The 53,966-nt window shown below is 63.7% G+C and carries 58 protein-coding genes and 1 tRNA gene (1 of these 59 running past the window's edge); 34 read left to right on the top strand and 25 right to left on the bottom strand.

Translation table 11 applies throughout. The features are described from left to right. From mnmD to ACQ5ID_RS06960, 3 genes are all read left to right on the top strand, one after another. Positions 1-1,399, top strand: partial view of a tRNA (5-methylaminomethyl-2-thiouridine)(34)-methyltransferase MnmD gene (gene mnmD, locus ACQ5ID_RS06970; RefSeq protein ID WP_429911734.1) — the 3' portion only. Its footprint begins 398 nt before the window's first position; only the last 1,399 of its 1,797 coding nucleotides appear in the window; its start codon lies beyond the left edge, outside the window; it ends in the stop codon at positions 1,397-1,399. Between the two features lie 75 nt (positions 1,400-1,474). Beyond that, on the top strand, positions 1,475-2,323 hold the full coding sequence (locus ACQ5ID_RS06965; protein WP_429911733.1) for a WecB/TagA/CpsF family glycosyltransferase: 849 nt from the start codon (positions 1,475-1,477) through the stop codon (positions 2,321-2,323). A gap of 86 nt (positions 2,324-2,409) precedes the next feature. Continuing rightward, complete coding sequence (locus ACQ5ID_RS06960) at positions 2,410-2,847, top strand: acyl-CoA thioesterase (protein WP_429911732.1); 438 nt, start codon at positions 2,410-2,412, stop codon at positions 2,845-2,847. Between the two features lie 235 nt (positions 2,848-3,082). Here the strand turns inward: ACQ5ID_RS06960 and ACQ5ID_RS06955 are convergent. Further along, positions 3,083-3,159, bottom strand: a tRNA-Val gene (locus ACQ5ID_RS06955). Positions 3,160-3,237: 78 nt separating this feature from the next. After that, positions 3,238-3,606 (bottom strand): cell cycle two-component system response regulator CpdR, encoded by a 369-nt coding sequence (gene cpdR / locus ACQ5ID_RS06950; protein ID WP_429911731.1) that lies wholly within the window; start codon positions 3,604-3,606, stop codon positions 3,238-3,240. A gap of 156 nt (positions 3,607-3,762) precedes the next feature. Between cpdR and ACQ5ID_RS06945 the strand changes: the two genes are divergently transcribed. The 3 genes from ACQ5ID_RS06945 to ACQ5ID_RS06935 all read left to right on the top strand — a co-directional run bounded on the left by ACQ5ID_RS06945 (position 3,763) and on the right by ACQ5ID_RS06935 (position 6,031). After that, positions 3,763-4,638, top strand: coding sequence for an N-formylglutamate amidohydrolase (locus ACQ5ID_RS06945; RefSeq protein ID WP_429911730.1), 876 nt, complete (start codon positions 3,763-3,765; stop codon positions 4,636-4,638). Positions 4,639-4,736: 98 nt separating this feature from the next. After that, on the top strand, positions 4,737-5,159 hold the full coding sequence (locus ACQ5ID_RS06940; RefSeq protein ID WP_429911729.1) for a helix-turn-helix domain-containing protein: 423 nt from the start codon (positions 4,737-4,739) through the stop codon (positions 5,157-5,159). A gap of 68 nt (positions 5,160-5,227) precedes the next feature. Beyond that, on the top strand, positions 5,228-6,031 hold the full coding sequence (locus ACQ5ID_RS06935) for an inositol monophosphatase family protein (protein ID WP_429911728.1): 804 nt from the start codon (positions 5,228-5,230) through the stop codon (positions 6,029-6,031). Here ACQ5ID_RS06935 and ACQ5ID_RS06930 read toward each other — a convergent pair. Together ACQ5ID_RS06930 and ACQ5ID_RS06925 are read right to left on the bottom strand one after the other, a co-directional pair. Next, on the bottom strand, positions 6,028-6,720 hold the full coding sequence (locus ACQ5ID_RS06930; RefSeq protein WP_429911727.1) for a hypothetical protein: 693 nt from the start codon (positions 6,718-6,720) through the stop codon (positions 6,028-6,030). The genes ACQ5ID_RS06935 and ACQ5ID_RS06930 overlap by 4 nt on opposite strands. After that, entirely contained in the window at positions 6,717-7,730 is a 1,014-nt protein-coding gene (locus ACQ5ID_RS06925) for a class I SAM-dependent methyltransferase (protein WP_429911726.1), read from the bottom strand. Before ACQ5ID_RS06925 ends, ACQ5ID_RS06930 begins: the two co-directional genes overlap by 4 nt. A 260-nt stretch (positions 7,731-7,990) precedes the next feature. Here ACQ5ID_RS06925 and ACQ5ID_RS06920 point away from each other — a divergent pair, with 260 nt between their 5' ends. Further along, complete coding sequence (locus tag ACQ5ID_RS06920; RefSeq protein WP_127568786.1) at positions 7,991-8,458, top strand: Hsp20 family protein; 468 nt, start codon at positions 7,991-7,993, stop codon at positions 8,456-8,458. Between the two features lie 227 nt (positions 8,459-8,685). Here ACQ5ID_RS06920 and ACQ5ID_RS06915 read toward each other — a convergent pair whose 3' ends face one another. The 5 genes from ACQ5ID_RS06915 to ACQ5ID_RS06895 all read right to left on the bottom strand — a co-directional run bounded on the left by ACQ5ID_RS06915 (position 8,686) and on the right by ACQ5ID_RS06895 (position 14,600). Continuing rightward, the gene (locus tag ACQ5ID_RS06915) at positions 8,686-10,740 is read right to left on the bottom strand and encodes an NAD(+) synthase (RefSeq protein ID WP_429911725.1); all 2,055 of its coding nucleotides are present in this window, start codon (positions 10,738-10,740) and stop codon (positions 8,686-8,688) included. An 84-nt stretch (positions 10,741-10,824) separates the two neighbouring features. After that, on the bottom strand, positions 10,825-11,811 hold the full coding sequence (locus ACQ5ID_RS06910; RefSeq protein WP_429911724.1) for an acetyl-CoA carboxylase carboxyltransferase subunit alpha: 987 nt from the start codon (positions 11,809-11,811) through the stop codon (positions 10,825-10,827). A gap of 95 nt (positions 11,812-11,906) precedes the next feature. After that, the gene (locus ACQ5ID_RS06905; RefSeq protein ID WP_429911723.1) at positions 11,907-12,830 is read right to left on the bottom strand and encodes a site-specific tyrosine recombinase XerD; all 924 of its coding nucleotides are present in this window, start codon (positions 12,828-12,830) and stop codon (positions 11,907-11,909) included. After that, positions 12,827-14,476: a hypothetical protein gene (locus ACQ5ID_RS06900; protein ID WP_429911722.1), complete on the bottom strand. Its 1,650-nt coding sequence runs from the start codon at positions 14,474-14,476 to the stop codon at positions 12,827-12,829. The genes ACQ5ID_RS06905 and ACQ5ID_RS06900 overlap by 4 nt, the downstream gene beginning before the upstream one ends. Continuing rightward, entirely contained in the window at positions 14,460-14,600 is a 141-nt protein-coding gene (locus tag ACQ5ID_RS06895) for a hypothetical protein (RefSeq protein ID WP_371393304.1), read from the bottom strand. The genes ACQ5ID_RS06900 and ACQ5ID_RS06895 overlap by 17 nt, the downstream gene beginning before the upstream one ends. Before the next feature lie 128 nt (positions 14,601-14,728). On the opposite strand from ACQ5ID_RS06895, the gene ACQ5ID_RS06890 reads away from it, so the two are divergent. Genes ACQ5ID_RS06890 through ACQ5ID_RS06880 form a run of 3 tightly spaced genes read left to right on the top strand, consistent with a single transcriptional unit; the run spans position 14,729 to position 17,667 of the window. Then, positions 14,729-15,286 carry a shikimate kinase gene (locus ACQ5ID_RS06890; RefSeq protein ID WP_429911721.1) on the top strand — a complete coding sequence of 186 codons (558 nt, stop codon included), beginning with the start codon at positions 14,729-14,731 and terminating at the stop codon, positions 15,284-15,286. Continuing rightward, a complete protein-coding gene (gene aroB / locus ACQ5ID_RS06885; RefSeq protein ID WP_429911720.1) occupies positions 15,283-16,383 on the top strand; it encodes a 3-dehydroquinate synthase in 1,101 nt (366 codons plus the stop codon). The genes ACQ5ID_RS06890 and aroB overlap by 4 nt, the downstream gene beginning before the upstream one ends. Beyond that, positions 16,384-17,667, top strand: a complete 1,284-nt coding sequence (locus tag ACQ5ID_RS06880) for an HlyC/CorC family transporter (RefSeq protein WP_429911719.1) — start codon at positions 16,384-16,386, stop codon at positions 17,665-17,667. It abuts the gene before it with no gap. A gap of 3 nt (positions 17,668-17,670) precedes the next feature. Here the strand turns inward: ACQ5ID_RS06880 and ACQ5ID_RS06875 are convergent, their stop codons facing one another. The 6 genes from ACQ5ID_RS06875 to ACQ5ID_RS06850 form a co-directional block, all read right to left on the bottom strand. After that, positions 17,671-18,219, bottom strand: coding sequence for a hypothetical protein (locus ACQ5ID_RS06875; protein WP_429911718.1), 549 nt, complete (start codon positions 18,217-18,219; stop codon positions 17,671-17,673). A 14-nt stretch (positions 18,220-18,233) separates the two neighbouring features. Beyond that, a complete protein-coding gene (locus tag ACQ5ID_RS06870) occupies positions 18,234-18,527 on the bottom strand; it encodes a DUF2312 domain-containing protein (protein ID WP_371393309.1) in 294 nt (97 codons plus the stop codon). Between the two features lie 80 nt (positions 18,528-18,607). Continuing rightward, complete coding sequence (locus tag ACQ5ID_RS06865; RefSeq protein ID WP_429911717.1) at positions 18,608-19,618, bottom strand: alpha/beta fold hydrolase; 1,011 nt, start codon at positions 19,616-19,618, stop codon at positions 18,608-18,610. Next, positions 19,542-20,123, bottom strand: coding sequence for a tetratricopeptide repeat protein (locus ACQ5ID_RS06860; protein ID WP_429911716.1), 582 nt, complete (start codon positions 20,121-20,123; stop codon positions 19,542-19,544). The genes ACQ5ID_RS06865 and ACQ5ID_RS06860 overlap by 77 nt, the downstream gene beginning before the upstream one ends. 56 nt (positions 20,124-20,179) lie before the next feature. Beyond that, a complete protein-coding gene (locus tag ACQ5ID_RS06855; protein ID WP_429911715.1) occupies positions 20,180-20,449 on the bottom strand; it encodes an usg protein in 270 nt (89 codons plus the stop codon). A gap of 123 nt (positions 20,450-20,572) precedes the next feature. Beyond that, entirely contained in the window at positions 20,573-21,238 is a 666-nt protein-coding gene (locus ACQ5ID_RS06850; protein WP_429911714.1) for a tetratricopeptide repeat protein, read from the bottom strand. 63 nt (positions 21,239-21,301) lie between these two features. Here ACQ5ID_RS06850 and ACQ5ID_RS06845 point away from each other — a divergent pair, with 63 nt between their 5' ends. Further along, entirely contained in the window at positions 21,302-22,165 is an 864-nt protein-coding gene (locus tag ACQ5ID_RS06845) for an SDR family NAD(P)-dependent oxidoreductase (protein WP_429911713.1), read from the top strand. Here ACQ5ID_RS06845 and ACQ5ID_RS06840 read toward each other — a convergent pair. Then, positions 22,126-22,725 carry a thiamine phosphate synthase gene (locus ACQ5ID_RS06840; protein WP_429911712.1) on the bottom strand — a complete coding sequence of 200 codons (600 nt, stop codon included), beginning with the start codon at positions 22,723-22,725 and terminating at the stop codon, positions 22,126-22,128. The two genes, ACQ5ID_RS06845 and ACQ5ID_RS06840, sit on opposite strands and share 40 nt — an antisense overlap. On the opposite strand from ACQ5ID_RS06840, the gene ACQ5ID_RS06835 reads away from it, so the two are divergent. The 4 genes from ACQ5ID_RS06835 to ACQ5ID_RS06820 all read left to right on the top strand — a co-directional run bounded on the left by ACQ5ID_RS06835 (position 22,724) and on the right by ACQ5ID_RS06820 (position 26,576). Continuing rightward, positions 22,724-23,416, top strand: a complete 693-nt coding sequence (locus ACQ5ID_RS06835) for a YggS family pyridoxal phosphate-dependent enzyme (RefSeq protein ID WP_429911711.1) — start codon at positions 22,724-22,726, stop codon at positions 23,414-23,416. The two genes, ACQ5ID_RS06840 and ACQ5ID_RS06835, sit on opposite strands and share 2 nt — an antisense overlap. Before the next feature lie 82 nt (positions 23,417-23,498). Beyond that, positions 23,499-25,118: a Na/Pi cotransporter family protein gene (locus ACQ5ID_RS06830; RefSeq protein ID WP_429911710.1), complete on the top strand. Its 1,620-nt coding sequence runs from the start codon at positions 23,499-23,501 to the stop codon at positions 25,116-25,118. 109 nt (positions 25,119-25,227) lie between these two features. Then, on the top strand, positions 25,228-25,758 hold the full coding sequence (locus ACQ5ID_RS06825; RefSeq protein ID WP_429911709.1) for a thioredoxin family protein: 531 nt from the start codon (positions 25,228-25,230) through the stop codon (positions 25,756-25,758). Next, positions 25,755-26,576, top strand: coding sequence for a PhzF family phenazine biosynthesis protein (locus ACQ5ID_RS06820; protein WP_429911708.1), 822 nt, complete (start codon positions 25,755-25,757; stop codon positions 26,574-26,576). The genes ACQ5ID_RS06825 and ACQ5ID_RS06820 overlap by 4 nt, the downstream gene beginning before the upstream one ends. A gap of 13 nt (positions 26,577-26,589) precedes the next feature. On the opposite strand, the gene ACQ5ID_RS06815 is transcribed toward ACQ5ID_RS06820, so the two are convergent. After that, positions 26,590-27,003, bottom strand: a complete 414-nt coding sequence (locus ACQ5ID_RS06815; RefSeq protein WP_429911707.1) for a hypothetical protein — start codon at positions 27,001-27,003, stop codon at positions 26,590-26,592. A 251-nt stretch (positions 27,004-27,254) separates the two neighbouring features. Between ACQ5ID_RS06815 and ACQ5ID_RS06810 the strand changes: the two genes are divergently transcribed. Next, positions 27,255-28,616 (top strand): trypsin-like serine peptidase, encoded by a 1,362-nt coding sequence (locus tag ACQ5ID_RS06810; RefSeq protein WP_429911706.1) that lies wholly within the window; start codon positions 27,255-27,257, stop codon positions 28,614-28,616. A 3-nt stretch (positions 28,617-28,619) separates the two neighbouring features. On the opposite strand, the gene ACQ5ID_RS06805 is transcribed toward ACQ5ID_RS06810, so the two are convergent. Then, positions 28,620-29,663, bottom strand: a complete 1,044-nt coding sequence (locus ACQ5ID_RS06805) for a DUF481 domain-containing protein (protein ID WP_429911705.1) — start codon at positions 29,661-29,663, stop codon at positions 28,620-28,622. Between the two features lie 131 nt (positions 29,664-29,794). Here ACQ5ID_RS06805 and ACQ5ID_RS06800 point away from each other — a divergent pair, with 131 nt between their 5' ends. The 3 genes from ACQ5ID_RS06800 to ACQ5ID_RS06790 are packed head-to-tail and all read left to right on the top strand — an operon-like array spanning position 29,795 to position 31,184. Further along, positions 29,795-30,514, top strand: a complete 720-nt coding sequence (locus ACQ5ID_RS06800; RefSeq protein WP_429911704.1) for a lysoplasmalogenase — start codon at positions 29,795-29,797, stop codon at positions 30,512-30,514. A 53-nt stretch (positions 30,515-30,567) separates the two neighbouring features. After that, on the top strand, positions 30,568-30,801 hold the full coding sequence (locus tag ACQ5ID_RS06795; RefSeq protein ID WP_188452872.1) for a FitA-like ribbon-helix-helix domain-containing protein: 234 nt from the start codon (positions 30,568-30,570) through the stop codon (positions 30,799-30,801). After that, positions 30,798-31,184 carry a type II toxin-antitoxin system VapC family toxin gene (locus ACQ5ID_RS06790; RefSeq protein ID WP_429911703.1) on the top strand — a complete coding sequence of 129 codons (387 nt, stop codon included), beginning with the start codon at positions 30,798-30,800 and terminating at the stop codon, positions 31,182-31,184. Before ACQ5ID_RS06795 ends, ACQ5ID_RS06790 begins: the two co-directional genes overlap by 4 nt. A 264-nt stretch (positions 31,185-31,448) precedes the next feature. On the opposite strand, the gene rpoH is transcribed toward ACQ5ID_RS06790, so the two are convergent. Beyond that, on the bottom strand, positions 31,449-32,336 hold the full coding sequence (gene rpoH / locus ACQ5ID_RS06785) for an RNA polymerase sigma factor RpoH (protein WP_429911702.1): 888 nt from the start codon (positions 32,334-32,336) through the stop codon (positions 31,449-31,451). A 256-nt stretch (positions 32,337-32,592) separates the two neighbouring features. On the opposite strand from rpoH, the gene ACQ5ID_RS06780 reads away from it, so the two are divergent. From ACQ5ID_RS06780 to ACQ5ID_RS06765, 4 genes are all read left to right on the top strand, one after another. Further along, entirely contained in the window at positions 32,593-33,120 is a 528-nt protein-coding gene (locus ACQ5ID_RS06780) for a GNAT family N-acetyltransferase (protein ID WP_429911701.1), read from the top strand. Between the two features lie 101 nt (positions 33,121-33,221). After that, entirely contained in the window at positions 33,222-33,728 is a 507-nt protein-coding gene (locus tag ACQ5ID_RS06775; protein WP_429911700.1) for an Rrf2 family transcriptional regulator, read from the top strand. Positions 33,729-33,769: 41 nt separating this feature from the next. Next, a complete protein-coding gene (locus ACQ5ID_RS06770; RefSeq protein WP_429911699.1) occupies positions 33,770-34,234 on the top strand; it encodes a carboxymuconolactone decarboxylase family protein in 465 nt (154 codons plus the stop codon). A 147-nt stretch (positions 34,235-34,381) separates the two neighbouring features. Beyond that, the gene (locus ACQ5ID_RS06765) at positions 34,382-34,513 is read left to right on the top strand and encodes a hypothetical protein (protein ID WP_257791270.1); all 132 of its coding nucleotides are present in this window, start codon (positions 34,382-34,384) and stop codon (positions 34,511-34,513) included. Between the two features lie 20 nt (positions 34,514-34,533). On the opposite strand, the gene ACQ5ID_RS06760 is transcribed toward ACQ5ID_RS06765, so the two are convergent. Beyond that, on the bottom strand, positions 34,534-36,210 hold the full coding sequence (locus ACQ5ID_RS06760) for a methyl-accepting chemotaxis protein (protein ID WP_429911698.1): 1,677 nt from the start codon (positions 36,208-36,210) through the stop codon (positions 34,534-34,536). A gap of 143 nt (positions 36,211-36,353) precedes the next feature. Between ACQ5ID_RS06760 and ACQ5ID_RS06755 the strand changes: the two genes are divergently transcribed. Beyond that, the gene (locus tag ACQ5ID_RS06755) at positions 36,354-37,244 is read left to right on the top strand and encodes a bile acid:sodium symporter family protein (protein WP_429911697.1); all 891 of its coding nucleotides are present in this window, start codon (positions 36,354-36,356) and stop codon (positions 37,242-37,244) included. Between the two features lie 113 nt (positions 37,245-37,357). Here the strand turns inward: ACQ5ID_RS06755 and ACQ5ID_RS06750 are convergent, their stop codons facing one another. Then, the gene (locus ACQ5ID_RS06750; RefSeq protein ID WP_429911696.1) at positions 37,358-38,365 is read right to left on the bottom strand and encodes an RluA family pseudouridine synthase; all 1,008 of its coding nucleotides are present in this window, start codon (positions 38,363-38,365) and stop codon (positions 37,358-37,360) included. Between the two features lie 176 nt (positions 38,366-38,541). Here ACQ5ID_RS06750 and ACQ5ID_RS06745 point away from each other — a divergent pair, with 176 nt between their 5' ends. Together ACQ5ID_RS06745 and ACQ5ID_RS06740 are read left to right on the top strand one after the other, a co-directional pair. Next, complete coding sequence (locus tag ACQ5ID_RS06745; RefSeq protein ID WP_429911695.1) at positions 38,542-40,905, top strand: TonB-dependent receptor; 2,364 nt, start codon at positions 38,542-38,544, stop codon at positions 40,903-40,905. Positions 40,906-41,042: 137 nt separating this feature from the next. Further along, positions 41,043-42,758, top strand: a complete 1,716-nt coding sequence (locus tag ACQ5ID_RS06740) for an alkaline phosphatase D family protein (RefSeq protein ID WP_429911694.1) — start codon at positions 41,043-41,045, stop codon at positions 42,756-42,758. 55 nt (positions 42,759-42,813) lie between these two features. Here the strand turns inward: ACQ5ID_RS06740 and ACQ5ID_RS06735 are convergent, their stop codons facing one another. Further along, on the bottom strand, positions 42,814-43,215 hold the full coding sequence (locus tag ACQ5ID_RS06735) for a DUF4168 domain-containing protein (RefSeq protein ID WP_429911693.1): 402 nt from the start codon (positions 43,213-43,215) through the stop codon (positions 42,814-42,816). A gap of 400 nt (positions 43,216-43,615) precedes the next feature. Between ACQ5ID_RS06735 and ACQ5ID_RS06730 the strand changes: the two genes are divergently transcribed. Both ACQ5ID_RS06730 and ACQ5ID_RS06725 read left to right on the top strand, forming a co-directional pair. After that, the gene (locus tag ACQ5ID_RS06730; protein WP_429911692.1) at positions 43,616-44,842 is read left to right on the top strand and encodes a hypothetical protein; all 1,227 of its coding nucleotides are present in this window, start codon (positions 43,616-43,618) and stop codon (positions 44,840-44,842) included. Beyond that, complete coding sequence (locus ACQ5ID_RS06725) at positions 44,823-45,833, top strand: substrate-binding periplasmic protein (protein ID WP_429911691.1); 1,011 nt, start codon at positions 44,823-44,825, stop codon at positions 45,831-45,833. Before ACQ5ID_RS06730 ends, ACQ5ID_RS06725 begins: the two co-directional genes overlap by 20 nt. 56 nt (positions 45,834-45,889) lie before the next feature. Here the strand turns inward: ACQ5ID_RS06725 and folE are convergent, their stop codons facing one another. After that, positions 45,890-46,525, bottom strand: a complete 636-nt coding sequence (gene folE / locus ACQ5ID_RS06720; protein WP_429911690.1) for a GTP cyclohydrolase I FolE — start codon at positions 46,523-46,525, stop codon at positions 45,890-45,892. Between the two features lie 330 nt (positions 46,526-46,855). Here folE and cysS point away from each other — a divergent pair, with 330 nt between their 5' ends. The 4 genes from cysS to ACQ5ID_RS06700 are packed head-to-tail and all read left to right on the top strand — an operon-like array spanning position 46,856 to position 50,005. After that, complete coding sequence (gene cysS, locus ACQ5ID_RS06715) at positions 46,856-48,256, top strand: cysteine--tRNA ligase (RefSeq protein ID WP_429911689.1); 1,401 nt, start codon at positions 46,856-46,858, stop codon at positions 48,254-48,256. 8 nt (positions 48,257-48,264) lie between these two features. Beyond that, positions 48,265-48,702 (top strand): iron-sulfur cluster assembly scaffold protein, encoded by a 438-nt coding sequence (locus tag ACQ5ID_RS06710; RefSeq protein ID WP_429911688.1) that lies wholly within the window; start codon positions 48,265-48,267, stop codon positions 48,700-48,702. Between the two features lie 12 nt (positions 48,703-48,714). Continuing rightward, positions 48,715-49,035 carry a membrane protein insertion efficiency factor YidD gene (gene yidD, locus ACQ5ID_RS06705; RefSeq protein WP_429911687.1) on the top strand — a complete coding sequence of 107 codons (321 nt, stop codon included), beginning with the start codon at positions 48,715-48,717 and terminating at the stop codon, positions 49,033-49,035. 34 nt (positions 49,036-49,069) lie between these two features. Next, positions 49,070-50,005 (top strand): glycosyltransferase family 2 protein, encoded by a 936-nt coding sequence (locus tag ACQ5ID_RS06700; protein ID WP_429911686.1) that lies wholly within the window; start codon positions 49,070-49,072, stop codon positions 50,003-50,005. Here ACQ5ID_RS06700 and ACQ5ID_RS06695 read toward each other — a convergent pair. Together ACQ5ID_RS06695 and ACQ5ID_RS06690 are read right to left on the bottom strand one after the other, a co-directional pair. Next, positions 50,002-50,907 carry a hydroxymethylglutaryl-CoA lyase gene (locus tag ACQ5ID_RS06695; protein ID WP_429911685.1) on the bottom strand — a complete coding sequence of 302 codons (906 nt, stop codon included), beginning with the start codon at positions 50,905-50,907 and terminating at the stop codon, positions 50,002-50,004. The genes ACQ5ID_RS06700 and ACQ5ID_RS06695 overlap by 4 nt on opposite strands. After that, on the bottom strand, positions 50,904-52,619 hold the full coding sequence (locus tag ACQ5ID_RS06690; protein WP_429911684.1) for an ArnT family glycosyltransferase: 1,716 nt from the start codon (positions 52,617-52,619) through the stop codon (positions 50,904-50,906). The genes ACQ5ID_RS06695 and ACQ5ID_RS06690 overlap by 4 nt, the downstream gene beginning before the upstream one ends. A 127-nt stretch (positions 52,620-52,746) precedes the next feature. Between ACQ5ID_RS06690 and ACQ5ID_RS06685 the strand changes: the two genes are divergently transcribed. Further along, complete coding sequence (locus ACQ5ID_RS06685) at positions 52,747-53,481, top strand: glycosyltransferase family 2 protein (protein ID WP_429911683.1); 735 nt, start codon at positions 52,747-52,749, stop codon at positions 53,479-53,481. 130 nt (positions 53,482-53,611) lie between these two features. Further along, on the top strand, positions 53,612-53,966 hold a 355-nt coding region (locus tag ACQ5ID_RS06680), incomplete at its 3' end, for a hypothetical protein (RefSeq protein WP_429911682.1).

Below are 53,966 nucleotides of genomic sequence, written 5' to 3'. Positions count from 1 at the left end.
GCGGGTGTTTGCAGGCGGGCGGGTGGTGTTGAGTGTGTTTCACGACACGGTCGAGGCGGCGCTGGCGCAAATGGATTTTGCCGCCGATGCCTGGTTTCTTGACGGATTTGCGCCGTCCCTGAATGGCGAGATGTGGTCATCGGAGGTGTTTGCCCACATTGCCCGCCTGTCAAAGCCGGGTACGCGTCTTGGCACGTTTACAGTGGCCGGTGCGGTCCGGCGCGGGCTCGCCGAGGCTGGCTTCCAGATAGAAAAAGTGCCGGGCTTTGGCCGCAAGCGCGAACGGCTGGAGGGCGTGTTTGACGGCGAAGCCCATGCCTCCCCGCCGGCATTGCCGGGCAGCGTGGCCATCATTGGCGGCGGCATAGCGGCGGCGAGCCTTGCACGCGCCCTGACGGCTCGCGGCGTCACGCCTGTCGTTATTGCGCGAGGCGGCTGGGGCGCGGGCGCATCGGGCGGCCCGGCGGCCCTGTTCACGCCGCGCCTTGAGGCTGCAGACCGGCCCCATGTCCGCGCGACCTTAAGCGCTTTCGATTATGCCCGCGCGCTCTATGACGGATTGGACGGGTTTCACGCATCCGGTGTCCTGCGTGCGCCGTCGGGAAATGACAACGCGGGGCGGCTGGCGCGCATCGCGGCCATGATGGAAGGCGCAGGCATCGCCGTTCAGGGCGATGGGCTGGTGCTGGCGCGGGCTGGCTGGGTAGAGCCGTTGCGGCTTTTGACCGCGCTCGCTGGTAATGTGCCGGTCGTGGACGCGTATGCAGCGCAGGCCGTGCCGCTGCCGGGCGGTGGCTGGCAGGTGCTGGACGCACAGGGGCGCGTGCTGGCCGAGGCAGAAACGCTTATCCTCGCACCCGGCGCAGACACCCTGCCTGACGGGCTGGATGTCTGCCTGCCGATGGAGGCCCTGCCCGGCCAGATCGCGCGCTTTGCCTATGATGGCCCGCCAATCCCTCAGCCCATGGCGTGGGGGCATTATCTGGCATCGCTGCCCGACGGGTCCGTGCTGGCGGGCGCGACCCATGAGCGTGGCCAGAGCCTCCCACCAGAGCAGGCGGCTGAGGACATACGCGCAGCGGTGAGCGCGTTTGATCCGGGTGTTGGGGCAGGGCTGGGAGAGGTTCTGGAACACTGGGGCGCGGTACGCTGTGTCCTGCCGGACCGGCTGCCTGCGGCAGGGCAGGCGGTGCGCGCCGATGCCAGCGCAGTGGACGGGCTTTACGTGCTCACAGGATTTGGCGCGCGCGGCTTTGCCCATGCGCCGCTGCTGGCCGAGTATGTGGCGAGCCTGATTTGCGGTGAACCCTCCCCGCTGGAGCGCTCCGGCGCGGCCAGTCTCGATCCGGCCCGTTTCGCGCGAAGAGCGTTGCGCAGACAGGGAAAATCACCGCTCTAGCGAAGCCTGATCCGGTCTGAAGCTTGCACATCACGTCCCTGAGGCCAGGCAGTCTGGCCCGTAACGGGACGTTTCATGACACTGCCGCTGGACACATCAACGCTTCCGGCCCGCCCCGCAAGGGCTGCGGACCGGCGCGTGCGTGCGCGGCATATATGGTTTTTGAACTCAGCCTTTGACCGGATCGGGTTTGACACCGCGCTGGAGCGCATTGTCCGGCGCGACCCGACACGGCCCTTCGCTTTTGTGGTCACGCCCAATGTCGACCACCTTGTGCGCCTGTCGCGCGGGGGCGAGCTTGCTCCGCTTTATGCGCAGGCCTGGCTGACCGTGTGCGATAGCCGCGTGTTGGAGCTGATCGCGGCTTTTTCAGGCGAAGAGGTGGAGGTGACGCCCGGCTCTGACCTGACGGCGGCCCTGTTTGAACACGCCATTGATCCGGCCGAGCCGGTGGTGGTGATTGGCGGGGACGGGGATGTCATTGAGGGCGTTACCGCCCGCTTCGGCCTCAAAGATGTACGCTGGCACCAGCCGCCCATGGGGCTTCGCACCAACCCTGAGGCCGTTGCCGAGTGCGCGGCCTTTGTGGCGGCCAATCCGGCGCGTTTCGTCTTCCTGTGTGTCGGGTCGCCCCAGCAGGAGATGATCGCCGCCGCCTGCATAGAGCGCGGTGACTGCACAGGCGTTGGCCTGTGCGTGGGCGCATCGCTCGACTTTCTCTCCGGCAAGACGCAGCGTGCGCCGCAATGGATGCAGAATGCCCGGCTGGAATGGCTGCACCGCCTGATGGAAGAGCCAAAGCGCATGTGGCGGCGCTATCTGGTCGATGGTCCGCAAGTGCTGCTGATCTGGTGGGAATGGCGCCGGGCGCGAGCCAAGCTGCGCGCGTTTGAAAAATCCTTCTCTGCCCGGCTGGGTGCCTGACCGGCGCACTTGATCCCTGGCGCGATAGCCGCTTGTCTTGTGAAACCCGCTATGCGGGAGGGCAGCAGCAGGCGGGGGTATTTCTCATGTCGACCAAACCGGAGCGGCCATCGCGCCGTGATTTTTCATGGTTTCATACCTTGCGCGTGCGCTGGGCCGAGGCTGATCCGCAAGGCATCGTCTTTAACGGCAATTATTTTCTCTATTTCGATGTGGCGCTGACCGAGTTCTGGCGCGCGGCGGGCATCAACCTGCCTGATGATCTGACGGCGGAGGGCAGCGAATCCTTTGCCGTCAGTGCGCATGCGGATTTCTACGCGCCGGCCGTGTTTGACGAGCTGATCGAGATCGGCGTGACGCTGGAGCGCGTGGGTAATAGCTCGGCGACGTTCCGCCTTGGCATATTCCGGGGCGATGAGGCGCTGACCGGCGGGCGGATGATCTATGCCTGGGCAACGACTGCGTTGCCGCGCACGCCCTGCCCGCCACCAGCAGTCCTGATTGAGAAGCTGCGGGCTTTTTAAGTAGTGCAGCTCTTCTTTAGTTCCGCAACGCATCCCCCGATCGTAGCCGGGGGCAGGCCGCGTTGCGATGTTCCGCGAACCCCCGCCTGTGCGGGGGCAGGCAGTCGCGGGCGCGCCTTCGCGCTTGCGGCGCTGCGCGCCAGGGAGACAGTCAGGGGCCGCAAGGCCGACCGGCCGCCTGAGCCTATGCGAGGAGCGAAGCCCGGATGGGCTGAGCATTAGGAAAAGAGGAAGGTGGTGGGCGCGACAAGAGTCGAACTTGTGACCTCTACGATGTCAACGTAGCGCTCTAACCAACTGAGCTACGCGCCCGATCCGCAATAATGCTTGCGAAGCGAGCGGGCGATATAGCCCGCCCCTACGCCTCGCGCAAGCGTTCGTGCTGAAGGTTTACGCCGCTTCCATGGCGCGGGCGACTTCGTCGACCAGATCGCGCAAATGGAAAGGCTTGGAGAGCACCTTTGCCTCGCGCTTGGCCGACAGGCCCGCATTGAGGGCGACGGCTGCAAAGCCGGTAATGAACATGATTTTCAGGCCCGGATCGATCTCGGCGGCACGGCGTGCCAGCTCGATCCCGTCCACGCCGGGCATCACGATATCGGTGAGCAGAAGCTCGAACGCGCCGGCCTCACTGCCCAGCGCATCAAGGCCCTCTTCACCGTCGGCCACGCTTTCCACCTCATGCCCGGCGCGCGTCAGCGCCTTGGCGAGGAAGTCACGCATGGAATCGTCGTCTTCTGCGAGCAGTATCTTGGCCATGGCCATCCCCTCTGGAGTATTTTTATCCACCGCAAAGCCACTCTAGGGCAAGGAGGTAAAATTCCGTTGAACGCCGCGCCCATTACTGCAGTGAATTTTCCGGCTCTGATGACGCTTGGTGATTGACGCTGCACACATGCGCGCGATGATGGACCCATGAACGGTTCTCCATCCCATTTTTCGTCTTCCGCCAAGCCGGAAGCTGTCGAGGTGTTGCGTCCGGCAGAACGCCTGTCGCCTGTCGTGTTTGCCTCGCCCCATTCGGGTGCCTGCTATAGCGAGCGTTTTCTTGAGCAGGCTGCGTTGCCGCTCAAAGTCCTGCGCAGATCGGAAGATGCGCATATCGATGTGCTGTTCGGGTCGGTTACCGGCCTTGGCGCGCCGCTGGTGCGCGCGCTGTTCCCGCGCTCCTATGTCGATCCCAACCGCGCCGAGCATGAGCTGGACCCGGTCCTGTTCGGACCGCAGGCACATGCGCTGTGTGGTCAGACCAGCCAGAGGGCGTCGGCCGGGCTGGGCGTTATTCCCCGCCTCGCCGGGGAGGGGAATGCGATCTATGAGGCGATGCTACCACTGGAAGAGGCGTTTGAGCGCCTGGCATCATGCTACCGCCCTTATCATGCCGCGCTGGCGGGTGAGCTGACTGCGGCCCGCGAGGCGTTTGGACAGTCAATCCTGATCGATTGCCATTCCATGCCGGCAGCAAGCGGACGGGGCGCCGATATCGTTCTGGGGGACAGGTTTGGCTCTTCCTGCGCGCCGGAGCTGACGGGAAATGCCGAGCGGATATTGCGCTCCCTGGGCTTCAAGGTGGTGCGTAACCGGCCCTATGCGGGCGGGTTTGCTGCCGAGCACTATGGCCTGCCTGCTGAAGGCCGCCATGCGCTGCAGATCGAGATCAGCCGTGCGCTCTACATGGACGAGCATTCGCTCGAACCCCATCAGGGCTTTGAACCGCTCAAGGCGCGGCTGGAAGCGTTTGCCGCCGCCCTTGTTGACGCCTGCCGGCCACAATCACTCGCTGCAGAATAAACCACAGGTTGTTATTAACCTCAAAGCACGCTAATGATAAGCGTGCGGCGCGAATCGCGCCTGTCAGGCGGAGGCGATGAGGGAAGATGCAGCCACAATTGAGAGACGATGCAGTCCAGCCTGCCCAGCGTCCGAATATCGACCGCCATGTCGGCGAGCGTCTGCGGCGGCGCAGACGGCTTCTGGGCCTGACCCAGAAAGAGCTGGCCGAGCGCGTTGGCATACGCTTTCAGCAGATCCACAAATACGAGACCGGGATCAACCGGATGTCGGCCAGCCGGTTGTTCGAGATTGCCGAAGCGCTGGGCGCGCCGGTTGAACATTTCTATGATGGCCTGAAGAGCGATGGGGCCAGCCGCGACATGCAGGGCGATCTTCTCTCCCGGCGCGAGACCATGGAGCTGGTCAGGGCCTATTACCGGCTGGGGCGCGCGCCGCGCCAGCGCCTGCTTGAGCTGGCCAAAACGCTCCAGAGCGCGCTTGACCCGTCCGTGCGCAATAGCGATACCGGACGGGCCTGACGCCGCGCCGCCAGCTTTCAGGCAGGAGATACCCGTGCGGCGCATCAGCCTGACGCGGGGGACCAGCCTTGAACCGATATGAGAGCGATGCCGCCCTGCTGGGCGTTCTGGCGGACGCTGCGCGTGCAGCCAGCCTTCCCCATTTCCGCAACGGTGTTGCCGCTGACAACAAGGCGGTGAGCGGTTTTGATCCGGTGACGGCTGCCGACAAGGCCGCTGAGGCGGCCATACGCGCTTTACTGGCTGAACACCGCCCCGAAGACGGTGTTCTCGGCGAGGAGGAAGCGGCCAAACCATCGCGTTCAGGCCGCACATGGATTGTCGATCCCATCGATGGCACGCGGGCGTTTCTCGCCGGTCTGCCAAGCTGGTGCGTACTGATCGCGCTGGTGGAGGAGGATGGCCCGGTCCTGTCGGTCATTGACCAGCCCCATATCGGCGAGCGGTTTTTTGGCTCAACCGGGCGGGCGGGCCGGAACGCCCATGTTGAACGGGGCGGCGAGCGCCTGCCCCTGAAAGTCCGAACGGGGCGCGCTCTTGGTGAAGCGATAGGGGAAACGACCGATCCTTATCTGTTCGAGGGTGATGAGGCGTCAGTGTTCGAGACGGTGCGCAGCCGTGCACGCCTGATGCGCTACGGGCTGGATGCCTATGGCTATGCGATGGTGGCGCAAGGCGGGGTGGATTTCGTCATCGAGTCCGGGCTGATGAGCTGGGACGTGGCTGCTCTGGTGCCGGTGGTGGAGGGCGCGGGCGGTATCCTGACCAACTGGCGCGGGCATCCGGCCCATGAGGGCGGGCAGGTGGTGGCGGCCGCCCATGCGGACCTGCATGGCGAACTGCTGGAGCTGCTGGCCCCGGCGGCGCGCTAGCGCGTTTCCACCACGATACGGTGCGGCGCGCTTTCCAGCACTATTTCGCCGCCTAAGCGGGCAATCCGCCCCGTCATGCGCAGATAAAGCGTATCGTGCAGCGCGCTCAGCTCGCGGCGCTCCCCGCGCTCTGTCACGTGCCAGCCATCGGGCGCCGGGCCGTCAAAGCGGAATACGATCACGTCAAAGCGCGGGGCCATCAGGGCGGCAAATCCCATGCTGGCGCGTTGAAGCTGGTCCAGCTCGCGTACCAGCGCCGCCATTTCCGAAATGGCGTAACGCGTGCCGCTGGCTGGCGCATGAAACTCCAGGCGGATGGCCGGTAGCGGGCTGTCGCCATCGTGCAGCAGGCGCGTGGCGCGGGTGACAGAACCGGCAGTGTGCGCTTCGGGCGGCAGGACCAGATACCCGTCCGCATCGACGCCGACCGCCAGAAGCCGGGCATCGGGCGCTTCCAGCCAGAAACCTGTCATGTCCGCGGCCCCAGCGGGGGGCGGGTCCAGCCGGTAGGCGGGAATGAACGGGGCTTCGCCGTCCTCATAACGCGCCGTGTATTGCCGCCAGAAGGGTAATAGCCGGTCTGCCGGATAGGCGTTGAGGGCAGAGGCGGGCGGCGGCCCGGCCATGGCCGGTGCAGACCAGCCGAGCAGTGCGCTCGCCACTAGCAGGCTAAGCGCAGACCCGATCACTCAGCCCCCGCATTTCCCGGCTTGCGGAACAGCAGTGTCATCCGGTCGGACTCGCCAATGGCCTCATAGGGCGCACTGTCAAACTCAGGGTCGCGATCTTCGCCGCGCGGCGAGGACCGCAAGACCGGCGGCAATGTCCAGACGCCAAACGGGTGGTCGGCCGTGTCAGCCTGATTGGCGTTGATTTCGGAGGAACCCACCAGCTCGAAACCGGCCTCTGTGGCTAGCGCGATGACATAGTCTTCCTGCACATAGCCGGTGGCGGCACGCGGGTCCTGCGGCTGGCTGGCGGGCAGGCGGTGTTCAACCACGCCCAGAATGCCGCCGGGGCGCAGCGCTGCGTAGAAATCGGCAAACGCCTTCTCCTCAAAACCGCGCGCCATCCAGTTGTGCACATTGCGGAAGGTCAGCACCGCGTCGGCGCTTCCCTCAGGCACGATCGGGCCGGTTTCTGGGCCGAAAGCCGCGATCTCTATCTCGCCAAACAGCGGCGCGGAAAAACGCTCGGCATAGCTGTCGATGAAGGCTTGTGTCTGTTCGCTTCCCTCAGGGTCGAAATGCGCCGCCACATAGGTGCCGCCATTGGCAGCAATCCATGGCGCGAGCACTTGCGTGTACCAGCCGCCCGCCGGCCAGATCTCGACGACCGTGCCGGACGGGTCAACGCCAAAGAATTCGAGTGTTTCGAGCGGATTGCGCCAGACATCGCGCGCCACGGCATCAGCCCGCCATTCGCCCGCCACGGCCCAGGCGAGCGAGCCGGTCTCCGGTTCGGTGGACAGGCTTGCGGTGTCGTCTGCTGCGTCACTTGCCGGGATATCGGCTTCAGCCGCGTCCGGTTCGCCGTCTTCGAATTCAGCCTCGTCATCGATATCCGGCGACAGCGATGCATCGACCGCATCATCGGTGTCGATGGCGGCGGGTGCCGGTGCTTCAGTGTCCGAACTGTCCCCGCACGCCATCAGGGGCAGGCACAGGGCAAGAGCAGAAACGGTTACGAGAAGGCGCATGCGGCAAATCCCCTTGGCGTGATGTCGTGTTCTGTTTGCCAGACTAGCGCTGCAATCGCTGACGGCAAAACCTCAAAACACCAAAACGGCCCTCTTGCGCACCCCGAAAGCCGCACCCATGTCAGTATCACCGGGGTGCCTTTCGGGCTCCGGCGAGTAATGGAAACCTAAGATGCCCGCCTTTGGTCCCGTGCGCTCAGTCGAGGCGCGGACATGTCAGCGGAGGGCATCAAACTGATCGCTTCTGAAGGAGGATCTTCATGCGTACCATCGACTACACGCCGCTTTACCGCACGATTGTCGGCTTTGACCGTCTGGCCAATATGATCGACTCGGCGGCCAAGCAGGAAACGGGTAATGGCTACCCGCCCTACAATATCGAGCAGCTGAGCGAGCACGAGTATGTCATCGAACTGGCCGTGGCCGGGTTTGGTGACAATGATCTCGACGTTCAGGTGCAGGAAAACGTGCTGACGGTGTCTGGCAAGCGCGAAAGCGATGACAGCGAACCGCGCCAGTTCATTCATCGCGGCATTGCCGAGCGCTCCTTCGAGCGCCGCTTCCATCTGGCCGACCATATCCAGGTGCGCGATGCGCGCCTTGAAAACGGCCTTCTGGTGCTGCGCCTTGAGCGTGAGATACCCGAAGCGAAGAAACCGCGCCAGATCGCCATTAATGGCAAGTCCGGCGCCAAGCTCATCAGCGGTTCCAAGACCAAGGCCGCTTAAAGCCACGCATACCGCTCCGCAGGAACGGGGCGAAGGCTGGCCAATGATCTCAGGGCGATGCGGTTTTTCCCCTGCCGCAGACCCGCTCTGATCGACCCGCCAGCAGACTGACATGAGAACGCCCGCGTGCTTTTCCCTGGCACGCGGGCGTTTTTTATTGGGTCATCTTCCCTCGTCCTTCGAGACGGCCTTCGGCCTCCTCAGGATGAGGGCCGACAGCAGCCCCTCTATACTCCCAGCTCGTCTTTCAGGCGGCCAATCGCCTCGCGCCAGAGCTTTGCGCTCATGTCGGAGGGCATGCGCCAGTCCCCGCGCGGCGATAGCGCGCCAGCGGAGGTGAGTTTCGGCCCGTTGGGCACGGCAGAGCGCTTGAACTGGCTCTGGCCGAAAAAGCGGGTGTGGAACACGTCCAGCCATTTGAGGATATCGGCCATCGTGTAGTGATGACGGTCGGCCTCTGCCACGTGATCGGGCCAGTCGCTGCGCGAGCTTTCGCCCCAGGCGGTCTCCTGCAGGAAGGCGATCTTCTCCGGCCCGAAGCCATAGCGCACCACATAATGCAGGGTGAAATCCTGCAAGGGGTAGGGGCCGATCACGCTCTGCGTGCTCTGGATTTGCCCGTTCTCTCCGGCTGGCACCAGCTCAGGGGAGATTTCGGTTGCCAGGATGCGCTCCAGTACCGGGCCAGCCGCCTCCCCTGCCCGGCCGGTGCGCGCGGCCCAGGCGATGAGGTGCTGGATCAGCGTCTTGGGCAGGCCGGCATTGACGTTGTAGTGCGACATATGATCGCCGACGCCATAGGTGCACCAGCCCAGCGCCGCCTCGGAAAGATCGCCGGTGCCGATCACCAGCGCACCCTCATGGTTGGCAGCGCGGAAGAGATAATCGGTGCGCAGGCCAGCCTGCACATTCTCGAACGTCACATCGTATTCGGCACGTCCTTGCGCGTAGGGATGACCGAGATCGGCCAGCATGCGCTCAGCTGCCGGGCGGATATCGATCTCGCGATGGGTGACGCCCACGGCCCCGGCCAGAGCAATGGCCTGTTCGCGCGTCGCCTCGCTGGTGGCAAAGCCGGGCAGGGTGTAGGCGAGGATGCTCTCACGCGGCAGGCCCAGCCGGTCGAAGGCGCGTGCGGTGACGATGAGGGCCTGCGTTGAATCCAGCCCGCCCGATATGCCGATAATCGCGCGTTTGATGGTGCTGGAGCGCAGCCGCTGGACCAGCGCCTCAACCTGTATCGACCAGGCTTCAAAACAGTCCTCGTCCAGCCGCTCGCGGTCTGATGGCACGAAGGGGAAGCGCTTGATGCGCCGCTCAAGGGTGAGGGTTTCATCCAGCGGCGGGGCAAGCGTGAAGCTTACTTTCCGCCAGCCGGTCAGGCGCTCGCGCGCATTACGGGCGCCGTCCCGGAAAGTGGAAAAGCGCAGCCGGTCCTGCACGATGCGCTCCACATCGATCTCGGTGACGAGGCCGGTGTTGTCCTCAAAGCGCGGGCCTTGCGCGATGGTTTCGCCCAGCTCGCAGGCAATCGTCTGCCCGTCCCAGGTGAGATCTGTCGTGCTCTCTCCTGAGCCGGAGGCGGCGAAGATATAGGCGCCAAGCGTGCGCTGGGACTGCACGCGCACCAGTGCTTCACGCTCGCGTGCCTTGCCGATCAGGGCGTTGGAGGCGGACAGGTTGACGATGATGTTCGCGCCCGCCAGCGCGCCATCAAGGCTTGGCGGGTGGACGGCCCAGAGATCCTCGCAGATCTCCGCCATGAAGGCGAAGCCGGGCACATCGCTGGCCGCGAAGACGAGTTTGGTGCCAAAGGCAGCGTCCTGCCCCGCATAGCGCACAGTATCTGCCATTGCCGCGCCGCCTTCGGCAAACCAGCGCTTTTCGTGGAACTCACGGTAATTGGGCAGGTAGCTTTTCGGCACCACGCCCAGAAGCCGCCCGCGATGGATGATGAGGGCACAGTTATAAAGCTGGCCATCGACCGTTACCGGCGCACCGGCGACCAGCACCGGCATGAGATCGCGCGAAGCCTCGATGAGGGCCGTAGCTGCTTGTTCTGCGGCCTGCAGCATCAGCGCCTGATGGTGCAGATCATCTAGCGCATAGCCAGTGAGTGAGAGTTCAGGAAACAGGACAAGCGCAGCGCGGCTCTCATCGGCCTTCCTTGCCAGTGCGATCTGGCGGGCCGCATTCTCCATCGGGTCGCCGGGCGCAACATGGGGCGCAAAGGCGGCTACGCGCACAAAGCCGTGGCGATAAAGATTGTGAAAGGCCGGCATGACGCCCCTTTTGCTCATAATGAGTATTTCGTGAGCCTCAGAGACGCCTTTCCGGCCAAAAAATCAAGGGGGGACGGGGAAAACCTACGCCGCTGGTTCCATCAGCGAACGGCCAATGGCAAGGAAGCGCTCGCGGCGCTTCCTGCGCAAGGTGGCCGGGTCCAGCCCTTCAAGGCTGGAGAGGTTTTCTTCCATCGCGTCGCCGACGGCCTTGATGGTGGCTTCGCGATCACGATGCGCGCCGCCGACCGGTTCGGGGATGATCTTGTCGATGATTTTCAGCCCGATCAGGTCCTGCGCGGTGATCTTCATGGCAATGGCCGCATCGCGCGCCTTGGCCCCGTCACGCCACAAAATGGAGGCGCAACCCTCCGGCGAGATCACCGAATAGATGGAATGCTCCAGCATCATCACCGTGTTGGCAGAGGCCAGCGCCACCGCGCCGCCCGACCCGCCTTCGCCGGTAATGACCGATATCAGCGGAGTGCCGAGCGTCAGGCAGCGCTCGGTGGAGCGGGCAATGGCTTCAGACTGGCCGCGCTCTTCCGCGCCGACGCCCGGATAGGCGCCCGCCGTGTCCACGAAAGTGAGAACCGGCAGGGAAAACTTGTCAGCCAGATCCATCAGGCGCGCGGCCTTACGATAGCCTTCAGGGCGCGCCATGCCGAAATTGTGCTTCAGGCGGGTCTGCGTGTCGTGACCCTTCTCATGGCCCATGACGACCACGGCGCGGCCACGGAACCGGCCCAGCCCGCCGACAATAGCATGATCCTCGGAGAAGCGGCGGTCGCCGGACAGTTCCTCGAAATCGTTGATGAGACCGGCCAGAAAATCCTTCAGGTGCGGGCGCTCAGGATGGCGCGCCACCATGGTTTTCTGCCAGGGGTCCAGCTTGGCGTAGAGATTTTTCAGCTGGGTGGCCGATTTCTGGCGCAGCTTGGCGACTTCCTCGGCCACATCCGGCGCATCCTCGCCATTGCGTTCGGAGACCGATTGCAATTCCTCGATCTTCGCATCGAGCTCGGCAATCGGACGTTCGAAATCAAGATAGGTGCGCGTCGGGTTGGACATGGATCCCCTGAGATAAGGCTACCCGGCCAAGGGTCGCTGGCCGAACGGGCAAACTAGCCGCGACATCCCGCTGTCACAAGCTGGCTGTCAGCAGGTTATTTACGGCTGAGCGGGTGCGCGTCTTCCATCAGCGAGCGTAGGCGCGCTTCAAGCACATGGGTGTAAATCTCGGTGGTGGAGACATCGGCATGGCCGAGCAAGGTCTGCAGGCTGCGCAGGTCTGCGCCATTGGCCAGAAGATGCGTGGCGAAGGCGTGGCGCAGCACGTGCGGCGAGACGCGCGCCGGGTCGAGGCCCGCTTGCACGGCAAGTCCTGAGAGCATCTGGGCGAAGCGTTCGCGGGTGAGATGGCCGGCTTTGGCGCTTGATGAGCAGAAGAGATAGCGCTCGGCGCGGGCGCGCAAGGGCGATGCCTTGCCGGGCAGAAACTCCTCGCGCACGCTCCTGTAGGCGTCGACAGCCTCCAGCGCGGAGGGTGTGAGCGGGACGATCCGGTCCTTATTGCCCTTGCCGGTGACGACCAGATAGCGCTCGGCGCGCGAGAAGGCGGCAAGCGGCAGGGTGACCAACTCGCTGACGCGAAGCCCGCCTGCATAGAGCAGTTCCAGCGCCGCGCGCAGGCGCAGACCGGCAGGGCCTTCTATCGTATCGGCGGCGTCGAACAGCCGTCCCACCTCGGCTTCGGAGAGAATTTTGGGCAGGGCGCGGGCCTGTTTGGGGCCTTTATGCCCGGCTGTCGGATCATCGCTGCGCACACCCTCTTTCAGCAGGAAGCGGTAATAGCGTTTCAGCGCGGAGAGACGCCGTGCAGCCGTGGCGGGGCTTAGCCCGTCAGCGGCCAGTGCCTGCATCAGCCGTTCGAGATCGGCGCTCGTTGCGTCATTCAGGGAGACGCCGAAGCGCACGAGGCGCGTTCCGGCATCATCCAGATCGTGGCGGTAGGCGGCGAGCGTATTGGCGGCAGCGCCGCGCTCGGCGCTCAGCATGTCGAGGAAAAGCGCTATGTGTGATGCGCTCACGCGCTCTCCTCGGCCAGTGCCTCCAGTATCAGTTGCAGCGCTTCGGCGCGATGACCTGCACGCTCCAGAAGATAGCTGGCCAGCGTATAGGCTTGCGCGCTGCCATTGCTGGTCTCGATCAGGCCGGCGGCCAGCAGCAGGGTTTCAGCGCGCGAGTTGTTGACCAGAGAGAGGGTGGCCATGGAGGCAAAATCCGCCTCCCGCCCTGCTGCCCCGTCGTCCGCGCCCGCAGAGAGAAGCTGCACGCGCACCGTTTCGGGGACAGACGCGCCAAGCGCTGCCAGACCGGCAAGCTGGGCGAGACGTTCAGGGCGTGCACCCTCCGCCCGCGCAGCCAGAATTGCGCCAAACGGGCCGGACCCGATATCGTCCGCGGCTATGCCTATCGCCATGTCGAGAGCGACCATGATGGCGGGCGCAGGCGGCTCCCAGGGATCGTCTTCGGGATAGCTGGGCGAGGCTGGTGGCGGAGCCAGCATGCCGGGCGCGCCGGGTGTCTGTGCGTCCTGGTTGCCATTCATTTCCTGCAAGGGCCGGTCGCGCTCCGGGCCGGACAGCAGGGCCTCGCGCCAGCGCCAGGCCCGCTCCAGCTCACCTTCAAGGGCGAGTGCCAGTATGAAGCGCGGGCCGTGGACGAGCGTCTGCTCATTGATCGGGATTGTCTCGATCTCCATCGCATAAGCTCTGGCGACTTCGGCAAACCGGCCTTCGCTTACCGCATCGTCAAACCGGGCAGCCAGCGCTTCGGCGGCGATCAGCCGGTCAATGTCCTGTTGGGCGATGGCGGCCAGCGCCGCAGCCCGGTCCGCGCCTTCCAGCGCCATGGCGGCTTCCAGAGCTTCATCGAGAAACTCGGGCAGGGTGATGGCGGGGCCGGTGCGGGCAGCGGCGCGTTTCAGCCAGGCCGGCGCGCCTTCAGCGACGCTGATGCGCTCTTCAGGCGCCAGCGTCATGGCGATAGCCAGCTCCAGCCCCGTTGACACCGGGTTGGCTGATGGCAGGCCGCGGTCGAGAACCAGCGCGTCAAAATACGCGCCGAAATTGCCACCGCCTTCTGAGGAACGGGCAAGATCGGCGGTCAGCTCGGCGGCAGGCATATTGCCCGCCAGTGCCAGGCACACGGCGCGTGCGCGCAGCCAGTAGGGTTCGTCACGCCCGCGCAGCAGGCTTTCGGCGGTATTGCAGGCCGGTCCTGTCTCACCGAGGGCAAAGGCGGTTTCGGCATGCAGGCGGGAGAGCGCGCTGGACTGGTTCAGGCGCGGTGTGCGCTCGAGAAGCTGGTAGACCTGTTCCACCCTGCCGGCCGCCAGGGCACGGTCGGCGCGCAACGCCGCGAGCGCAAAATCATCGCGCCCGCCACGCGGCGGCTCGCCGGACGCGAGCAGGACCCGCTCGGCCAGACGCGCTGCGCCTGCGTGCCGCCAGCCCTGACTGCTGCTGGCGGGCAAGGTGTCGAGGATGACGCGCAGGGCGTCCGCATCGCTGGAGGACCAGATGTTGGAGGGCAGGACATTGCGCGAGCCGATCTGGAAAGGATCAACCGCGCCCAGCTCCTGCACCTGAATGGCGCCGGACGGCTGCTGGGCGTTTGCAGGCGCAGCCAGCAGGGCTGCACATACGGTCAGGGTGCTAATCGCCCAGCGCATCGGTGACCTCGACCCGGATTTCTGTCTGCTCAGGCGCCATGGTGTCGGCCATGACAAGCAGGATGGCAAAAATGGCACCGACGCAAATGACGCCGATGCCCACTCCAATCAGCAGTCCGCGCATGATAAGCGCCTCTCGTGGCTGGTATGCGGTTCGCGATATTCTACACTAGCGCGGACAATGCGGCGTTTTCCAGACATAGCACGCGGCAATTGCTCATTATCTCTCACACGCTTATAGCGTGGATCATCATGGATCGTGCGCATATCGCAAGAAGGCTTGGCTGTCCGGTGGTGCTGGTCGGCCTGATGGGGGCGGGCAAGACCACTATCGGGCGCCGTCTGGCGCTCCGTCTGGGCTGGGATTTTCGCGATTCCGACCACGAGGTGGAGGCCGCTGCCGGGCGCAGCGTATCGGAGATATTTGCCGATTTTGGTGAAGCGTCCTTCCGGGACGGGGAAAGGCGTGTGATCGGCCGCCTCATGGAGGAGTCCGGTTCCAGCGTTATCGCGCTGGGCGGAGGGGCTTTCATCAATGAGGAAACGCGCGCGCTCATCAAGCAGAATGCCCTGTCGGTCTGGCTGAAAGCGGATATCGACACGCTGATGGAGCGGGTCTCGCGGCGCGATACGCGCCCGCTATTGCAGACCGAGGATCCGCGCGCGGTGATGGAAAAGCTCCTCGCGGAGCGTTCACCGATCTATGCGCAGGCCGATATTCATGTGACATCGCCCGGAACGCCCCATGATGCGGGCGTGGCCGCGATTATCGAGGCGATGGCAGCACGCGTGGAGGCGCAAGGGCGTTGAGCGAGTTATTCCGCATTCCCGTTGAGGCTGCATCGCGGGCCTATGAGGTGCTGGTTGGCGCGAACGCGCTGGAGGCTGCCAGTACCCAGCTGGCGGAGCTATGTCCGGCGGGCCGTGCGATCATTGTGGCTGACAGGGCTGCCCTTGAGGCACATCGAGCCCGGCTGGAAAATGTGCTGGCCGGGGCCGGACTGGCAGCTGATTTCATCCTTCTGGACGGCGGTGAGGGCGTCAAAAGCTGGGACGCGTTGCGCGAACTGGTCGAGGCGCTGCTGGACCGCCAGATGGCGCGCAATGAAAGCCTGATCGCCTTTGGCGGCGGAACGGTGGGTGATCTGGCAGGCTTTGCAGCCTCGATCATGAAGCGCGGATGCGGCTTCATCCAGATGCCGACCACCCTGCTGGCGCAGGTGGATTCCTCTGTTGGCGGCAAGACGGGCATCAATACCAGCCATGGCAAGAATCTTGTCGGCAGCTTCTATCAGCCAGATCTGGTGGTGGCCGATAGCGGCTTTCTGGAAAGCCTGCCCCGGCGTGAACTGGCGGCTGGCTATGCCGAGATCGTCAAGGCCGGGCTGATTGCCGACAAACCACTGTTCGAGCGCCTGGAGGCGGTTGGCGGTGAAGCGCTGGCGCTGGAAAGGCTTGTGCCTTTCATTGCCGATGCGGTGCGTTTCAAGGCGCGGATCGTGGCCGAGGATGAGCGCGAAGGCGGTGTGCGGGCGCTGCTGAATCTGGGCCACACCTTTGCTCATGCCTTTGAGGCAGAGGCGAAAAAGGGCGCGCTCATTCACGGCGAGGCGGTCTCGTGCGGGATTGTCATGGCGCTGAAGTTTTCCGCGTCGCTGGGCCTGTGCGGGCCGGATGATGCCAGGCGGGCGGCGGCTGTGCTGGGCGGGGCTGGCCTGCCGGTCTCGATCCTGGACCTTCCCGGCGGCCCGTATGGCGCGTCTGCGCTGCCCGCGCGCATGGGACAGGACAAGAAGAATGCCGGTTCGGGCATCACCCTCATTCTCGCGCGCGCCATTGGCGAGGCTTTCATTTCGACCGGCCATGAACCGGCACAGATCGAAGCTTTCCTCACAGGAGAGGTCTAGATGGATATCGTGTTCGAGGCGTGGATGGGGTGGGGGTTTGCCGCCATTGTGCTCCTCCTCCTGCTATCGGCCTTCTTCTCCGGGTCGGAAACCGCGCTGACGGCCACGTCCAAGGCGCGCATGCTGGCGCTGGAGAAGGAAAAGAATGGCGCGGCGGCGCGTGTCAGCCTGCTGATCGAGGATCGCGAGAGCCTGATCGGGGCGATCCTTCTGGGCAATAATCTGGTCAATATCCTGGCCTCATCCATCGCGGCGGCGGTGTTTCTGGCCATGTTTGGCGATGCCGGCGTGCCGATTGCCACGCTGGTAATGACGGCACTGGTGCTGGTGTTTGCCGAGGTCATGCCCAAGACCTATGCGCTGTCCAATCCCGACCGGCTGGCCATGTTTGTCTCCCTGCCGATCCGTATCGTGACGGCGGTGTTCGGCCCCGTCGTGGCGGGTGTGCAGGTGGTGGTACGCGGCACGCTGCGCCTGATCGGCGCCAATGTGACCGGGCCCGTTCTGTCGGCGCATGAGGAGATACGCGGGCAGATCGACATGCACCTGCAGGAAGGCGGCGTGGTCAAGCATGACCGCGACATGCTGGGCGGGGTGCTCGATCTGCGCGAGCTGACCGTCGATGATGTGATGGTTCACCGCAAGAACCTCGTCATGCTGGATATCGATCAGCCGGTTGAGCAATTGGTGGAAACGGCGCTGACCAGCCCGCATACCCGCCTGCCGCTCTGGCAGGGCGAGCCCGAAAACATTGTCGGCATACTGCATGTGCGCGATCTGGCGCGCGCCCTGCACGGGATGGGCGGGGATATTTCCAAGCTTGATATCGCCAGCCTGAAGCGCGAGCCATGGTTCGTGCCGGAGACGACAGAGCTCTTCGATCAGCTCAATGCCTTCCGCGCCAAGCGCGAGCACTTTGCGCTGGTCGTGGACGAGTATGGCGCGCTGCAGGGCGTGGTGACGCTGGAGGATATTCTCGAAGAGATCGTCGGCGAGATCGAGGACGAGCACGATCTGGCACCGCCCGAAGAATACATGCCGGACGCTGATGGTGCGGTTGTTGTCGATGGCGCAACCGGCATACGCGAGATCAACCGGGCGCTGGACTGGGAATTGCCCGATGACGAGGCGGTGACGATTGCGGGCCTTGTCATCCATGAGGCCCAGACCATCCCGGAGCCGGGCCAGCGCTTCCGCTTTCATGGGGTGCAGTTCGACATTCTCGAACGCCGCCGCAACCAGATCACACGCGTGAAACTCACCCCGCTGGGCGAGGAGGAGTAGGGCCTACTCCCCTTTTCCGCCCTTGATGACAGTGAAGCGGGGGCGGGCCTTCTGCGGTAACGGGGCTCGCGATGGGGCGGGTGCAGGGCTGGCAGCAGATTCCTTGCCGGACGGAGCGGGCATCGGCCCGGTCTCTGGCAAATCTGCCGGCATATCCTCGTTGATGTCGCGGATATTGGTGCGCGGGGCGGGGCGCTTGGCAGAAAAGCTGGAGCGCTGGGCCTTGTCCTTCGGCTTGAAGCTGGAGCGCTTCCAGGGCCGGGTTTCCTTGCCCTTGGCCTTGGCTTCGAGCTCTTTGAGCTTGGCGGCCTGCAGCTGGGATAGCGGCTCGTCGAGCGAGCCCTTCTCAGGGTCGGTAAAGGCCGAGCCAAACGTGTTGAGCCGCTCTTCCACGCTGCCGAGAAACTCATCCTCCCATTCGGTCAGGAGGGCACGCGCCTCGCGGGCAGCCTCGGCATCGCCATCGGCTTCCGCCTCGGCGAGCGCCCGGCGCACACGGTCGAGGCGGCGCAGGGCCTTTTTCTTCTTGCGGTCGTCAATCTCGCGGGCCATGGCCTCGCAAAGTATCAGAGATCGCCGAGCGCGCCGAGATAGGTTTCAAGTACCGCTTCCATTTCCATGCGTTCCTGGCGGTCCTGCTTGCGGATGCGGATGACCTGGCGGAGCACTTTGACGTCAAAGCCATTGCCCTTGGCCTCGTCATAGACCTCCTTGATGTCGGCCATGAGGGCCTTTTTCTCTTCTTCCAGCCGCTCAATGCGCGCGACAATGGCGCGAAGCTGTTCATCGGCCTTGGGCGTGCCGCCCTGAACGGGGGCGCTGGCGGCATCGGCGGGGGCTTGGGTGAAGGGTTCGGCCATCGGGCGTCCTCATCTGGCAAGGGGTGATCTTGACCGATGGCTTAGGACGCCAGCGCCAGCCGGGCAATGCCAGCGTGCGCCTAATCCACACCTGCGGCGCGGCCGCGCACCGTGGCGATAGCCTCTGCCACCCGGCCTGCATGGGCGAAATGCGGGTTGTGGCCCGCTCCTTCGATCAGGATCAGCTCGGCATTGGGCATGGTCTGCGCCACCGGCACGGAATGGCGGCGGGTGGAGACGACGCTGTCCTCAGTACCAGCCAGGATGATCGTGGGCTGGGTGACCCCGGCATAGCGCTCCTCCTGCGCTGCCAGATGCGCGTTGACGCTTGCCATGTCAGCCGCGTTGGCCTTCCAGACAGAGGCGTTGAGAAGCAGGGCGAGCGCGGTCTCTTCCACATAGCCTTCAGGCATCGGTTCGGGCGCGAAAGCGCTGGCGGCACCCGATTCCAGCTGCGCACGGCCATAGGTCGGCACGATGATGCGCGTGATGACCGGGCCGATGACGGGCCAGTGCGTGGCGCGGTTATAGAGGGCCGCATCGCCGACATTGGCCCGGATGGCAGGCGCGATCAGCACGATGCCGGACACGGCCTGGGGGTGGTCCATGGCAAGGCGAAGGGATATGGCCCCGCCCCAGGAATGCCCGGTGACAATGACGGGTCCAGCGTCCAGAGCGTCCAGAAACTGCGCGATCAGGGCGGCCTCGGCTTGTGGATTCCAGCGGCCGGAGGGGCGCTGCGAGTGGCCAAGGCCGGGCCGGTCGAGCCAGATCACGCGCTCGCCCACGAGCGCATCACCCAGCCCCATCAACGGCTCGCGCAGATTTGCCGATGCGCCGTGCAGCACCAGTACGGGCGGCGCGTCTGCCGGTCCGGTCACGCGATAGTGAAGGCGTGTGCCATCAATCTCGATGAATTGCCCAATGGGCTCCAGCGGATCATCGCCAACGGGCATGGCACGGCCTCCGGCGCAGGCAGTGAGGATGAGGAAACACGCGGTAAGAACAGTCAGATTAAAGCGCACGGCCTGCCAGCTGGTTTTCGAGGCGCGCGCGAGCCTGACGGGCTTGCGGGTGCCACGGGTGAACACGCAATGCCTCTTCATACGCAATAAGGGCCGCTGCCGGTTCACTCGCCCGTTCCAGCGTGCGCCCCAGCAGCGCGTACGCATCAAACCGGCGCGGTTCCAGATTGACGGCCTGGGTCAGCGCATCCAGCGCGAAACTCCAGTCTCCACGCGCCATGGCGAGCTGTCCGGCGGCCATCCAGCCTTCGGCAAAATCGGGCTCCAGAATACGCAGATGCGCGTAGGCGCGCTCGGCCGTCTCCAGATCACGCTCGGCTATCGCCTGCTCGGCCCGGTCGAGCAGGAGGGAGGCGGTCGCCCCGCCTGATTGCCGCCAGATGGAGCGCACCTCGTCGGCAATGGCTTCGCCTTGGGATTCCGATGCGGCCTCGGCCAGCGCTGCCAGCCGCTCATCCAGACGCTGTTCGAGCGTGAGGACGGCGCGCTCCTCCGACGGCCTCTCCGGTGTCACGGAGATGCCGGGCGGCACGGCGAGCGCCAGCAGCAGGCATGTCAGGCAGGCTATCATGCGCGCAAGGATAGCGGCGCGCTGCGGCGCGGCAAGCGCTTCACTTCACAAGGGCGCTAGTGGATTTTCTCCATCAAGGCCGCGCCGCGCCACTCGGCGGGCTTTATCAGGCCTGCATGGGCGACGTGCACCGAATGGATCACCGCCTCTATTTCGCGCCGCCAGTGATCGAGAAACTGTTTCAGGCGCGGAAAATCAGGAGCGATGTCCTGTGTCTGCCAGCAGAAGCTCTGCAGCAGGGACGGATAGTCCGGGCGGTAGTAGAGCACTTCTGCGGTGGTCAGGCGCGCGCCCCTCAATTGCGCGGCAAAGTCTGTTTCGTTCATGGCCCTCTCCATAAATGACAGGGAAAGCTTGACGAAGCCCGTCCTGTCAGGCAAGAGCCTGCACGCAAATTCGTGAATGATTTCTGTATGTTATTAGCAGCCGGATCGTCCGTGTGCTAACAGCTACCCGCCCGTGCGCCGCGCCTCATTGATGCGCCCGCGCAGGACCAGCGCGTCGATATTCTCGTCATTGCCGGCCAGTGCTTCGCCGATATCGGCGGCGGCACCATCAAGATTGCCAAGTTCCAGCCGCGCCTGCGCGCGTACCTGCCAGCCGCGAACCAGCGTGCGGTCAAGGTTCAGGGCCTCGCTCGCGGCGTCCTCGGCGGCGCTCCAGTTTTCCTGCAGGGCCGCAGCCTCGGCTACGCCCAGAGCCAGCCCGGCGTCGCTGCTGGCAAAGTCACGCCCGCGGCGGAAGGCACGCTGGGCATTGGCCGGCTCATTGGCGGCAAGCCACGCATCACCGGCCTGACCGAACATGATGGCGCGTGTCTCGTCGGTGGCGACGACTGCGCCTTCCGCGTTGCTTTCAAGGCGGCGCGCGGCAATGCCGTACTGGCCGAGTGCGACCTGTGACAGGGCAATGCAGTGCATGGCCGGCCAGCTGCCGCCTTGCGCCCGCCAGGCAAGACCCTCTTCGTAGGCCGCTTCGGGGTCCTGATTGATAAGGCTCAGGCAGGCCTCGTACTGGGCCTGCTCGAAACTGGTGCCCGCGTCCTGCGCCAATACCGGCACGGCCAGTGCCGACGCCAGCGCCGTGGCGCTCAAAATCCCGCAAAACCCGCGCATCGGCCTATATCCTGTCGCATCTGAACTGGCAGGCACGCTAACGCGCGAAAGCCGGTATGGTCTATGGGTGATACCATGAATGTGCTCTTCCTCGGCTTTGGCTATGTCGCGCGTGCAACAGCGTCCCAGCTGGCCGGAACCGCTCAAATGGCGGCCACCACGCGCGATGCAGCCAAAGCGGACGCCCTGTTGGCGCAAGGGATCACGCCTGTTCTCACCGGCGCTGGCGGCCACGGGCTGAACGATGCGTTGCGCGATGCCAGTCATATTCTGGTGAGCGCGCCGCCGGGCGAGGCGGGCGATCCTTTCTTGGCGTCCATCGATCCGGATCTGCTCAAAGAGCGCTGGGTGGGATATCTCTCCACCACCGGCGTCTATGGAGACCGGCGCGGCGGCTGGGCTTTTGAATGGGACAGGCTCAACCCGGTCGAGCCCCGCTCGGTCTGGCGGGCGGAAGCCGAAGCAGGCTGGCAGGCGGCAGGTGCGCGCATCTTCCGGCTGGCAGGCATTTACGGCCCCGGATACAGCACGTTCGACAAGCTGCGTGAGGGCCGTGCGCGCCGCATCATCAAGCCGGGCCAGGTGTTCAGCCGCATCCACGTGGATGATATCGTGTCGGCGCTGCTGCTGGCCATGGCGCGGCCAGAGGTGACAGGGGTGTTCAACCTTGCCGATGACTATCCTTGCCCGCAGCCGGTTGTCGTGGAAGAGGCGGCACGCCTGCTGGGCGTTGAGCCGCCCATTGAGGAAGCTTTTGACAAGGGCGCGATGAGCCCTATGCAGGCCAGCTTCTATACGGCAAACCGCCGGGTATCCAACGCGCGCGCCAAGCAGGTCTTAAGCTGGCGGCCCGCCTATCCGTCATACCGGGAGGGGCTGGCGGCGATTTATGCCGCCGAGAAGGCGTCTACCGCGCCTGCGCCGTAAAACCCGCGCGCCTGCAGTGCTGCCAGATCGCTCAGAGCCACGCCGCCGAGCGCCAGAACGGGCGCGGCTGCCTGTCTTGCTATGCTGGAGGCCCGGATGATGCCGAGCGGCGCGCCTGCACTGGCACTGTTTGAGGCAAAGACCGGCGAGAGGAATACGCCGTCGGCGAGCTTCGCCGCGTGGCGAAGGGCTGCAGGCGTGTGCGCGGAGGCCGTAACGAGCAGGTGCGGGGCTTTGAGCCGCCAGCGGCGCACCTCTCCCAGATGCCGCTCTGGCCAGTGCACGCCATCGGCTTCCACCTTGAGGGCGAGCTGGGGATCGGCGGCGATGAAAAGGGCCAGGTCCTGCCGCCTTGCCAGCTTTGCCAGCGGGGCGGCGAGAGCTTTGAGATCATCGCGGCCGAAATGGCGATAGATCAGGCCGGTGCCGGCGGGCAGGCGCGCCGCGAAGGCCATAGGGTCGGCTGTGCGCTGCGGGTCGGTGAAAGCAAACAGGCGCGGCAGAACGCTTGTCCTGCGGCTTGCCAGCGTTCCCTTTCGCGCATAGGTGAGGCCCGGCATGACACACACTCCAAGAGATACACGCACGATTTCGATGCGCCGCGCCGCCATCCTTGAGGAATTGGCCGGGGCTGCCAAGGCTGGCGGGCGCGGACGCGCAGAGGTGACGCTTGTCGCCGTTTCCAAGCTGCAGCCAGAGGCGCGCATCGAGGAAGCGTTGAACGCAGGCCAGCTTGTGTTTGGTGAGAACCGGGTTCAGGAGGCGATGACCCGCTGGCAGCACCGGCGCGCAAGCTATCCGGACCTGGAACTGCGCCTTATCGGCCCGCTGCAGTCCAACAAGGCTGAAGATGCGGTTGGTCTCTTTGACGTGATCGAGACGCTGGACCGCGAAAAGCTTGCCCGCGCGATTCTCAAAGCCATGGAGAAGACAGGCCGGTCCCCGCGCCTTTATGTGCAGGTCAATACCGGCGAGGAGCCGCAAAAGGCCGGCATTGCGCCCAAAGATGTTCCCGCCTTCGTTGCCGAGATGCGCGCCCTGATGCCGCAGGGCATTGAGGGGCTGATGTGCATTCCGCCGGTGGAAGAACCGGCGAGCCTTCATTTTGCGCTGCTGGCAAAGCTCGCGCGCGAGGCGGGCGTTGAAAAACTCTCCATGGGCATGAGCGCGGACTACGCCCTTGCCGCCCGCCTTGGCGCGACATCGGTGCGGGTGGGTTCTGGCCTGTTCGGGGAGCGCGAGGGGGCCTGACCGGCCCGCACTCTTCCCTCTGACCTCTGGGGGGTGCTAATCCATCCGTATCAGGATATCCGGCGGAGGCGTTCGGCCAGACATGATCGGCATTATCGCGCCATTGCTGGGTGGTCTGGGCCTGTTCCTGCTGGGCATGGCGCTGATGACCGACGGGCTGAAAACGGCCGCCGGTGATGCGCTTCGCTCCATTCTGGGAACATGGACGCGCACCCGCGCAAGAGGGCTGGTGGCGGGTGCCTTCATCACGGCCGCAGTCCAGTCCTCCAGCGCCGTCACGGTTGCCACGATCGGTTTCGTGAATGCGGGTTTGCTGACACTGGCGCAGGCCATATGGGTGGTGTTCGGGGCCAATGTCGGCACCACGATGACCGGCTGGCTTGTCTCGCAAGTGGGGCTGAAGCTGGACTGGGGCGCGCTCGCCCTGCCGCTGATCGGTATCGGTATGATCGCGGGTCTGGCGCTGAAAGCCCGCCCGCGGCTGGGCGGCGCGGCGCAGGCGGCTGCGGGCTTTGGCCTGTTCTTTCTGGGCGTCGGGCTGCTGCAGGAAGCGTTTTCCGGCCTGGCGCCGCAGATTGCCGGTCTCAATCTTGAGGATGCGGGCATATTTGCCATACCGCTCTTCATTCTGGTTGGCGCGCTGCTGACCACGCTCACCCAGTCTTCCAGCGCCGCGATGGCGATCACTCTCACGGCCAGTGCGGGCGGTGCCGTGCCCTTGCCGCTGGCGGCAGCAGCGGTGATCGGGGCCAATATCGGCACCACCTCGACAGCGCTTTTTGCCGCTATCGGCGCTACGCCCGCTGCGCAGCGCGTGGCGGTGGCCCATGTCGCCTTCAATGCCGTCACCGCCATCGGGGCGCTGGCCTTGCTGCCGCTCCTGCTGTGGGCATCTGAAGGCGTGCTGGACGGTGCCCATCTGGTGGACGATACGCCGGGGCGGCTCGCCGCCTTTCACACGCTCTTCAACATTCTGGGCATCCTCCTGATCCTGCCGCTTGCCCCGCGCCTGACGCGCTGGCTGGCGGGCCTGTTCCTGACACCGGACGAGGCCGTCTCCCGCCCGGAATTTCTCGATTCCAATCTGCTACAGACGCCCGCGCTGGCGGTGCGCTCCCTCGCGCTGGAGTGCTGGCGTTTACATGTGCTGGCGCTGGAGCTGGCGGGGGAGCGGCTGGGCGCAGCGCCCGGCGCCCGTGTGCGCCTGTCTCATCGCCATGAGGCGCTGCTGGAACTGACATCGGCCATTCGCGCCTTCCTTGATGAATTTATGACCGGGACAAGCCTTCCGGCCGAGGCGGGCAAGGCGATCTCTGATCTGGTCCGGGCGGTGCATCACGCTGAAGAGGTGCTGGCGGTGAGCGCCGCGCTGCATGCTCTGCCTGCCAGCCGGACCGGTCCGGCGCTGAAACCGTTCTGGGACAGAATGTCCGCTCAGGTGAGAGACAGTCTGGCTGCGGCGGCAGACCGGGAGGCTTTCACCGATACCGATCCGGATGCCGAAGCGGCGTTTCAGGCGCTGAAAACCGCGTTGCTCGAAGCGCTTGCCGAAGGCTCAGCCGCGCTTGCGCCGGTCGATAACGGGCTGGCGCGTGCGCAGCTGATGCGCCGCCTTGCGAAGGCTGCGCGCGATGGCCGGGAACGTCTTGCCCGCTGGCATGATGGCGAGGCGCCGTCACTGGCAGAGGAAGAGGCGCAGTAATACTGCGCCCTGCGTTAAGGGCGGCTAGTGTGGCCGGGGTATCGCCAGAGAGCGGAAGCGTGTCTAGGTGTAGGGCGATGCAAGCGAGGATTGGTTCATGCGTTCTGCGATGATGATTATAAGCCTGGTTTCGGCGTTCAGCCTTCTGGCCTGCTCGCCCGAGCCTGAGGAGATTGCCTTGTCCGATCTTGAGATCACAGCCGTGGACGAACCCTATAGCGCGGAGGCGGATGCCCATGGCGCGCTGGATGCGGCCTATGAGCGCGCAGCGGCGCGCGGCACGCGCGTGCTGGTGAAGTTTGGCGGAAACTGGTGCCCGGATTGCCGGATCTTTGCCGGCATGCTGGAGCTGGCGCCGATTCGTGCCTATGCGGACGCGCACTACGAGATCGTCGCGGTCGATGTGGGCCGGTATGAGCGCAATATGGACGTTGTAGCGCGCTTTGGCCTGGAAGAGCTTGAAGGCGTGCCGACCGTCATCATCACCACGGCAGAGGGCGAGATCATCAATACCGGCACGTCGGCTGAATGGCGCACAGCGCGCGAGCGCAGCGCGCAGGACGTGCTCGATTATCTGACCCTCTATGCCGAGGCCGGGGTGCCCGATGACGCTGCCCGCGCTGTGACACGCCGCCCATGACCGGTCTTCCCTTCGCCGAACTGCACGCCTTTGCCGATGGCGACGCACCCCACACGGGCAATCCGGCGGCTGTGGTGCTGCTGGAAACGCCCCTTGATGATCTGATGCTGGCGGGGATCGCGCGGTCCAACAATCTGTCTGAAACCGCCTATCTTCTGCCTGTGGGCGGCGAGCGTGATCTGTGGTCCTTGCGCTGGTTCACGCCGGGCCATGAAGTGGAATTGTGCGGCCATGCCACGCTGGCCAGTGCGGTCTGGCTGTTTGAAGAGCGCCGTGTACAGGGCGATACGGCGCGCTTTGACACGCTGTCGGGCCGGCTTGAGGTGTCGCGTGCAGGCGATGGGCTGTTCGTGATGGATTTTCCCGCCGTGGCCTGGCAGCCAGCCGGACCGGCACCTGGCATTGCCGAGGCGATGGGTGCGGGCGTCCCGCTGGAAGCCCATGATCTGAGCCGCATCCACGGCAATCGTTATATGATGCTGGTCTATGAGAGCGAGGCGGTCATTGCCGGTCTGAAGCCCGATCTGCGGGCGCTTGAAGAGTCCGGTATCAATGTGCTGGCTACGGCAAGGGGGCAAAGTGCCGATTTTGTCTCGCGCTTCTTCTGCCCGGCTGCGGGCATTTCCGAGGACCCGGTTACCGGCTCGGCGCACTGCACGCTGGCACCGTATTGGGCAGGCAAGCTTGGCAAGACACGCATGACCGCCCGCCAGATCGGCCCGCGCCCCGGCGCGCTGGAGGTCGAGGCACGCGAGAATGGCCGGGTCGCGCTTTACGGCACGGCCCGGCCCTTCATCCAGGGTCAGATACGCCTCTGAGCTGGTAGAGCCCCTAGCGCCGGCCGATAATGATCGGCGCGTGGATGACCTCCACCGGCACGCGGCCCCAGCGCGTTTCAGCAAAGAATCGCTGGCGGCGCGGATCCCAGCGCGCTTCACTCACCGTAACATGGCGGTTCGTGACACCCATGCGCATTTCGGCGCGTGTGGGGATGTAGTTGAACGCGCCGGGCTGGCAGCGCAGCACGTAATTGCGCTGACGGTTCCATTGGGCGTGATGCCGGCTGCGCTGCTGGTGGTAGTGACGCAGCGGGGTGCATGCATTCGCATTCACAACGAAATGGCCCTGCGGCGCGCTCCACCCGCGTGGCTGGTGCCAGCGCTGGGCTTCTGCCGGGGCGGCGCTGGCGGCCACTCCAGCAAGGCCAAGACCGGCGGCAAGGATGAGTGCAACGGGTTTGAACATGGTGCTTGTCCTCTAAGGCAACTAATCCGGCCCGACGGCGGATATGTCTCCCTCGCTTGAGGACAAGCATCGCTGAAGCCTCCTGAACGGCATCTGGACCCGCCGCTCATCTGGCGTTCAGCAAGCTGAACACACCGTGCTTGCTTCCATACTGTCAGTCATGGTCAGGTGACGCGGCTGCACAGCCATGTGATGTGAAGACCGCGCGCGATGAATTGAGGCGGCTCAGGGCATTCGAGGGGAAACAGGGTATGCGGGCTTTTCTGGGCGCACTGGCGCTGGCGGCGGGAATCGCCATTGCGGGCGCTGCCGCTTATTTCGACCGCGCAGATGCCGGGGCGCAGGCGGCCGGCACGGATATGGCTGAAATCGCCGACCCCACCATCCTGACCTCGCGCGACTATGCGCGCATCATCCAGCAATTCCAGAAACCCGTCCCTGAGCGGCCCGGCGATGCCCGCCCTGCCGGCTTTACCGGTGATGATAGCTGCCGCCATGCCAATGACGGGGAATGCGACGAGCCCGGTATCGGCACGGGCGCGTGTCCGGCCGGCACCGATTATTCAGACTGCTGGCGCATTGCCACGGGCCAGGAAGACGATAGCTGCCGCTGGGCCAATGATGGCGAATGCGACGAGCCGGGCTTTGGCACCGGAGCCTGCACGCAAGGTACCGACGTTACCGATTGCGGCGATGTCAGCCATCTGCGCTTTCGCGATGATAGCTGCGAATTTGCCTTTGACGGCGTATGCGATGAACCCGGCATCGGTACGGGGCGTTGCCCGGCGCGCACAGACCGCTCCGATTGTGGCGGCCGCCACCGTCCGTTGACCATCAACGATCATTTCTTCGGCCATGATGACCGAGTGCTGATGGATACGGCGCAATTTCCCTGGAGCGTGATCGGGACGATACAGGCCGACCGGGGCGGCACCTGCACCGCGACGCTGGTTGCGCCCAATGTGATCGCAACGGCGGCCCACTGCATTCACAGGGAAGGCCAGCTTCATGCCGGCGGGGTGTTCACTACCGGCTTTGCGCTGCCCGGCGGGCCGCGTACGGCGCGCACGGTCGATCATCTGATTGACGAGGAGTGGGACAATCAGCGCTTCAGTCAGACCGACGAGATTGACGGCACGGACTGGGCCTTGTTGCGCCTTGACCAGCCGCTTGGCGACGAGCTGGGCTTTGTCGGTGTGCTGGACATCGTCGCCGACCGGGGGGAGCGCGAAGCGCGCAATGCCCGCATCTGGCAGGCGGGGTATTCGTGGGACACCGGTGATAACCTCTCGGGCAATGAAGATTGCCGTATCCTGGTGGCCTATCCGGACGACACGATTTCCCATGATTGTGACACGACGCGGGGCGATTCCGGCTCGCCCTTCATGGTGTATGAGGATGGCGAGTGGCAGGTGATCGCTACGGACTCAAACTTCCGGCGCAATCCGGACGGCCCGTTCATTTACATCTCCTCGCGGTCGAGCCGCTGGGTGCATCTGCTTGATGATTTTGCAGCCGGGCGTATCGGTGCGGGCGGCGTGCGCCCGCAAGGCCCCGGAAAGCCCGGTGCGCCCCGTCCTGTAAAGGTGGAAAACGACGGATCGGAGCGATAGCGCCTAGAACTCGCGCACGATGGAGATGTCGGTGCGGCTATCGCCGTGCACGAAACCCGGATTGGGCTCGAATTCATAGCGATAGCGGTATTGCACGCGCAGCGACCACAGATCGTTGAGCGCTGAATTCAGGCCGAACAGTTGGTCGAACCGGCTGGTGTCGGCGACCAGCAATCCGGTCTCCGAGGTAAAGCTGATCGACTCGGTAAGACGCCAGGCCACATCCGACCCCAGATCCAGCGCGCCTACCGTCTGCGTGTCCCCGCCCGGCTCTGACAGGAAGCGGACACCCGGACCGGCCCGCAAAATCCAGGTGCGGCCGGGGCGGGTGAGGACGCGGTAACCGGCACCCACGCCGGTGAAGGCCGTCCAGTCATAGCTCGCAACCCGGTCGCGCTCGAAATCGGCGGCGGCAAAATAGGTGAAGCGCTCCCCCGCCTCACGTTCGCCGCGCAGCCGGGTGCGCAAATTATCCCGGCCGATTGTGCCGTTCACCTCTGAATAGGCGTAGTCTATGTCGCCCTGAAAGCCCCAGCCGGACAGCTCACGGCGCACCTGAAGACCGAACGTGTAGTCCTCGCGGGAGGTGTTGCCGCTGTCAAAGCGTATGCCAAGGCTTGCCCGGCCCTGCCAGAGTTCCAGCTGTCCGGAGGCAAAGGTGCGGGCAAAACCGACCGGTACGGCAGCCACCGTACCGACAATCCCGTTGGGTGTATAAGCTTCTGACGGGTCGTCTTCTGCGACCTCCTCGACCGCAGCGATGGCCGCATCTTCGGGAAGCTGAGGCGGTTCCAGACCCAGCGCCTGGCGCGCTACATCACCGCGTCCCAGCTCTTCTGCCGCGCGTACGATCTCGTCTGCCGGGCGGGTGAGCGCGATCAGCTGAACGGCGCGCGTAAAGTCTGCGCGCCCTTGCGTATTGGCCGCTTCCAGCAGCTCGGTCAAAATGCCGGGAAGCTGCGCTTCCTGCGCTGCTGCAGTGCCTGACAGAGCGACGGCAATTGCCAGAGCGTGAAGGGCGGGACGCGTGCGGGCGCGAGGCGACATGGGGGTGTCTTCCTTCGAGGGCTTGCAGAGCCAAGATTAAAATCATGCGCCGATGAGGGGTTCTGGCGCACGCAAACCTGTTCTAGCGTGATCACAAGGCCGAGGCCAAACACCCTATGGAGTCGATCTGCATGTCAGAACAGGATAACGAGTTTTCGTCAGCAAACCGTTACAAGGAAACCGGCCCGCTAATCCCGGAATGGACCGGACCGGCCTATCTGGGCGTCGCCATTTTTGCCGCCCTGGTGTTTCTGGTGCTCGATCAGGTTACGGCGGGCGGTGCCCAGATCGCGCTTGTAAAAGTCAGCGGAATCATCCTGCTGGCGATGTACGCTGCTTTTCGCAAGGCGTTTGTGCTCGCGCTGGCGCTGCTCCTGTCATCGGGCGGGGATTTCGCGCTGGCCATGAACCCGCCCGAGATGGAGGCCGGGATCGGCTTTTTCGGCGCGGCCCATCTGGTCTATCTGCTGATTTTCGCCGGGTTCATTGTGAAAGATGGCTGGCGCAAGGATGGTCTGGTGCTGGGGGCGGCCCTCTTGGCCTTTGGTGCTGCGATGTTTGTCTGGCTGCGGCCGGGCATGGGCGAGCTTCTGGTGCCTGCCAGCGCGTATCTGGGCATCATCCTCGCCATGGTGATCGCCGCCGGGCTGGTGCGCGGGCCGCGCCTGATTGTGGCCGGTGCGCTGCTCTTCCTCATCTCCGACAGCATGATTGCCGCACGCCTGTTCCGCGAGACACTGGTCTTTGACGGTCTGGACTGGGGCGGGGTCGCCGTCTGGATCACCTATTTTGCCGCGCAGTTCTGCCTTGCGGTGGGTATCGTCAGACGCAAGCAGGAGGCGGCTGGGTAGGATCAGTTTCCGGCGCGATTTACATGTGGCGCACATGCAAGTATGTTTATCGCATGACGGTGATGGTCCAGATACGCAATGTGCCCGATGCGCTGCACCGCACGCTCAAAGCGCGCGCGGCACTCGCTGGCATGTCCCTGTCCGATTATCTGCTCGCTGAACTGCGCCAGCTTGCCGAGCGGCCAAGCCTTGAGGAATTGCGCGCCCGGCTGCACGCGCGGCCTCCTCTTGCCGCCGATGCCGACATTGCCGCTGCGGTAAGGGCCGAGCGCGACCGCGCCGGATGATCGTTGATGCGTCGGCCCTGCTGGAGGTGTTGCTGAGGTCTCCTGCCGCTTCGCAGCTTGAGACGTTCATGTTCGAGTCAGGCACCAGCCTCCATGCGCCCCATCTCATCGACATCGAAGCCGCGCAGGTGATCCGCAAATTTGCGCTCAGCGGAAAAATCTCCGCCAATGTTGGCGCAGATGCCCTTGCCGATCTTGCGGGCTTCCCCCTGCGGCGGTATCCGCATGATTTTCTGCTGCCACGGATATGGGAGCTGAGACACGCGATCTCCGCCTATGACGCGTCCTACGTTGCGCTGGCAGAGGTTATGGACATGCCATTACTGACGCGCGATGCCCGCCTCGCGGCGTCCGCCAGCGATCTCGTAACGGTGATAAGTTAGGGTCGATACTCAATCAGGTTTGGAGCGTGATATGCGCGAAAATGGTTCACTATCAGGAGCAGGCCCGATGGAAGGGCATTCCCCTTTCGAGGGACTGCGACGCAAGAGTGGGCGATTTTCGCCATACCTCTTCGAGGCGCGGCGGATTTCGCCCCTGACCGCGTCGAGCCGTCCTTGTGGAGGGATGCTTCACGGCAGCCGTCTCTCCTTGTCAGGCACCAGATCCGCTACGCGTCACGCCCGAAACCTGATTGAGTATCGACCCTAGGCCGCCACCAGTCCGCGTTCTTCGGCGAGGCGCTTCATCTCGGTCTGCAGCTTTTCAAACGCGCGCACCTCGATCTGGCGGATGCGTTCGCGGCTGACATTGTAGACCTCGGCCAGCTCTTCGAGCGTCTTGGGCTCCTCGGAGAGGCGGCGTTCCTCGATAATGTGGCGCTCGCGCTCATTGAGCCCGCCCATCGCTTCTTGCAGAAGCGTCATGCGGGTAGAGAACTCGTCGCTCTCGACCAAGCTTTCCTCGGCGTCCTCGGCATTGTCGTCAGACAGCCAGTCCTGCCATTCGGCTTCACCATCCACGCGCATGGGCGCGTTGAGGGAGGCGTCCGGCCCGGACAGGCGCCGGTTCATCGAGATCACGTCGTCGTTCGTGACGCCAAGCTTGGTGGCGATAGTGTCCACCTGATCGGGGTGCAGATCACCCTCTTCGAGCGCCTGCATCTGGCTTTTCATCCGGCGCAGATTGAAGAACAGCTTCTTCTGCGCAGCCGTCGTACCCATTTTCACCAGGCTCCACGAGCGCAGGATATATTCCTGGATGCTGGCGCGGATCCACCACATCGCATAGGTGGCAAGGCGGAAGCCCTTATCGGGGTCAAACTTCTTCACCGCCTGCATCAGGCCGACATTGCCTTCGGAAATCACTTCGGCAATCGGCAGGCCATAGCCGCGATAGCCCATGGCGATCTTTGCCACGAGGCGCAAATGGGAGGTGACGAGCTTGTGCGCGGCCTCGGAGTCTTCATGCTCCAGCCAGCGCTTGGCGAGCATGAATTCCTCGTCCTTTTCCAGCATCGGAAACTTGCGTATCTCGGTGAGATAGCGCGACAGTCCGCCTTCGGGCGACAGTGATGCCAGACGCATGGCGTTCATGTTGGTAATCCTCCCTTGGCGGGCAGTCCGAGCTGGTCCTTGACCAACGCAATAACTGCCGCCCCCGTTTCGCTACGCCGCTTTCGGCGATGCAGCAAAGTCCATTTAGGGTGGCGGCAAGCCGTATGCGAGGGGCAGGGGGTGAAGAAATCCTCACCTCTCAGGTCAAGTTTATAAAACCGGCCCGGATTTGTCCCGTGACGTTTCAGAAAGGCTGGCTTGCCAGAGCGGCGATTCTGCCGGTATCGCTGAGCCCATGGACACTCAATCTGTCACCATCCGGCGCGCTGGCCCCGGCGATGAAGCTGCTCTCGCGCTGGTAGGCGCGGCGAGTTTTCTGGAATCCTATGCCGGTATCATCGACGGGCAGGGCATTATCCGCCACTGTCAGGAGCGCCACGCGCCAGCCGTCTATGCCCGCGCGCTGGCAGATGCGTCGCAGGCGCTGTGGCTTGCCGAAATGGCACCGGGCGGCGCGCCTGTCGGGTATCTCCATCTTGCCGCTCCCGACCTGCCAGTGCCTACAGGGCCAAAGGATATCGAGATCAAGCGCATCTATGTGCTGTCGCGCCTGCAGGGTTCGGGCCTCGGCCGGGACCTGATCAGCACGGCTCTCGACCATGCCCGCACCAACGGCCATTCCAGCATTGTCCTGGGGGTCTACAAGGGTAATGAGCGGGCGCTGGCCTTCTATGGCCGGGCCGGTTTCGAGGCGCTGGGCGAGCGGCAGTTCGATGTCGGCGGCCGCGTCTATTGCGACTGGGTGATGGGCCGGGCGGTCTAGACCCTTCAGCGGAATTTCAGGGAAGCACAAGGGCATTTCGGCCTGCCGCTTGACGTTGTCGCTAATCACGGATAAAAAATATCCGGAATAGGGGGGCGGCGATGAAACTCAGCGACGGTGTGGAGCAGGCCATTCACAGCATCACCATGCTGGCTGGCCTGTCAGATGAGGGGGTGCTGTCGGCGGCAGCTCTGGCAGAATTTCATGGCGTGTCGGCCAGCTATCTGCTCAAGCACCTGCAGGCGCTCTCGAGTGCTGGCATTCTTGACGCGGTCCCCGGTCCCAAAGGCGGGTATCGGCTGGCAAGGTCGCCGGGGCGCATCACGCTGCTGGACATCGTGCTGGCGGTGGAAGGGTCAGGCCCGGCATTTCGATGCAAGGAGATCAGGCGCCGCGGCCCCAACCCGCTCCCTGCCCGGATGTTCACCACACCGTGCAGCATCAATGCCGCAATGCTGCGCGCCGAGAATGCCTATCGGGCCGAGCTTCGGCGCGTCAGCATCGCGGACATTCTGTCGGACCTTGAGACATTCGATGACGGTACGATTGCCGCGAGAAGCTGTCTGTTTTTCGAAGCCCATGAACGGATCTCAGGCAGGAAAGCCTGACGCCAGGACAACTCCCCGCACTGCGAACGAGGATATGTGAGATGAAGGCACGTTTTGATTTTTCCAGAGCTGCACCGGATGCTTTTGCGGCGGTTCTGGCGCTCGACACCTATGTCAGGGAGGGCAGCGGGCTGGACCACCGGCTTATCCATCTCGTCAAGATACGGGCTTCACAGATCAATGGGTGCGCTTATTGCGTGGACATGCATGTGAAGGAAGCGCGCAAGGACGCGCTTGGCGAACAGTGGATCAATCTGATTAGCGTCTGGCAGGAATCGCCTGTCTTTGATGCCCGCGATCGGGCAGTTCTCGCCTGGACCGAAGCGCTGACCAATATCGCGCAAACCCGTGCGCCCGACGCGGATTTCGAACCGTTGCGCGCCTTCTTTTCAGAGGCCGATATCACCAGGCTGTCCGTAGCTATCGGTACGATAAATGTCTGGAACCGCCTCGCGGTCGGGTTCCGTGCGCAGCATGGAGTGGACGCGGCGGAAAAAGCCGCCTGATGTGTCCTGGCGTGCAAGCTGGCGTGATCATGGCCCCGGCGGCCCGGTAAAATCTGGAACCTGACCTGCGCCTGCGCGTTTTCTTTCCACAATGCCGCCAGAGGGATCACCAGATCCGTCTGGCGCTGCCCGCAGAGGAGACGCGCCATGATCGAGAAAGAAAAAACCGAAGCACGCCAGGGCGAACCCGCTCCCAATCACATGACGCGCCATGCCCTTGTCGGCGGTGTCGTGCTTGCCGTGATCGGCATCGTGATCGCTTATATCGTGATTTTCTAGCCGCGCGCGGGCTGGCAGCTCTAGGCTGCCTTGATGCCCGATACGAAGCGCGTCATCTGATCTTTCAGCTCGTCAGAGCGTGAGTTGAGCGTCTTGCACGCTTCGAGCAGTTCGCCTGACGCCGTTGCATTGCCGTCGGAAATCTGGTTCAGCGCCTCGATGGTCGAGGCAATCTGGCTGGCCCCGGCCGCAGCTTCCTGAATGGCGCGGGCAATATCGCCGGTCGCAGCACCCTGCTGCTCGGCCGATGCCGCCACACCGCCCGCCAGCGTATTGAGATCGCCGATACGCTTGACGATATCGGCAATGCGCTCAACCGCATGGCCAGTGGCCGCTTCGATGGCCGTCATCTGCGCCTCGATATCGCCGGTTGCCTTGGCGGTCTGGGTGGCCAGAGCCTTCACTTCGTTTGCGACAACCGCAAAGCCCTTGCCGGCTTCGCCTGCGCGCGCCGCCTCGATGGTGGCGTTGAGCGCCAGCAGGTTGGTCTGCTCGGCGATCCCTTGGATAAGGGTCACGACCTCTCCGACCTTGCCGGCATTATCGGCCAGTGTGCGTACATCGGTATCGGTGGCACGCGCCTGCTCTACGGCCTCGCCGATCAGCGATGAGGCTTCGGAGATCTGCCGGGAGATTTCCTGGATAGACGCAGAGAGCTCTTCTGACGCGGAAGCGACAGATTGCACGTTGGCGGAGGTTTCCTCCGACGCGACGGCGGCCGAGCTGGATTCCTCGGTTGTGCGGGTCGCGTTGGTGTCCACGATCCCAGCTGCAGAGTAGACTTGGGAGGCCGCCTGGATGACGTCGGTCAGCAGGGTGCCGACTTCTGCCTCGAACCGGTCGGCCGTTTCAATCATGGCCTGGCGCTGCATCTCGCGCTGATGGGCCTCGGACTCCTCCTGCTTGGCTTTCAGGGCCTCGGCATCGGCGAGCGCGGTGCGCAGCACCCCGACTGTCGACCAGAGCTGGCCAATCTCGTCGCGCGAGCGCACGGACGGCACCTCAATCGTGAGATCGCCGCCAGCAACCTGCTCAAGAACGTCTGTTACCTTGGTGAGCGGGCGGCTGACCTGAAAAATGGCCACATAAAGCGCAAAGCCAATGCCGCCCAGTACGCCCAGAATGGCGATACCGGTCAGCATGATGAAGCGGGTGCGGTAGAAGCTGGCGAGATCGGCTTCGATAGCATCAAGTTGCGCGCGGTCGCGTCCGACCACGGCGTCGATTTCTTCCTGATAGGCGCGCCGGTTGGAGCGATTGTCCATATTATTGCCCTGCTCATTGGCAAGGGCGGGATCAATGCCGCCAAGGCGGACCGTCTCGGCGCGGAAGGCCCGGAACTCTGCCGTGCGTGTGCGTACTGCTTCGAACAGGACGCGTTCCTCGCCCGAGGCCGGCACCAGAGCGCTCCACTGATCCAGCAGCGTGTCGATCTGGTCCAGCCGGCGCATCAGCCCTTCGCCGAAGGGGGCGGCCTGTTCGGTGGTCTGCGATGCGTAAATTCCGCGCGCCTCCATGACCACACCGGTCACCAGCCGGTTGAGGTGAGCGCCGTGATATGCCCGCGTTGCGGCATTCTCATAGGCGGCTACGCGCGTGTTGTAGGCCTGCATGCTCTGTATGCCGAGCCCGGCCAGAAGGATGGATACGACACCGAGTGCGCCGACGGCGACCATGATCTTGACGCGAATGCTCATGTGAAACTCTCCTGCTTTGCATAGAGCTATGCGCAGGTTCGGGTGAACCAGCGGTAAACCATATTGTTCCCCTGTGCGGTTATCTGCCCTGGAAAGAGATTGGCAGGTGACGGCGGCGCGCAGACAGGGCTAGCTTCGCGTCCATGGACAGTTTTATCGGACAGATTCTCCTCCCCCTCGCCCTGGCCTTCATCATGCTGGCACTGGGCGTTGGCCTCACGCCGGCTGATTTCCGGCGAATATTCACAAAACCAAAAGCGCTGCTGGTGGGCGTTGTTCTGCAGTATTTCTCGCTGCCTCTGCTGGCGATTGCCATTGTCGCCTTCCTGCCCGCTCCGCCGGTGCTCAAGGTGGGTATCGTGCTGCTGGCGGCCTGTCCGGGCGGGACGACCTCCAACCTTCTCACCCACATGGCACGCGGCGATGTCGCCCTGTCGATCTCGCTGACCGCGCTGACCAGCCTCACCTCCATGTTTACCGTGCCCATCGTGCTGATGATCGCGCTCACGCTCTTCATGGGCCCCGAAGCGCCATCGGTCGGCCTTGTCACGACAGGGCTCGTGATCTTCCTTCTGACGGTGGTGCCGGTTGGTATCGGCATGGCGATCCGCCAGCTCGCGCCGAAGGCCGCCAATGTGCTGGACCGGCATTCGCGCCTCTTGTCGGGTGTGGTGTTCACCGCCGTCGTGCTGGCCACGCTCATTGCCGACCGTGACGAGCTGGCCGCCCGCTTTGCCGAAGCCGGGTTTATTGCGCTCAGCCTGAATGTGCTGGCCATGCTGGTCGCGTTCGCGGTGGCAAGCCTTGTGATGCTGAAGATGAAGCAGCGCATCGCCCTGACGCTGGAGTGCGGCCTGCAGAACGCCACGCTCGCCATCGTCGTTTCTGTCTCGATGCTGGGCAGCGTGTCCTATGCCGTGCCGGCGGCGATCTATGGCCTTCTCATGTTTGTGACGGCAGGAGCCTTCATCCTGTGGGCGCGCCGCTGGTCAGGCGTGGCGTCGCGGGCCAGGCGTTTCTCGGCAGGCGCATAAAGAGAATTGTCATCACCCGCGCATGCGGATGATCCATGCCTGCAACGAAGGATCAGCCGGAAACTCTAAAGGCAAGGGTGGCCCGGATAAACCGGGCCATGACAGCCTTCGGGTCAAACTCTCTTCAGCGCGGTGTGCAGGCTTTGCAAGTCGTCTGGCAGTTCTGTCTCGAACACCATGTCCTCGCGCGTTGAGGGATGGACAAAGCCCAGCACAGAGGCATGGAGAGCCTGACGGCCCAGCGCCTTGATCTCCGGCAGGTCGGGAATGCCTTTGAGCTGGCTGGTGCGCTGCGGGCCATAGACACGGTCGCCGATCAGGGCATGACCCAGATGTTCCATGTGCACGCGGATCTGGTGAGTGCGCCCGGTTTCCAGCCGGCATTCGACAAGGGCGGCGAGCGGTGTGCCGATAGGGGCTTTGGCTTCCTGCCCGAAGGTCTCCAGCACCTGATAATGGGTGATGGCTTCCTTGCCGGCTGCGCTTTCCCATTTGAGAACCGCCATTTTCAGCCGGTCACGCGTGGAGCGGGCAATCCGGGTTGCTATCTCGCCTTCGCGTGGACGGGGCGCGCCGCGTGTGAAGGCCAGATAGGCGCGCTCGACCGTGTGTTTCGCGAATTGCTTGGAGAGATAACGGTGCGCGATATCGTTCTTGGCAACGACGAGGACCCCCGATGTATCCTTGTCGATCCGGTGGACAATGCCAGGGCGTTCAACCCCGCCAATCCCCGACAGCGACCCATTGCAGTGATAAAGGAGGGCGTGCACCAGCGTGCCGGTCCACGCACCGGCGCCGGGGTGAACGGTGAGGCCGGCCGGCTTGTTGATGACGATCAGATCATCATCCTCGTGCAATATGTCGAGCGGAATGTTTTCCGGCTTGGGTATGGCCGGTTCCAGCGCGGGCATGGTGAGCGTGTAGACCTGTCCCTCGCGCACTTTCGCAGACGGGTCGGCCAGTGTTTCGCCGTTCACGGCCAGCGCGCCGCCCTCGATCAGCGCCTTGCAGCGCGAGCGCGACAGCTCGGGCCATTGCGCAGCAATCCAGCGGTCCAGCCGTTCGCCGGCATCGGCTTCGCTGGCCGTTATGCTGCGGCTATCTTCTTGTGAAGTTGTCATTATTCATCCTGACCGACCGCTCAGCGAGCGTGCTTTTTGTGCAACGCAATCTGACGTGCTGCAGCGCGTCAAATTTCTGTAACGCGACTGATAGGCCCCCGTCACATTGGCGGCGTAGCAGCACGGGGAAAGCCCGGCAAGCGTGCCGGGCCGGAGCTATTCAGGAGCACCATGCCATGATCCGCAAATCTGTCCTCATGTCGGCTGTCGCGCTGGGCGCGGTATCCGCCCCGGCCTTTGCCGAGCTGAACGAGACGGCTCAGCCGGTTGAAGTCATCCGCGTGACGACGCAGTTCCGCGAGCAGTCGCTGGCCGAAGTGCCAGTGAACGTTACGGCATTCAATGCCGAGCTGATCGACCGGCTCGACATCCGCAATCTGGAAGACATGGCCGCGTTCACGCCCGGCCTGGTGATCCAGGAGCAGAGCCCGAACAATACCGGCTATTCGCTGCGCGGTATCACCACCGATAGCGGCGACACCTATGCCGAATCGCGCGTGGCGATCTTCCAGGACGGCATCTCCATCACCCGCTCGCGCGGTTCCTATGTCGAGCTTTTCGACATGGAGCGCATCGAGGTGGCCAAAGGCCCGCAGCCGACCCTGTTCGGGCGCGGCGCGCTGATCGGCGGCATCAACCTGATCCAGAACAAGGCCGAGGATGATTTCTCCGCCTCGCTCTTTGGCGGTATCGGTAATTACGACCAGCGCGAGATCGGCAGCCACGTCAATTATGGTCTGGGTGATGGCCTCGGCCTGCGCCTGGCCGGTGTGCACCGCAGCCGTGACGGCCATATCGACAATCTGCTCGGCGGCACGCTGCAGGGCCGTGATGTCAGCGCGGTGCGCGGCGTGTTCTCCGCCCGCCTCGATAACGGGTTCAGCTTTGACCTGATCGGCAATTATCAGGAAGACAATGGCCCCGGCACCTCGTTCAAGTCCGGCGTGCTGCCGACGCCCGGCGGCGATACCAGCCCCTACACGCCTGCCGCCCTTTTCACCTTTCCCGGCTTTGAGGACAATCAGGGTCTTGGCCTTGACCGTACGGTCTGGGGCGTGACGGCGCTCGCCGAATACCCGCTCAATGACGCCTGGACGCTCAGCTCCATCACCGGCTACCGCCAGTTTGACTCGCGCGAAGTGTTCGATCCGATCGGGGCCGGGCTTGATCTCATCAACATCGCTGAAGATGCGCGCGGGCGTCAGGCCAGCCAGGAATTCCGCCTGACCTATGATGCCGGTGATCGCGTGTCTGCCGTGATCGGGGCCACCTGGTTCTACGAATCCGGCACCCAGCGCATCCCGCTCATCGTCAATGAGGCGCGTGCGCAGGCCCTGCTCCTGCAAAGCCCTGGTGTGCAGGCCCAGTTTGCCCAGCAGCTGGGTGTTCCCACGGCGGCACTCTTCCCGACGTTGAGCTTCCTGCTGGGCGCTCCGGCCAGTGACTTCACCAATATCTTCAACCCGTTCCCGCTATCGGTTGGCGGTACGCTGGCCGCTGGCGTTCCGGTGCCGCTGGGCACCTATCAGGAAGAAGCTGCCAATTCGGGCCGCACCGAGGCGTTTGACCTGTTCGGGGAAGTCACACTGCGCGCCACCGACCGGCTCAGCTTCACCGCCGGCCTGCGCTATACTGACGAAAGCAAGCGCACGTCGGGCTATGGCGGTTTCGTCGATGCGCCCAACCTCATCGTGGGCGGGCGCGCCCTGCTCCTGCCGGGTACGCCCGATGGCGCGGTGGTGTCCCAGAGCGCCAGCTTTGATGATGTGACCTGGCGCGTGGTGGCGGCCTATGAGGTCAATGACCGGCTGAACACCTGGATCTCCTATGCGCGCGGGCGCCGTCCTGACGTTCTGGCGCTGGACACGACCGCTCCGGGCTTCTTCTCGGTAGCCCCGGCAGAGATCGTGGATTCGCTTGAGGCTGGTGCCTTCCTGACGCTCGATCGCGGCACTGTTTCCGGCTCCATCTTCCGGTCGGAATACGAGAACTTCCAGTCCAGCCAGTTTGATCCGTTTGACGGCTCGCTGGTGCCGACCAATGCCGGTGAAGCCACCCAGTATGGTCTGGAAATCCAGAGCAATTACGCCATCACCGATGCAATCGAGGTCTATGCCACCTACGCCTATAACCTGGCCAAGATCAACGATACGCTGGGCGGTGTGCCGCAGGAGTTCGGCGGTAACCGTTTCCGCTACGCGCCTGAACACGCAGCCTCCATCGGCCTGCGCGCCGAGCTGTTCTCCAATGAAATGGGCACGCTCAGCCTGCTTCCGGCCTATAGCTGGCAGTCGCACATCTTCTTCGATGAAGACAATCAGCGCTTTGCCGGTGTGCGTCAGGACTCCTACGGCCTGTTGCGCGCCCGCCTGCGCTTTGAAAGCGCTGACATGCGCTGGTATGGCGAGGTGTTCGGCAACAATCTCACCGATGAGCAATACCTCATCGATGCGGGCAATACCGGGGCGACATTCGGCCTGCCGACTTTCATTGCCGGCTCGCCGCGCACCTATGGCGTCCGTCTGGGCGTGAACTTCTAGGAACGCACACGCCGGGGGGCGGTGCGAAGAGGGCCGGACCACTGCTTGAGGGAGCAAATGGTCCGGCCCTTCTTCTTGTGCCTGTCACACAGGCCATGCACACTCACTGACAGAACAATCAAGGGGAGGCATAACCAGTGTTCAAGCCATACGCACTGACGCGCCGTGGCGCGCTTCTGGCCGCAGCTGGCGTGGGGGCCGGTCTGGCGGCGTGCTCGTCTGAAGAGATGCGCTTTGATCCGCTGCCCGCGCCTGAGGGTCCGTTCAAGCATGGCGTGGCCTCCGGTGATCCTGACCAGACCAGCTTTGTGGTGTGGACAGCTGTTACGGCGGATGGCGATGCCCGCACCACGCTGGAGATTGCCACCGACGAGACATTCAACAGCATCGTGGAGACCCGCGACGTAACTGCGCGCGAGGGCGTGATCGCGGTCAATGGCGCGCGGCCGATGAAAGCGCTGATCGAGGGGCTGGAGCCGGGCCGGGAGTATTTCTACCGCTTCCGTCAGGGCGATGAGGTGTCGCCGGTGGGCCGCACCCGCACGCTGCCTGAGGCGGGTGTCGACCGGTTCCGCATCGCGGCCTTTTCCTGCTCGAACTATCCGTTCGGCTTTTTCAATGCCTACCGCGATGCCGCCGATCAGGGTGATTTCGACCTGGTCGTGCATCTGGGCGACTATATCTACGAGTACGGCTATGGCGGGTACGGAACATCTGATGCCGAGCGGCTTTCGCGCATGCCTGACCCGATGCATGAGATCCTCACTGAAGAGGATTATGCCCGCCGCCACGCGCTCTACTGCACCGACCCTGATCTGCAGGCGCTTAAAGCCAGCGCGCCCTGGATACTGATCTGGGACGATCACGAAACAGCCAACGATTCCTGGCGCTATGGCGCGGAAAATCACGATCCTGAAACCGAAGGTGACTGGTTCACCCGCCGCGACAACGCGCTGCGTGCCTATCATGACTGGCTGCCGGTTCGCGAGGCCGAGCCCTTGAAGGCGCGCTATGGCGCGGTGGAAATCGGTGATCTGGCCACGCTGATCTTTGTCGAGACCCGCCTGACGGCACGCTCTGAGGAACTGACCCTCGACACCTTCCCGATCCCTGTCGAATCCGATCCGGAAGACCCTGAAAATCAAGCTGCCGTGCAGCGCTGGCGCGACGAGGTGATCGGTGATCCCGAACGCCGGATGATTGATGACGATCAGCGCGCCATGATCGGCGAGGCGCTCAGTGCGTCCGTGCAGGCGGGCAAGCCATGGCGTATCATCGCCAACCAGGTGCTGATGGGACGCCTCGAAGCGCCCAACTACCTGACCCAGACACCGTTCTGGCTGCGCACCTATATGCGCCTGCAGGGCGGGTTTAACTGGCATTTTGCCCAGCGCACCGCGCACGGCGTGCCACTCAATCTGGATAGCTGGGATGGATTTCCGGTGGATCGTGAGCGTCTCTATCAGACGGTGCGCGATGCCGGTGCCGACATCGTGGTGCTGACCGGGGATACCCATAACACCTGGGTCAATGATCTGCACGACGCGCAAGGAAACCGGGTCGGCACTGAGTTTGGCGTCACCTCCGTGACCAGCCCGTCGCCCTTTGAAACGGTAAATGCGCCGGGCGTCGATTTCGGCACGATGGCTGAGGACCGCAACGCGGAAATCCTGCGCAATAATGCCTGGGACAAGGGCTATACCCGGCTGACCCTGACGCGCGGCGAGCTGATCGCCGAGCAGATGATCCTGTCGACCGTCAAGGATCGCGAATTCTCGATCCGCCCTGACAGTGTCTGGCGTGTCCGCCCGGCCAATGGCGGGCCGGTGCCGCAGGTCGAACGGCTGGGCTGAAACGAAACGGGCGGCCCTGCAAGGGCCGCCCGCCGGTCGTCTCATGCAAGCCTGCCTATTGGGGTTGACCCGCCTGGGCAGCGGCCTGCGCATTGATGCGCTCGGCCAGTTCAGGGTCGGTCTGCGAACCTGCTGCGATGGAGGTATATTCCTCCACGCTAAGCCCGCTCTGCTCGACTGCGGCGTGCAGCTCAACCTGGGCTTCCTGCTGGACGGCCATGGCGGCTTCCTCGCTCTGGGCGGCATCCAGTTGAGGCTGATAGGTCTGGATGATCATATTCACGCTCTGGACCGCGGTGATGTAGGAGCTGATCTGCTCATCAGTTACCGCTGCGGACTCTGCCGGGGCGGGCTGCTGCATCATTGCGCCATCCTGCTGTGCGAGAGCTGATGGGGCGGCGGCGCCGGCGGCGAGCATGGTGGACGCCAGCACGGCTGTCAGGAACGATTTCTTCATGGACATGTCCTTTTCCCGGTTGCGAAAAATTAAGCGCCTGATCGCGCTGTGAGGACGGGAACGTTTCGAGTAATAACATCGTTCCAGACGAATGTCAGTCGAGATGCTGAAATTAAGCAAAGCATCGAACCAGATTCATAAATGTTACGATAATGTAACGTGCGTCACATGCTTTATATGTTGATGAGTCAGTTATTTATGACGTCAGCGTAAGAAGTTTTGTTGTGCATTGCATTGTTTTCCAGAAAGCTAGTTCAAGCGTCTCCACACCACTATTTCACATAATCCGGGATTGCGGCCTGCACGGTGCCGCCGTGTCATGGATGATATCGGCTCGGCGCGGTTGCAGGTCTGACCGGTCTGCCTAGTATGACAGGCGTGCCGGGGGAGTGACTGTTCGATGCGTATCATCACCTATGCGCCGCTGAAGACGGATCTTCGGCTGGCTCCGGGTCTCACTCCATCGCTGGATTCCTTTGGGTCGATTACGGCTGCCTTGCGCGCTGGCCTGCCCGGCGATGCGTTCACGGTGTTGAACCTGCCGGAGAATGCCAGCCGGGCCTATGCGGTCCTGAGTGAGGATGTCTGGGATCTGCGTCTGTTTGTCTGGCATCCGGACGACACCATCCGTATCCATGTCTATCCCGGTGCGCTGGCCATTGCAGAAGTTACGCTGGACGATGTGCCAGCCGGGACAGCCAGCGAGCTGGAGCGCTGGTCACAGGATGAGACAGAGGCGCGGCTGTGCGCGCATTTTGACGCGTTCAGGGCGGCGCTGGACAGGGCGCGCCAGGCCCTTCCCGACTATGCGCTGGACGCGGGCCGGGGCGCTGCGCCGGAGCGCGAGGTTGATTTCGATATCACGCGCATATCGCGCACCCTGCTTCTGACGCCGCAGGAGCGGACGGAGCCGTCAGTGCAGGCGCTCGTAACAGACTGGCTGGCCGCCACCATCCGCCCGTTTGATGCAGACGCCATCAATGCCGGCACGCTCGATATGTCGATGAGCTGGGTCAATTACGTGATCGTCGATGTGGATGCAGCGAGGACACGCGAATTTACCGCCACCATGCGCATCGCCCAGTATTTCTGGTCGGCGCAGGAATGGCTGAATGCGGAAACCCAGGCCATTATCGCAGGCGCGCGGACACGCGACCGCACCCGCACCGCCGAAGCAAGGCTGACAGCCAGCCGTTCGCGCATGCAGATGCTGCAGGTGGAGTATAATGCCCTGCGTTCGGTTCTGAGCCGCGCCAAGGAGGCCCGGCTGCAGGAGATTCTCAGCGGCTGGTCCTATGACACGCTGGCGGCCAATGGCGCGCTTCTGGTGGAGATGAGCTCGAACAGACTAAACGAGATCGCGGCGCGGCGCGCCGACCGGTCGAGCCTGTTTACCGACATGATCCTGGTCGGGATCGGGCTTTTCGCGGTGCTGGATGTTCTGGTGGGGCTTCTGGCGTTCAGCCGCGAGATCAATGCCCGTCCGGCCCTGCAATATACCGATAGCGGCGTGTCGCAGGTTCTGTCCGTGTTTGCTGATCTCAATACCGACACGACCCTGTTTGGTGGCGGATTTATCGTGCTTGTCCTCTTGGGGGTGTATCTTGTTGCCAGAAAAGCAAAATAGCCTTCCTGCCCTGCTGCTGGCCGCCCTGATCTGCCTTTGCGGGCCGGTGAGCGCGCAAAGCGCACAGCCGCTGGCGGTCCATACCGATATCTGGCCGCCTTATGTGGAGGCCGGCACGCCGGTGCAGGGCAGCGTCGTCAATCTGGTGCGCACCGTGCTCGATGACATGGGGGAGAGGCCGGACTGGCAACGCTTCGACTTTGCCTACAGCTATGACAAGGTGCTGCGCCAGCGCGCGCCCTTGGCCTTTCCCTATTTCCTCACGCCGGAACGCGAGGCGGAGGTGATGTTTTCCGCGCCGCTGTTTGAGGTCACCAATCTTATCTTTCACAACCGGCGCTTCGGCACGCTGGAGGCTGCCGGGCTTGAAGGTGCGCGCTTTGGCCGGGTGGCCGGCTATCGCTATGGCGCGGTGCTGGACGCCTATGCCGGGGATGCCCGTGTGTTTGCAAGCGAGGCTGGTGCCCTTCGCGCGCTTCTTGATGGCGAGATTGACGCCCTGCCGATGACGCAGAGCGTGGCCGAGGCCACGCTGGCGAGCGAGTTTCCCGACGAGCTGGAACTGATCCGTCCGGTGGAGGGTGTATCGGACACGGCCAGCCTGCATGTCATCGCGCCAATGAGCGAGGAAGGCACCAGGCTGATTGCGCGTTTTGATGCCTCCCTTGCCCGGCTGCGCGCGGAGGGAATTATCCCGGCGGGCGATCCCTCGGCGCGTGTGCGCCTGCCCGAACGTACGCTGGCGCGGCTGGTGGCCTCTGAAGGCTTTCCGATGATCCTTGCCCGTGTACAGGGGGAGGCGGGTCATCTGTCCATGCCGCCCGGCGCGCGCGCCACCATCATTGAATGGAGCCCGCGCATCGCAGACGGCCAGAGCGATGAGCGCATCTACCAGACGATGATGGACGAAACGCGCGTGGTGATGCTCTCCGGGCCCCATGTGGGGCGCGAACTTCTGGTGCGTAACATGCATCTGGAGATCATCGACTAGACATGAAAAAACCCGGACGTTTCGGTCCGGGTTTTTTCAAGTTCAGGCTGTATGCCCTATCTCTTCGACTGCTCGCACAGGCGCATGAAGCGCTCGCGCAGTTCGGGATTGGCCTTGAACTCGCCGGTAAAGGTCGTGGTGATGGTGGAGACGTGCGGGTGGTGAACCCCGCGCGTCGTCATGCACTGGTGCTTGGCATCCACGAAGACGGCGACGCCGCGCGGTGCCATCGCGTCATTGATGGCGTCGGCGATCTGGGCGGTCATCGTCTCCTGCGTCTGCAGACGCTTGGAGAAGGCTTCGACCACTTTGGCGATCTTGGAGATGCCGACGACCGCGCGGTCCGGCAGATAGGCGACGCACGCCGTGCCGAGGATCGGGGCCATGTGGTGCTCGCAATGGCTCTCCACATCGATATGGGTGAGCATGACCATGTCGTCATAGCCCTGCACATCCTCAAAGCGCTTGCCGAGAATTTTGCCGGGATCTTCGTGATAGCCGCGGAACCATTCTTCATAGGCTTTGACCACGCGCTTGGGCGTTTCAATCAGGCCCTCGCGGCGGGGGTCGTCACCGGCCCAGCGCAGCAGGGTCCGCACGGCCTCTTCGGCCTCCTCGCGGCTCGGGCGCTGAACAGGTTCAAGTATTTCGGCGGCGGCGCCGAGGTCGGTTTTTTTCACAATCGCGTCCATGAAGGGCGGATCCTTTCGTTGTCGGGTCCCGGCCAAAGCCTTGCGGCGTGGCCGGTATAGTGCCGGTTTCCGGATCCAGCGGCGGGGCGGGCGGGTGGAAGGCCCTTGTCACATGCTCCAGCGCCGGGGTCTTGCAGTCCGGTGGAAAAGGCCATCCTTCTCCATGGGCTGCACTGCATATATGACGTCATTTTGCGGTTTCCACTGCGCCATGGCGTCAATTTGCTGTTTTAGACCGCCAGTCCCCCTGCCACAAGCTTTGTGCGCGCCTGCACAAACCAGCGCGCTTTGGGGCTGCGCAATGCGTACGGTTAAGCTACATAGCCGCTTATGAGCGATATAATCCTTTACGACACCGCCAGCCGGAGCCGCCGCCGCTTCGTTCCCGAGAATCCTGAGCGGGTAACGATGTATGTGTGCGGACCCACGGTGTATGGACCGGCCCATATCGGCAATTTCCGCCCTGCCGTGGTGTTTGATGTGCTCTTTCGCCTGCTGCGTGAGGTCTATGGCGCAGATCATGTGCTCTATGCGCGCAATTTCACCGATGTCGATGACAAGATAAATGCCGCTGCTGCCAGCGAAGGTGTTGATATTTCGGTGATTACCGAGCGTTTCACCAAAATCTACCATTCTGACAGCGATGCGCTGGGCATTATGCGTCCGACTTTTGAGCCGACCGCAACCGGGCATATGGCCGAGATCATCGAGACGATTGATACGCTGATAAAGGCTGGCCACGCCTATGCGGCGGAGGGCCATGTCCTGTTCGCGGTGGACAAGTGCGACGGCTATGGCGCGCTCTCGCGGCGCAGCCAGGACGATATGATTGCCGGCGCGCGCGTTGAAGTGGCGCCCTACAAGAAGAACCCGGCCGATTTCGTGCTGTGGAAGCCGTCAAACGAGGACGAGCCGGTCTGGCAGAGCCCGTTCGGGCCGGGCCGCCCGGGCTGGCATACCGAGTGCGTGGCGATGATCGGCGCGGCGCTGGGGCCGTCCATCGATATTCATGGCGGGGGCATGGACCTGGTCTTCCCCCACCACGAGAATGAGGTGGCGCAGGCCAAATGCCTGCATCATGACGGCCCGCTGGCGCGCTACTGGGTGCATAATGGCTTTGTCTCGATGGACGCTGAGAAGATGTCCAAATCGCTGGGTAATATCATTCGCCCGAGCGAGCTTTTGTCGCGCGGGGTGAAGGGTGAGGTCATCCGCTACGGCCTCCTTTCCGGCCATTACCGCGCCCCGCTGGACTGGACAGACAGGCTGATCGAGCAGAGCCGCAAGTCTCTCGACCGGCTCTATGGCGTGCTGCGCCGCTTGAGCGATGTCGAGGCTGCGGACGTGCGTGTACCGGCCAGCGTGCTCGAAGCGCTGGGCGACGATATCAACACGCCGAAAGCCTTTGCGGCCCTGTTTGAAATTCTCGCCCGCGCCAACAAGGCCGAGGCGCGCGAGGAGCAGGCCGCCGCCAAGGGCGAGCTGCTGGCGGCGGGCCGTGTGCTGGGCCTGTTGCAGGCTGATCCCGATAGCTGGTTTGGCGTGGACGGGATTGACGGCATTACGCGCGCGCGCATTGACGGCCTGCTTGGCGAGCGTCACGCCGCCCGCGTGGCGAAAGACTTTGCCAAAGCCGACGCCCTGCGCACCGAAATCGATGCTCTGGGTGTGCTGGTGGACGATACGCCCGAAGGCCCGGTATGGCGGATGAAGGCGGTAGAGGAGGCTTGAGCGCCGCCGTGACGACGCCTGATCCCTATTCGCGGGACGTGATTGCGCTGGCGGCGTCCATCGCGCACCTGAAACGGCTGGACGCGCCGCATGCGACCGTGCGCAAGGTCTCGCGCCTGTGCGGTTCGGAAGTGACGCTGGACATGAACGTCGCCGATGGCCGGGTCAGCGCGATTGGCTGGGATGTATCGGCCTGTGCGCTGGGGCAGGCATCGGCCAGCATTTTGGGTCAGCTCATTATCGGTGCAGACCGTGCCTTGCTCGCTGAAGGCGCCGATACGCTCAACGCCCTGCTCAAAGGTATTCCGGTTCCGGACAATAGCCCGTTTATCGCCTTGCGCGCCCTCGAACCGGCATCGGCCTATCCGGCCCGCCATGGCTCGATAAGACTGGCGTTTGACGCGGCGCTGGCCGCGTTCGACCAGATCTCGTCCGGCTCGCAATAGAGCCAAGCTGTCATGTGTTGTCAGAAAAAAGCCGTCCGAACCCCCACAAAGTGGATTGGAATCGCGGCCGTCACGGCCTACAGGTGGACTCTCTCGCCGGTATTTTATGCTTTTGGTGTGCGATGCCGGCACGAACCGAGCTGTTCGCTCTACGCCATGGACGCGATCATGGCGCAGGGTCTCTGGCGCGGGGGATGGCTGGCGCTGGGCCGTATTGGCCGGTGCAGGCCGGGAGGGACGCACGGATATGATCCGGCACCGCTGGAGCGGACCGGTGTGCCATGGTGGAAAATCTGGGCATTCCGGGGAACGCTCGGGGCGCCGCAGGAGTAGACGATCTGCAACAAGCAGCCAGCGTGGGGTCGTGATGAGTTCGGGGGGGCGCATAAGCGCGGTGATGGTCAGCTACCGGACCGGTCCGGTCCTGTTTGACTCGATCCGCTCGGTCCTGAGCGACCCGGATATTCATCAGCTGGTGCTCGTCAATCACGACAATCCCACCAATGTCACCGTACGTCTGGATACGATGGCGGCGGCAGAGCCGCGCCTGACCGTCATTCATACCGGGGCCAATCTGGGCTTTGGCAGAGGGTGCAATATCGGCGCACGGTCGGCGACGGGTGACTATATCCTGCTGCTGAACCCTGACACGCTGATCGCGCGCGGCGCGGCGAGGATCATGGTCACCACCGCGCAAGGTCTGCCGCCGGTTTCGATTGTGGGCGCCCGCATTCTGAATACGGATGGTAGCGAGCAGCGCGGCGGACGCCGGGGCGGCCTAACCTTGATGTCGGCCATGCTCAGCTTTACCGGCCTTGCCCGCATCCTGCCGGGCGTGCGCGATTTTCACCGGGAGCACGAAGCACTGCCATCAGGTCCGGTGGAGACACCATCAGTATCCGGCGCAGCCATGTTGATGAGCCGGGACACATTCCGGGCTCTCGACGGTTTTGATGAGCGCTATTTCCTCCATGTGGAGGATATTGATATCTGTGAGCGCGCCCGCCGGATGGGGGGCAAGGTGGTTTTCGAGCCGCGCGCGGCTTTTGTCCATGTCGGCTCCACCAGTTCGGCCAATATCCTGCTTGTGGAATGGTACAAGGCCAAGGGCCTGAACCTGTTCTTCCGGACCTATTCAGGCCCGGCCGGCCAGCTGGTCCTTGTCATAGCCGGACCGCTGATGACGATGGCGCTTCTTGGCCGCGCTGTGCTCATCCGCGCTAGTGCACGTACTTTGCAGGCGCGTACCCGGCTTCGCGCGCGTGTTCGTCTGGCTCAGCGCCGGCGCAATTCCGGGAACTAGGTTTTCTCCGGAAATTCGCCAGCTTTCGCCAGCGCCGATGCAACCGGGTGCCTGAGCGCCTCGTTTTCCAGCCAGTGCGCGACCGAGATCATCTGGTCAAGGTCAATGCCGGTATCAAACCCGGCGCGTTCGAGCATGTAGACGACATCTTCGGTGGCCACATTGCCCGTGGCGCGCGGGGCAAACGGACAGCCGCCAATTCCGCCCGCAGACGCATCGATAATGGTGACGCCGTTCTGCACGGCGGCGTGGATATTCGCCAGCGCCGTATTGCGGGTATTGTGGAAGTGCAGGCGCAGTTTCAGCGGTGGCGCGGCATCGCGTACAATCCGTATCGCACGCTCCACATCCCACGGCGTTGCTACCCCGATCGTATCGCCGAGGGCGAACTCCGTTACACCAGCCGCCGCCGCGCGCGCGGCCAGCAGCCCCAGAATGGCCGGATCCACCTCGCCATCGAACGGATCGCCAAATGCGACCGAGACAGTGGCCGATAGCGGGATTTGCGCGTCGTGGGCGAGCGGCGCAATGCGGTCCAGAAGGTCTGCGGTTTCTTCCGGCGTCGCGTTCTGGTTGGCCTTGCCGAAGCCCTCGGAGGCGACCAGCACGTAGTTGATCTCGTCGCAGCGTGCCTCGATGGCCCGGCGCATGCCGCGCTCATTCAAGGCCAGGCCGATATAGGAAACGCCGCGCCCGCGTGGCACGGCCTCCATGATTTCGGCAGAATCGGCCATGGCTGGCACCAGCTTGGGATTGACGAAGCTGGCTGCTTCCATGCGCTTCACGCCCGCCTCGATGAGCCGGTCGATGAACTCCAGCTTTACCGGTGTGGTCAGCAGCGTCTTGTCATTTTGCAGGCCGTCGCGCGGGCCGACCTCAACGATCTCAATGGTTCGGCTCATGGCTGGCCTGGCTCCTGAAATGGCGTGCAATCACCTGTGCGGGCGATCAGCAGGGATGTGGCGCGTCCGCGTGAATAGTTAAAGCCCGCAACCTCGCCAATGGCGCAAGCCCCGGTTCGCAATGCCGCAACAAAGCTGTCTGCGCGTTCGCGCTCCGGGCTGTCCGTGGCAGGCAGGCGTGAGAGATCGACAATGACGAGCTGTTCGGCGGAAAAATCGCTGGCCGTTGCGGCAAGCCCTTCAGTATCCATCAGGGCGATATCGCTGCGCAGCGCGAAAGCAAGGCTCGGCTCGGTATAGCTGGACACAAGCGCCACATCGGGTGCCAGCCAGCCCTGCGCATGGATCAGGGCGGCTGCATCGCGAGACGGTGATAGCGAGGTGGCAGGCGCGATAATCCCGCGCCCCGCTGCCTGCCAGACCAGTCCGGCCACTACCGCGCACGCCACAGCTGCGCCGGCTTTTGAACGCGCGGCCAGCACAACAGCGCCAATCGCTGCGGCAATCAGGAGGGCTGCCAGCAGCGATGCCAGCATAACCGGTCCGTCATACTGGTGGCTGAGACCGAAGAGGATCGCGCCGAGAACGAGGCCCGCCACGATCATCAAGCCAGCGCCCAACCAGCGCCAGAGCGCCGGTGTGCTGCGCCACTCGATCAGCCCCCAGGCGGCGAATATGGCGAGTGCCGGATAGGCCGGAAGCACATAGTGCGGCAGCTTTGTCGGCAGGAGCTCGAACACGATCCAGAAGGGGATGCTCATCACGATGAGCATGCGCGCGGCCATGGCATGCTCACTGCTGGAGTGTATCGCCGAAATGCCTGCGCGAAGCCCTGCGGGCAGGAAGAGGATGGCCGGGAAGAAAAGAAAGCTTAGCAATAGAATGTGGTAGCCCGGCAATCCGCCATGGCTTTCATGGCCGGTTACGAGCTTCGGCCCCAGATCATCGCCCAGCGCTTCGCGCAGGAAGTCGCCATCGGTCGCAATCTGCACCGAGATCAGCCAGGGCAGAAGGATCAGCGCCGCCAGCACAGGGCCGGGCCAGAAGGCGAGTGGCCGCAACCAGTTCCAGCGCTGCTCCCACAGCGCGAGCCCGATGGCCGCCAGCGCCACAGCCATCGGCGTCACCGGCCCTTTTACCAGCGCGCCGAGCGCCATCAGCACCCAGAGCGCGATCGCCCAGCGCCTTGCTGTTTCGGGCGGACCTGTCCTCAGCCGCATGAGCGCGTAAAGCGCCCAGACGGTGAGCCCGGCCAGCATGGCGTCGGTCTTGGCGATGCCGCTTTCAACGCCCAGAAGCACGCTGGCACCCAGCAGCACGCCTGCATAAAGGCCCGCCGGATGACCCAGCAGGCGGTTGCCGAGCGCGAGCGTGCCAAGCACGGCGAGGACAGCGCCCAGCGTTGATGCGAGCCGCCACGCCCAGATCTGGCGGTTTTCCAGCGCGCCGCTAATGGCTTCGCCGGCCGAGACCGTGGCCAGCTGTATCCAGTGTATGCCGACCGGCTTCTTGTTGCGGTCTTCATCGAGAAAGCTGATGCGCACAAAATCGCGCGTCTCGAGCATCTGGGCGGTGGCTTGCGCAAAGCGCGCCTCATCGCGGTCCATCACTGGCAGGGTGAAAATTCCTGCCAGAGAGGCTATCAGCATGACGGCCAGCACCCCAATCCAGGCCCGGCCCGGCTGGCGCAGTGATGAGAATAATCGGACCATGGCCGTTTACGCCTCCTGGCGCCCGCTCTTGCCTCTTGCATATTCAAGCTGGTGCGGGCCTCACTATTGGGTATGTAACGGGCTGCGTGCCCCTGCAAGCAGGGCGGCTGAAAGAAGGTAGGATTTTATGGCGTCTCGTGCACCGGCCATATCGGTGGTCGTTCCGATGCATAATGAAGCGGGCAATGCGGGGGCGCTGGTTGGCGAGATCGCGCAGGCGCTCGCCGGGCATGATTTCGAGATCATCGCCGTCAATGATGCCAGCAGCGATGAGACGCTGGCTGAGTTGCAGGGCGCGAAGGCCGATGTACCGCAACTGCGGGTTATCAATCACCGCAGCAATGCCGGACAGTCCAGGGCGGTCCGCACAGGCTTTCTGGCGGCGCGCGGGTCCATTGTCTGCACGCTTGATGGTGACGGCCAGAACCCGCCCGGCGACCTGCCAGCGCTGGTCGCGCAGCTGACCCGTCCGGATGCGCCCGGCCAGCTGGCCATGGTCGGCGGTGAGCGCGTCGGACGCCAGGACAGCGCCTGGAAGAAGTTTGCGTCCCGGCTTGGCAATGGCGTGCGCAAGCGCCTGCTCAATGATGATGCAAAGGATACTGGCTGCGGAATCAAGGCGATGCGCCGCGAAGCGTATCTGTCCCTGCCCTATTTCGATCACCAGCACCGCTTCCTGCCGGCTCTGATGAAGCGCGAGGGCTATGGCGTCGAATTTCATCCCGTAAGCCACAGGCCGCGTGTCGCCGGAAAATCCAAATATACGAATATTGGACGTCTTTTTGCCTCTATCAGTGACATTATGGGGGTGATGTGGCTCAATAGCCGTTCAAGGCAGACAGGCGGATGGGACGAGGTCTGACGCCTTCCTGCGCTGCCGGGTGAGGAGTGATATAATGCCAAGTTCTGCAGGTAGCGGCATTTTCATGGGGATGCGGGCAGCCGAAAGGCGCCGGCAAGGTGGCAATCAGCCAAGAAGGAGGGGACTCTCCGTGTTCAGCATTTTTCCGAAACTGAGCATTTCGATGATCGTTTACGCTGTAGTGGCGTTTACATTCGGCACCGGCGCGATGGGGTCTCGTCTGTTCGAGATACCGATGATGTCGGGCGCCAACTGGGGCCTGACACCGGGTGATCTCATACTGATGCTCGCCCTGTTCTTCCTGTTCATCGAGATGGTGAAATCGTCCGACACCGGAACGGCGTCGATCATCAATCACGGCATGTCCATGCTGGTGTTTATTGCGGGGCTGGTGCTTTTCCTGCTCGTCCCGCAGTTTGCATCATCCACCTTCTTCCTGCTGGTGCTGATGGCGCTGCTGGATACGGTGGCAGGCTTCATCGTCA

The organism is Glycocaulis sp. (assembly GCF_050485565.1).
Classification (GTDB): domain Bacteria; phylum Pseudomonadota; class Alphaproteobacteria; order Caulobacterales; family Maricaulaceae; genus Glycocaulis.
This window is presented reverse-complemented; position numbering and strand designations above follow the sequence as displayed.

Excerpts from the sequence above, each read along its gene's own strand:
- ACQ5ID_RS06965 (WP_429911733.1), top strand. The coding sequence starts at position 1,475 with ATGACACTGCCGCTGGACACATCAACGCTTCCGGCCCGCCCCGCAAGG.
- ACQ5ID_RS06960 (WP_429911732.1), top strand. The coding sequence starts at position 2,410 with ATGTCGACCAAACCGGAGCGGCCATCGCGCCGTGATTTTTCATGGTTT.
- cpdR (WP_429911731.1), bottom strand. The coding sequence starts at position 3,606 with ATGGCCAAGATACTGCTCGCAGAAGACGACGATTCCATGCGTGACTTC.
- ACQ5ID_RS06945 (WP_429911730.1), top strand. The coding sequence starts at position 3,763 with ATGAACGGTTCTCCATCCCATTTTTCGTCTTCCGCCAAGCCGGAAGCT.
- ACQ5ID_RS06925 (WP_429911726.1), bottom strand. The coding sequence starts at position 7,730 with ATGCGCCTTCTCGTAACCGTTTCTGCTCTTGCCCTGTGCCTGCCCCTG.
- ACQ5ID_RS06920 (WP_127568786.1), top strand. The coding sequence starts at position 7,991 with ATGCGTACCATCGACTACACGCCGCTTTACCGCACGATTGTCGGCTTT.
- ACQ5ID_RS06915 (WP_429911725.1), bottom strand. The coding sequence starts at position 10,740 with ATGCCGGCCTTTCACAATCTTTATCGCCACGGCTTTGTGCGCGTAGCC.
- ACQ5ID_RS06910 (WP_429911724.1), bottom strand. The coding sequence starts at position 11,811 with ATGTCCAACCCGACGCGCACCTATCTTGATTTCGAACGTCCGATTGCC.
- ACQ5ID_RS06900 (WP_429911722.1), bottom strand. The coding sequence starts at position 14,476 with ATGCGCTGGGCGATTAGCACCCTGACCGTATGTGCAGCCCTGCTGGCT.
- ACQ5ID_RS06895 (WP_371393304.1), bottom strand. The coding sequence starts at position 14,600 with ATGCGCGGACTGCTGATTGGAGTGGGCATCGGCGTCATTTGCGTCGGT.
- ACQ5ID_RS06890 (WP_429911721.1), top strand. The coding sequence starts at position 14,729 with ATGGATCGTGCGCATATCGCAAGAAGGCTTGGCTGTCCGGTGGTGCTG.
- ACQ5ID_RS06880 (WP_429911719.1), top strand. The coding sequence starts at position 16,384 with ATGGATATCGTGTTCGAGGCGTGGATGGGGTGGGGGTTTGCCGCCATT.
- ACQ5ID_RS06875 (WP_429911718.1), bottom strand. The coding sequence starts at position 18,219 with ATGGCCCGCGAGATTGACGACCGCAAGAAGAAAAAGGCCCTGCGCCGC.
- ACQ5ID_RS06870 (WP_371393309.1), bottom strand. The coding sequence starts at position 18,527 with ATGGCCGAACCCTTCACCCAAGCCCCCGCCGATGCCGCCAGCGCCCCC.
- ACQ5ID_RS06860 (WP_429911716.1), bottom strand. The coding sequence starts at position 20,123 with ATGATAGCCTGCCTGACATGCCTGCTGCTGGCGCTCGCCGTGCCGCCC.
- ACQ5ID_RS06855 (WP_429911715.1), bottom strand. The coding sequence starts at position 20,449 with ATGAACGAAACAGACTTTGCCGCGCAATTGAGGGGCGCGCGCCTGACC.
- ACQ5ID_RS06850 (WP_429911714.1), bottom strand. The coding sequence starts at position 21,238 with ATGCGCGGGTTTTGCGGGATTTTGAGCGCCACGGCGCTGGCGTCGGCA.
- ACQ5ID_RS06845 (WP_429911713.1), top strand. The coding sequence starts at position 21,302 with ATGGGTGATACCATGAATGTGCTCTTCCTCGGCTTTGGCTATGTCGCG.
- ACQ5ID_RS06835 (WP_429911711.1), top strand. The coding sequence starts at position 22,724 with ATGACACACACTCCAAGAGATACACGCACGATTTCGATGCGCCGCGCC.
- ACQ5ID_RS06840 (WP_429911712.1), bottom strand. The coding sequence starts at position 22,725 with ATGCCGGGCCTCACCTATGCGCGAAAGGGAACGCTGGCAAGCCGCAGG.
- ACQ5ID_RS06830 (WP_429911710.1), top strand. The coding sequence starts at position 23,499 with ATGATCGGCATTATCGCGCCATTGCTGGGTGGTCTGGGCCTGTTCCTG.
- ACQ5ID_RS06825 (WP_429911709.1), top strand. The coding sequence starts at position 25,228 with ATGATGATTATAAGCCTGGTTTCGGCGTTCAGCCTTCTGGCCTGCTCG.
- ACQ5ID_RS06820 (WP_429911708.1), top strand. The coding sequence starts at position 25,755 with ATGACCGGTCTTCCCTTCGCCGAACTGCACGCCTTTGCCGATGGCGAC.
- ACQ5ID_RS06815 (WP_429911707.1), bottom strand. The coding sequence starts at position 27,003 with ATGTTCAAACCCGTTGCACTCATCCTTGCCGCCGGTCTTGGCCTTGCT.
- ACQ5ID_RS06810 (WP_429911706.1), top strand. The coding sequence starts at position 27,255 with ATGCGGGCTTTTCTGGGCGCACTGGCGCTGGCGGCGGGAATCGCCATT.
- ACQ5ID_RS06805 (WP_429911705.1), bottom strand. The coding sequence starts at position 29,663 with ATGTCGCCTCGCGCCCGCACGCGTCCCGCCCTTCACGCTCTGGCAATT.
- ACQ5ID_RS06800 (WP_429911704.1), top strand. The coding sequence starts at position 29,795 with ATGTCAGAACAGGATAACGAGTTTTCGTCAGCAAACCGTTACAAGGAA.
- ACQ5ID_RS06795 (WP_188452872.1), top strand. The coding sequence starts at position 30,568 with ATGACGGTGATGGTCCAGATACGCAATGTGCCCGATGCGCTGCACCGC.
- ACQ5ID_RS06790 (WP_429911703.1), top strand. The coding sequence starts at position 30,798 with ATGATCGTTGATGCGTCGGCCCTGCTGGAGGTGTTGCTGAGGTCTCCT.
- rpoH (WP_429911702.1), bottom strand. The coding sequence starts at position 32,336 with ATGAACGCCATGCGTCTGGCATCACTGTCGCCCGAAGGCGGACTGTCG.
- ACQ5ID_RS06780 (WP_429911701.1), top strand. The coding sequence starts at position 32,593 with ATGGACACTCAATCTGTCACCATCCGGCGCGCTGGCCCCGGCGATGAA.
- ACQ5ID_RS06775 (WP_429911700.1), top strand. The coding sequence starts at position 33,222 with ATGAAACTCAGCGACGGTGTGGAGCAGGCCATTCACAGCATCACCATG.
- ACQ5ID_RS06770 (WP_429911699.1), top strand. The coding sequence starts at position 33,770 with ATGAAGGCACGTTTTGATTTTTCCAGAGCTGCACCGGATGCTTTTGCG.
- ACQ5ID_RS06765 (WP_257791270.1), top strand. The coding sequence starts at position 34,382 with ATGATCGAGAAAGAAAAAACCGAAGCACGCCAGGGCGAACCCGCTCCC.
- ACQ5ID_RS06760 (WP_429911698.1), bottom strand. The coding sequence starts at position 36,210 with ATGAGCATTCGCGTCAAGATCATGGTCGCCGTCGGCGCACTCGGTGTC.
- ACQ5ID_RS06755 (WP_429911697.1), top strand. The coding sequence starts at position 36,354 with ATGGACAGTTTTATCGGACAGATTCTCCTCCCCCTCGCCCTGGCCTTC.
- ACQ5ID_RS06750 (WP_429911696.1), bottom strand. The coding sequence starts at position 38,365 with ATGACAACTTCACAAGAAGATAGCCGCAGCATAACGGCCAGCGAAGCC.
- ACQ5ID_RS06745 (WP_429911695.1), top strand. The coding sequence starts at position 38,542 with ATGATCCGCAAATCTGTCCTCATGTCGGCTGTCGCGCTGGGCGCGGTA.
- ACQ5ID_RS06735 (WP_429911693.1), bottom strand. The coding sequence starts at position 43,215 with ATGAAGAAATCGTTCCTGACAGCCGTGCTGGCGTCCACCATGCTCGCC.
- ACQ5ID_RS06730 (WP_429911692.1), top strand. The coding sequence starts at position 43,616 with ATGCGTATCATCACCTATGCGCCGCTGAAGACGGATCTTCGGCTGGCT.
- folE (WP_429911690.1), bottom strand. The coding sequence starts at position 46,525 with ATGGACGCGATTGTGAAAAAAACCGACCTCGGCGCCGCCGCCGAAATA.
- cysS (WP_429911689.1), top strand. The coding sequence starts at position 46,856 with ATGAGCGATATAATCCTTTACGACACCGCCAGCCGGAGCCGCCGCCGC.
- yidD (WP_429911687.1), top strand. The coding sequence starts at position 48,715 with ATGTGTTGTCAGAAAAAAGCCGTCCGAACCCCCACAAAGTGGATTGGA.
- ACQ5ID_RS06700 (WP_429911686.1), top strand. The coding sequence starts at position 49,070 with ATGAGTTCGGGGGGGCGCATAAGCGCGGTGATGGTCAGCTACCGGACC.
- ACQ5ID_RS06695 (WP_429911685.1), bottom strand. The coding sequence starts at position 50,907 with ATGAGCCGAACCATTGAGATCGTTGAGGTCGGCCCGCGCGACGGCCTG.
- ACQ5ID_RS06690 (WP_429911684.1), bottom strand. The coding sequence starts at position 52,619 with ATGGTCCGATTATTCTCATCACTGCGCCAGCCGGGCCGGGCCTGGATT.
- ACQ5ID_RS06685 (WP_429911683.1), top strand. The coding sequence starts at position 52,747 with ATGGCGTCTCGTGCACCGGCCATATCGGTGGTCGTTCCGATGCATAAT.